The sequence below is a fragment of the Mitsuokella apri genome (assembly GCF_047974105.1).
Classification (GTDB): Bacteria; Bacillota; Negativicutes; order Selenomonadales; family Selenomonadaceae; genus Mitsuokella.
In genome coordinates, this window is record NZ_JBHYRS010000001.1 from 479,839 (window position 1) to 537,509 (window position 57,671).

Consider the following 57,671-nt stretch of genomic DNA (forward strand, 5'->3'; position numbering starts at 1 on the left):
TTGACGAGTGCACGGACTTCGTCTTCCGAGAGCTGTGCCGGCAGATACGGCATGAGCACATCGATTTCAGCCTGCGTCTTTTCTACGAGGTCATCGCGATTGCCCTTCTTGAATTCCTCGATGGAATCCCTGCGCATCTTGACTTCCTTGCTGATCACACCGATGACTTCATCATCGCCGAGCTCTTTGTGGCCGCCGTCAATTTCTGCCTGACGGATGGCACCGCGCACGAGGCGGATGACGGACAGGCGGTCCTTCTCATGTTTCTTCATTGCCTCTTTCATATCGGCCGTAAGCTGTTCCTTGATGGACATAAAGGTTCTTCCTCTCTTTTCTATAGGATGCAAAGAAAATAAAAAGGCACCTGCGGAGCATGGGCTCGCAGGCGCCGGTCGCAAATGACGGATTAACCTCTGTACTTGCGTTTACGAGCTGCCTCAGATTTCTTCTTGCGGCGAACGCTCGGTTTCTCATAATGTTCACGTTTTCTCACTTCAGCAAGCGTACCAGCCTTCTGGGACATACGCTTGAAGCGGCGGAGAGCACTATCGATCGATTCGTTTTTACCAACTTTGATTTCGTTTGCCATCTATTTTTTCCCCCCCTCCACTTAACATGGGAGTTTGTGTCTTTAGAATTACACCACACCATTATACAGCAGGACATAATCCACTGTCAACACTCTCCAAAAGTTTTAGGGAACTGACTCCATGCAGTTCCTCAGCCTGGAGGCCATTGCATAGAGCGGCCGCCAAGGAGGTGGAAATGCAGATGCTTCACGGTCTGTCCGCCCTCATCGCCGGTATTGGCCACGACACGGAACCCTTTTTCGTCCACACCAAGCTTTTTGGCAAGCTGCGGGATGACATCGACGAGAATATGCGAAACGAGAGCCTTATCCTCTTCTTTGAGGGCCAGCAGACTTTCGACATGTTTCTTCGGGATTATGAGCACGTGCTCCGGAGCCTGCGGTTCAAGGTCACGGAACGCCACCACCGTATCGTCTTCATAGACCAGATTCGACGGAATTTCTTTCTGTGCAATCTTGCAAAAGATACAATCTGCCATCTTCTTCACCTCCTTCAGCTGCGAACGGGCCGCTTAGGCCCATTTATAAGTACATATTCGTCGTCTTTTCTGAAAAACCTTCTTTTAGCAAAAAGAAAAAATAAAAAAGACGATTTTCAGAACTCCACGATTTCAAGATGAACGCATCCGAAACATCAGCGGACGCAGTGCGCAAAGACACCGTCACGCCAGAGTTTGTCGATATGAACGGTATAAATATCACCGCATTTGACGGCATCATCCGTATAGACGCGAATGTAATTGTCGGTCAGGCCGTCCGTGATGCTGTCTTTTGCCGTCTCAAACAGCACGCGCATGTCACGGCCGATGAAGCTCTTATGGAATTCCTCAGACTTGCGGTCAGCAAGCGCCTGCATGCGGTGCACGCGTTCCTTCTTGACCGCCTCATCGACCTGATCTTTGCGGGCCGCAGCCGGCGTACCCGTACGCCTCGAATATGGAAAGACATGCATGCGCGCAAAATTCATCTTCTCGACGAAATCAAGTCCCTGCTGAAAATCCTCTTCCGTCTCGCCGGGGAACCCGACGATGATATCCGTCGAAACGGCCACGCCCGGCACCTCTTTTTCCACATGCTCGATGAGTCGTGCAAATTCCTCCGTATCGTAATGACGGTTCATATCACGAAGGACCTTATCAGAGCCTGCCTGCAGGGGCAGGTGGAGATGCGCGCAGAAGCGTTCATCTTCGCGAATCAGCTGGAAAAGTTCTGGTGAGAGCTCGATGGATTCAAGCGACCCGAGGCGCAGGCGCTTGAGGCCTTTTACCGAAAGGACCTCGCGGCAGGCATCAGCCAAAGTGACATCTTCCGGCAAATCACGGCCGTAGGCCCCGAGATGGATGCCCGTCAGGACAATTTCCTTGAAGCCCATGGCGACGAGTTTCTCTGCCTCGCGGCGCACGTGCTCCGGCAGACGCGACTTAACGGGGCCGCGCGCATACGGAATGATGCAGTACGAGCAGAAATTCTGGCAGCCGTCCTCAATCTTCAGGAAGGCACGCGTGCGCTCCGGACTGTCATAGAGCGGAATATCCTCAAACGTCTTAGCCTGCATGATATCCGTGATCGTGCCCTGGATGCCGTCCTCGTGCATGGCCTTTTCGACGTAGTCGACAATATGCGCGCGTTCTTTCGTGCCGAGCACGACGCGCACGCCTTCGATAGCCTTGATTTCATCCGGTGCCACCTGTGCATAGCAGCCGCAGACTGCGATGATGGCCTGAGGGTTCTCGCGATGGGCACGGCGGATGATCTGACGGCTCTTGCGGTCGCCAAGACTCGTAACCGAGCATGTATTGATGACATAAACATCGGCGCATTCCTCAAACGGCACGACCTCATAGCCGCGCTTCTTAAAGAGGCCTTCCATGGTCTCCGTCTCAAACTGATTGACCTTGCAGCCAAGTGTTGTCAGTGCAACTTTCAACTTCCCAAATCTCCTTTTTCATACTGCACGATGCTGAGCCCTGCAACGCACGCTGTCTCGGCCCGCAGAATGCGCGGCCCAAGCGTGACGCTCTGCCCGCCGGCTTTGACAATGGCTTCAGCTTCCTCAAGCGTAAAGCCGCCCTCGGGGCCGACGAGCAGCAGATAGCGCTCAGCCGTCGTGCGCTGCAGACATTCCCGCAGCGAAAGTTTTTCTTCATTTTCATAGCAAAACAGGAATTCCGAGTCCATGTCATCCTCATACGGAGCATGACAGAGAAATTTCTGCAGCGTTTCAATCGGCAATACTTTGACAAGGGCCGTGCGGCCGCATTGTTTGGCCGCCTCATTGGCAATTTTCTGCCAGCGTTCGCAGCGCTGTTTTGCCTTTTTTGCATCGTAACGCACGACGCAGTTGTGGCTGGCAACCGGCACGATACGCGTCACACCGAGTTCCACGGCCTTCTGCACGACAAAATCCATCTTGTCGGCCTTTAAAAGGCACGCCGCCAGCGTCAAATCGATGGGCGACTCCGTATCGGCATCGAGGCGTTCCAAAAGCTCCAGTGTCACCGTATCCGGGGAAAAAGCCGTCATTTCCATGCGCGCGACCTGATTCTCATCGTCGACGACGATGACTTCCTGACCGGGCTTCGCGCGCATGACATGCATGAGATGATGGGCATCCGGGCCGCCAATCTCGATTTGATCGGCCAGAATCCCCTTGTAGAAGAGTCTTCTCATTTCTTTTCCCCTCTGCTGATGACCATGGCAGCCCAGCCGCTCTCCTCGATGACTTTGTCAATCGCAAAACCATGCGCCAGCGCCGCTTCCGTCACATCGGCAACGCGTTCATCGATAATGCCCGAAGCCAGCAGTTTTCCGCCTTCGGCCAGATGTTCGTCAAGCTCGTCAAACAGACGGATGACAATATCGGCAATGATATTGGCGATGATGAGGTCCGCCTTGCCGTCAAATGATTTCAAAAGGTCGGAAACCCCCGTCGTCACTTTATCTTCGACGTGGTTGCGCTCGACATTTTCCTGTGCCACTTTGGCAGCCGTGCGGTCATAATCCTTCGCCGTGACCTCGCCGGCACCGAGTTTTGCGGCAGCCACGGCGAGCACGCCCGAGCCCGTACCGACATCGAAGACGCGCATGCCGCCCTTGACGAGGGATTCGAGTTCGCGGATGCACATGGCCGTCGTCGGGTGCGTGCCCGTGCCAAAGGCAGCACTTGGGTCAAGGTCAATGACAATATCATCAGGGCTCGCTTCATAATCTTCCCAGGCCGGCTTGATGACAATAAGCCCGCCGACTTTTGTCGTATGAAAATACGCTTTCCAATTATCGGCCCAATCCTCATCCTGCACCGTATGCCATTCAATCGGGCAGGATTTCGCGTCAAAACCATCGATCTTTGCAAGTTCTGCGACACGCCGTTCAAACGTGCGCAGGCGTTCATCGAGGTCTTCATCGACCGGCAGATAAGCCTTGACGGTCACGCCATCCGTCTGTTCAGCTTTAGGCAGGTCGGAATAATCAAAAAGTCCGCTGTCGATATAACTGTTGAGTTCTTCTGGATCTTCAATGACAACACCGGAAGCCCCCACATCGTGAAAGATTTCGGCGATAAGTTCGGTTTCCTCATGTGTCGTGCGGATACTGACTTCGGCCCATTTCAAAGCGCATCGTCCTTTCTTTTTCTAAGTCTTTCCATTATATGTGATGTGGCTGTAAAAAACAAGGAAATTGCTCACAAAGAAATTCATGAGCACATCCCATAATAGAAATCCGGACCAGCACCAGCCAGTCCGGATTTTTACTGCATATTGGCGAATCGTTCAATAGCTTTTGTGAAAGTCTTGATTTCTTCTTCGTCACCCTTCTCAATGGCCTCTTTGACGCAGTGATTGATATGGCCCTCGAGGACAATCTGGCCGCATTTGTTCAAAGCCGATTTGGCTGCGTTGATCTGCGACAGGACATCCTCGCACGGGATATCTTCCTCAATCATGCGGTCGATGGCATTGACCTGACCGATAATCTTCTTTAAACGGCGATGCAGGTTCGCCTCATCCATGCACTTTCTCATAAACTGCTTCATCCCCATGTACGATATTGACTTCTTTATCATTATACCGCATCTTCCACTTCAGCAGAAGAGCCGAATTGAGGATGACGAAGACGGAACCGGCATTGTGGACAAGCGCTCCGGTCACGGGATTCAGGATGCCCGTCATGGCCAGCACGATAGCTGTGAAGTTCAGGCCCATGGAAAACGTCAGATTATAGCGGATGGTCTTCATCATATGCTTGGAGAGGGCAAAGAGATGCGGCAGTTCCTTGACTTCATCATCGACAAGGGCAATATCGGCCGCATCGACGGCGATGTCACTGCCAACACCGCCCATCGCGATGCCGACGCGCGCAGCCTTGAGGGCAGGGGCATCGTTGATGCCATCGCCAATCATGCAGACCGGCAGAGACGATTTTTCCATCTGCCGTACGGCCGCAAGCTTTGTCTCGGGCAGACAGGAGGCTTTGACGTGCCATATGCCAATAATTTCTCCAGTCCGTCCCAAATAAATCTGCCATATTTCATAAGCGCAGCCTCTCTCCAAGATACATATAGGGGTATAAGTTATTCTGCTTTTATAATACCCATAAGGGTATATGTATGTCAAGAGAAATAAAAAATACTGCCGCATTCGCGGCAGTATTTTTTAACTGCTCATTTCTTAAAGAAGCGCTTGAGGTCATCGAGGAAGCTCTTCTGCTCCGGATTGACCTTGTCACCGCTGATTTCGCCAAACTCACGCAGAAGTTCTTTCTGACGTGCGGACAGATTCTGCGGCGTCAGTACCTTAATGTGGACGAGCTCGTCGCCGCGTCCCGAACCGCGCAGGAACGGGATGCCGTGGTTGCGGATGCGCAGGACCTTGCCCGACTGGATGCCCGCCGGAATCTTGAGGTCGACTGGACCATCGAGCGTCGGCACCTGTACAGAGCCGCCGAGGGCTGCCTGTACAAAGGTAATCGGCACTTCCACGATAACATCATTGCCATGACGCGTGTAGAGTTTATGCGGCTTGACAAAGATGTAAACGTAGAGGTCGCCGTAGCCGCCGCCATTGCGGCCGGCCTCGCCTGCACCGGACACGCGGACGCGCGACCCTTGGTCTACGCCCTTTGGGATGCCGACCTTGACCGTCTTCGTCTCGCGTTTGCGGCCCGTACCATGGCAGTCCTTGCACGGGGTCTTGATGACCTTGCCTGTGCCGTGGCAGTGCGAGCAGGTCTGGCTGCTCATCATGCGGCCAAAGGCCGTGTTGCGGACCACCTGCTGCTGGCCGGAACCATGGCAGACGGGGCAGGTCTCAGGCTGCGTCCCTGGGGCTGCACCTGTGCCATGGCACGTCGAACATTCGACCGTACGCGGAATGGTGAGTTCCACTTCTTTGCCGAAAGCAGCCTCTTCAAAGGTGATCTCCAAATCGTAGCGCAGGTCATTGCCGCGCTCCGGTCCCGGACGGCGCGCGTGGCCTGCGCCGCCATGACCGCCAAAGAACATATCAAAGATATCGCCGAAGCCTTCAGCGCCGGCACCAGCGCCGAAACCGCCAAAGTCTCCAAAACCGCCGAAGCCGCCGGCACCAGCGCCGTTAAAGCCGCCCGTGCCGTCAAAGGCACCGGCTCCAAACTGGTCGTACTGCGCGCGTTTCTTCGGGTCTTTGAGGACATCATAGGCCTCATTGATTTCCTTGAATTTTTCTTCTGCCTCTTTCGGATTGTCCGGATTGAGGTCTGGATGATATTTGCGGGCCAGTTTCTTATAGGCCCTCTTTATCTCCTTTTCATCCGCGCTCTTGTCAACGCCCAGCACTTCATAATAATCGCGTTTTTCGCTCACGTTGCACCATCCTTATAGAAAAATTGGGAGTCCAGGGAAAGCCCTGCGGCTCCCCCTTAGCTCCCAACCTTCAACCAATCATCTGATTATTTCTTGTCGTCTTTGACTTCCGTGTAGTCGGCATCGACGACATCATCATCGTCTTTCTTCTGCTGCTGGGCATTCTGGGCATTTTCTGCACCGGCCTGAGCCCCCTGGGCACCCTGCTGAGCACCAGCCTGCTGGTAAGCAGCGGCACTGAGTTCATACAGCGGCTTCTGCAGCTCTTCCGTAGCCTTCTTGATGGCTTCCGTATCGTTGCTCTTGATGGCCTCTTTGACCTTATCGCAGGCAGCCTTGACTTCAGAGACCTTAGAAGCGTCAGCCTTGTCGCCGAGCTCCTTGATGGTCTTCTCTGCCTGATAAACCATGTTATCGGCATTGTTCTTAGCGTCGATGGCTTCCTTCTGCTTCTTATCCTCAGCCTCATGAGCCTTGGCTTCGTTGACCATGCGGTCAATATCTTCCTTGCTCATGCCGCTGTCGGACTGAATCGTGATCTTCTGCTCTTTGCCCGTGCCAAGATCCTTAGCGGATACATGGACGATACCGTTGGCATCGATATCGAAGGAAACTTCAATCTTAGGTACTCCGCGCGGAGCTGGCGGGATATCCGTGAGTTCGAAGCGGCCGAGCGTCTTGTTGCCGGCAGCCATCTCACGCTCGCCCTGCAGGACGTGGATATCAACGGACGGCTGGTTATCTGCGGCCGTCGAGAAAATCTGGCTCTTATGCGTCGGAATCGTCGTGTTGCGCTCGATGATCTTCGTGCAGACACCGCCGAGCGTCTCAATACCGAGGGAAAGCGGCGTGACATCGAGCAGGAGGACATCCTTGACTTCACCGACGAGGACACCGCCCTGAATAGCAGCACCGACGGATACGCATTCATCCGGGTTGACACCCTTCGAAGGCTCTTTGTGCAGGATATTGCGGATAGCATCCTGCACAGCCGGAATACGGGAAGAACCGCCGACGAGGATGATCTTATCGATATCGTCAGCCGAAAGGCCTGCATCAGCCATAGCTTTGCGCGTCGGGCCCATCGTGCGCTCAACGAGGTCGCTCGTGAGTTCATTGAATTTTGCACGCGTCAGCGTGAGGTCGAGGTGTTTCGGGCCCGAAGCATCGGCCGTGATGAACGGCAGGTTGATGTTCGTCTGCGTCATGCTCGAGAGTTCAATCTTTGCTTTTTCAGCAGCTTCCTTCAGACGCTGAGCAGCCATCTTGTCCTGAGAAAGGTCGATGCCGTTCTCCTGTTTGAATTCGCTGACCATCCAGTCGATGATCTTCTGGTCGAAGTCATCGCCGCCGAGGTGCGTATCACCGTTCGTAGCCTGTACTTCGAACGTGCCTTCGGAGAGCTCGAGGATGGAGACATCGAACGTGCCGCCGCCGAGGTCGAAGACGAGGATGGTCTCATCTTTATCTTTATCCAGGCCATAAGCAAGGGCTGCAGCCGTCGGCTCGTTGACGATACGCAGGACATCGAGGCCTGCAATTTTGCCGGCGTCCTTCGTTGCCTGGCGCTGGCTGTCGTTGAAGTAAGCCGGAACCGTGATGACAGCCTGCGTGACCGTCTCGCCGAGGTATGCTTCAGCATCGCCCTTGAGTTTCTGCAGGATCATAGCCGAGATTTCCTGCGGCGTGTAATCCTTGCCATCAATCGTTACTTTGTAGTTCGGATCGCCCATATGACGTTTGATGGACGAAATCGTGCGGTCCGGATTCGATACAGCCTGACGTTTTGCCAGCTGACCGACAAGGCGCTGACCATCTTTCGTGAAACCGACGACAGACGGCGTGATGCGGCTGCCCTCAGGGTTCGTGATGACGGTCGGTTCGCCGCCTTCCATGACAGATACAACGGAGTTCGTCGTACCTAAATCGATACCAATTACTTTAGACATGGTAACATCCTCCTAAACTTTATGTAAAACTTGAATGATCTATATTGATGAACAGGTGCTTCGTTCTTGTGACTTCAGTTCGAAACAACCTGAACCATGCTTGGACGAATAACGCGGCCCTTGACCATGTAGCCCTTCTGGAGCTCCTGGGCAACCGTGTCATCTTCTTTATCGGGGTCTTCGACCCGCATGACCGCCTGATGGAAGTTCGGGTCGAACTTCTTGCCTTCGACCTCGATATGCTCAAGGCCGTTCTTCTTGAGGACTTCCTGGAACTGCGTGAAGATCATCTCAACGCCCTTCTGGAAAGCCGCGGCGTCTTTCGTCTCGGCTGCCATTGCGCGTTCGAAATTATCGAGCAGCGGCAGCATGTCCTTGCAGAAGTTCTGCGTGACCACCGACGAGATTTCTTCGCGTTCCTTCGCCGAACGGCGGCGGAAGTTCTCAAAATCAGCCTGCAGCCGCAGAAGGCGGTCTTTCATCTCCTGAAGATCGGCTGTCAGTTTTTCAACCTGGCTTTTCAAGGCTTCAATCTCCTCCTGTGCAGCCGTATCTTCCTGACTTGCTGCCTCATCTGCAGGTTCTTCTTCGGAGCCTTCGGCAGCGTCCTCAGCAGCTGCTTCCGCTTCGTCGATTTCCTGCTTCATTTCCTGCATCTTCTGCTCATCTTTTTTCTTCATTTCATCTTTGATAAAGGATGGCAAAACAATCACCTCTTCACGTAGTTTCTGGATTTCTGCGGCTCTACCAGTGGAACCGCTTGATGACTTCTGTAAGATTGGAATTCATATATTCAAGCAGGCTCATGGCCTTTGCGTATTCCATACGCGTCGGGCCTAGCACTGCAATGGTGCCTAGAAGCTGTCCATCGAGATGGTACGTCGCCGTGATGATGCTGCTGTCCTTGAAGTGACTGTCTTCATTTTCCTGACCAATCGTGACTTCAAGGCCGTCGCCCATATGGGCATGCAGCACGTCTTTCATGAGCTCTTCCTTCTCGAGCACGAGCAGCGTTTCCTTGACTTTTTCCACGTCGTGGAACTCCGGCTGTTCCAGCATCTGCGTCGTACCGCCGAGGTACAGGCGTTCGCGCTTGCCGGAATCAAGGGCCCGATGAATGATTTCGACCGCTGATTCGTAAAGCGGCTCATCCTGAATCTCATCGCGGATCTGCGCCATGGCCGGATGGTCAATCGACCGCAGCGTCTGACCGGCAAGATTCTTGTTGATGACCTTGGCCATGCGCTGGAAGTCCGCAAACGTGGCACCGTCCGGCATCTCGAGAATCTTGTTCTCGATGAAGCCTGCATCCGTCATGAGTACCGTGATGACGCGGCGGTCATCGAGCGGCAGGAACTGCAGACAGCGGAACGCAGCCTGTGTCATCTGCGGGGCAAGCACCAAAGAAACATTCTTCGTCACCTGCGAGATGATGCGCGCCGTCTCCTGAAAGACCTCGTCGATGCGCTTGACCCTTGCCTTATACCAGCGGTCGATGAGGACTTTCTCCTCATCACTCACGGGCTTCGGGGGAATCAGGCCGTCCACATAGAAGCGATATCCTTTCGAGGACGGAATCCTGCCGGAAGAGGTATGCAGCTGCTCGAGATACCCAAGCATCTCGAGGTCTGCCATCTCGTTGCGGATGGTCGCAGGACTGACGCCGAGGTCATACTTGCGCGCCAGTGTCCGCGAGCCGACCGGCTCTGCCGACTCGATGTAATCATCGACAATTGCCTGCAGCACGCGCTTCTTGCGTTCATCAAGTTCATCCTTCATCTGCCTGCCCCCTTCCTTGATCTCTCCTGTTAGCACTCTGATTACCTGAGTGCTAACTTTGAATCTATAAAGAATATACACCGAAAAAAACAAAAAGTCAACACCTAAAATGTCAAAAAGTCAAAATTATTTTCGACTTTTTTCAGAAATGAAAAAGAAGGGCCTTGATAACAGGTCCTTCTTCGGTTTCTGCATGCATACTGCGCATAAATATTTTATTTTGCCGCGTCAAAAGCTTCCTTGACCGCTGCCTTGATGGTATCGTAGTCATCGCCCGGATGAGCCTCGAAGACCTTTTTGCCCTCGACAAACAGGCTCGGTACGTAGTAATAGTCTTTGGCATAGGCCTTGGCCTTATCCTGCTGCTCGTTCTCGTCGATGACTTCGACCTCGACCGACTGGTAAGCCGGCTGCTCTGCGCGCAGCTCTTCGATGGCCTGTGCTGCTTTGGCGCAGTACGGGCAGCCCTGCATCTTAATCATGGTAACTTTTTTCATATCGTTCATCCTTTCCATTGCCTTTTATCCTTGTCATGCCGTTGTATCAGGCTCTGCCGTCTTCTTCCGCAGCCAGGCCGCGAGCACAAGCGCATGATTTTCCTGCTGGTTCTTCGCCGCAAACAGCAAAGTCACATTCTGCGTCTGGAGCCATTCCCTGCATTTTTTTGCAAAGGCCGCAGCTCCTTCGCTGTGTTCCAATTCTTCGACATAGCCCTCGCGGAACCCTGCAAAGGGCATCTCGCCGCGATGATAAAGCGTCCGCAGCTCAGAGGACGGCGTGATTTCCTTTGCCCAGACATCGTAGGGAAGATTCTCCTTGCGAATGCCGCGCGGCCAGAGGCGGTCGGCAAGCACGCGCACACCATCGTCAGGCGAAGCTGCTTCATAAACGCGTTTCAGGCGGATTTCATGCATATAACATGCTTCCTTTCTTTCCTTATCATGTTCAGCTTACCATCTGACTCTTTAGGATTCCGTGACTCACGTCACAAAAGTCAGAGCAGGAATTCCTCAAACGCGGCATTGCCGTACTTCATGCCGAGCTCGGTCAGATGGACAAAATCTCCCTCTTCTGCCAAAAGCCCCTGCTGCCTGAGTTTGGCTATGGGCTCAGCATAGACTTCTGCCAGCGTCACGCCAAATTTTTCCGCAAAACGTCTTTTGTCGATGCCTTTAGCCGTACGCAGGGCAAGAAAGGCGAATTCTTCCATGGCAATTGCGCGCGTCGCGGGCTCTTCTTCCCGGCGCACACCCTTGCCCGAACGGATTCCTTCTATATATAAAGGAATCTCATGGACATTTTCATAGCGCTGTCCTTCAAGATACGAATGCGCTGCCGCGCCGAGACCGAGATACGGAACATCCTGCCAATAAGAAAGATTATGACGGCTCTCAAAGCCCGGCTTGGCAAAATTCGAGATTTCGTAGCGCGCGTAGCCATGCTGCGGCAAAAACAAAGTCATCGTGTCGTACATCTCCTCGACCGTATCCTCATCAGGAAGCTGCAGCTTCCCCATTTCCTGCATTTTGGCAAAGGCCGTGCCTTTCTCAAGCTGCAGCCCGTAAATCGAGATATGCTCGGGCTGCAGGGAAATCATCGTCTCAAGGTCATGCTGCAGCATCTCTATGGTCTCATCCGGCAGGCCGTAGATGAGGTCCATGCTGACATTGCGGAACCCCGCCGCCCGCGCAAGCTCCATGGCTTCTCTGGCCTGCGCCCCCGTATGGATGCGGCCGATGCGTTTCAGCAGGACATCGTCAAAGGTCTGAACGCCAAAGGACAGTCGATTGACGCCATAGCGGCGCAGCATCTTGAGATACGCGGGAGCAATCGTTCCCGGATTGCATTCCACGGTGAATTCCCATGGCATTTCCTGCCCCTGTCCGCAGTCTTCGGCAGTGCCAAAGACGTTCTGCAGCCTAACGAGAAGTTTTTCCATGAGCTCTGCCGGCAGGACACTCGGCGTGCCGCCGCCCATATAGACGGTCGCAGGCCTGCCCCATCTGCCGCGATAAAGAGCGCCCTGCACCGCGATTTCACGGCACAGGGCGTCAATGTAGTCACTTTTATAGCGCTCGCGTCCCGCAAAGGACGGAAAGTCACAGTAAAAGCACTTCTGGCGGCAAAAGGGGATATGGATATATACACCCCATTGTCTTTTCATCGCTTTGCCTCAGTCAATCTTGAGGATGGCCATGAAGGCCTCCTGCGGGATTTCGACACTGCCAACGGCTTTCATGCGCTTCTTGCCTTCCTTCTGCTTTTCGAGCAGTTTGCGTTTACGCGAGATATCGCCGCCGTAGCACTTGGCAAGGACATCCTTGCGGCGGGCACGCACATTCTCGCGCGCGATGACTTTCGAGCCAATCGCGGCCTGAATCGGAATCTCAAACATCTGCTGCGGGATGATTTCCTTGAGCTTCGCCGCGAGCTGACGGCCGCGCGAAGCTGCACGGTCCTTATGAACGATGGTCGACAGAGCATCGACAGGCTCGCCATTCAGCAGGATATCGACCTTGACGAGCTTCGACTCCTTGTAGTCGGCCAGTTCATAGTCAAGCGAAGCATAGCCGCGCGTCGCCGACTTCAGGCGGTCGAAGTAGTCGAAGATGATTTCGTTAAGCGGGATATGATAGGTTATCATGACGCGGTTCGTATCGAGGTAGTCCATGCCCTTGAATTCGCCGCGCTTGTCCTGCGAGATTTCCATGACCGCACCGACAAAGTCGTTCGGCACAATGACCGTAGCCTTGACATACGGCTCTTCGATATGGTCGATTTCCGTCTGCGGCGGCAGTTCGGCCGGATTGCTGACTTTAAGCATCGTGCCGTCGGTCTTGTAAACGTGGTAGATAACGGAAGGTGCCGTCGTGATGAGCTTCAGGTTGTACTCGCGCTCCAGACGCTCCTGAATGACATCCATGTGCAGCAGGCCGAGGAAGCCGCAGCGAAAGCCAAAGCCGAGGGCAATGGACGTCTCGGGTTCGAAGACGAGTGCCGCATCGTTGATCTGCATTTTCTCGAGGGCGTCCTTGAGATTGTCATAGTCGGAACTCTCAACCGGATAAAGGCCGCAGTAGACCATCGGATTGACGCCGCGGTAGCCCGGCAGCGGCTCTTTGGCCGGATTGTCGGCATAGGTGATCGTATCGCCGACGCGCACATCGCGCACATCCTTTAAAGAGCCCGCGACGAAGCCGACTTCACCGACGTCGAGATGGCCGATATCGACAGGCTGCGGCTTAAAGCAGCCGACATCCGTGACCTCAAAGACCTTGCCCGAATTCATGAGCTTGAGCTTCATGCCCTTTTCGATATGGCCCTGCTTGACGCGGATATGCGCGATAACGCCCTTGTATGAATCAAAGAACGAGTCAAAAATCAGGGCCTGCAGCGGCGCGTTCTCATCGCCCTCCGGTGCCGGCACATAATCGACGATGGCATCGAGGATTTCTTCGATGCCGACGCCCGTTTTCGCCGAGGCCAGCACGGCGTTTGACGTATCGAGGCCGATGACGTCCTCAATTTCCTTTTTCACGCGCTCCGGGTCGGCACTCGGCAGGTCAATCTTGTTGATGACGGGAATGATTTCGAGGTCGTGCTCGAGCGCCATGTAGACATTCGCAAGAGTCTGCGCCTCGACGCCCTGTGCCGCATCGACGACGAGCAGCGCGCCCTCGCAGGCTGCAAGGCTGCGCGAAACCTCATACGTAAAGTCGACATGGCCCGGCGTGTCGATGAGGTTGAGCTCGTATTCCTCGCCGTCCTTGCCCTTATAATTCAGGCGTACGGTCTGCGACTTAATGGTGATGCCGCGCTCACGCTCAATATCCATATTGTCGAGGACCTGTGCTTCCATCTCACGCTTTGAAAGCGTGCCCGTATATTCAATCAGACGGTCCGCAATCGTCGATTTTCCATGGTCAATATGCGCAATGATGGAAAAGTTGCGGATGTTCTTGTTCTGCATGTTCATTTTCCTTTCAATCTATACGTCGTGCCAGTCGAAAATATTATACCATTCTCAAGGCTTCTCCTGCAAGAAAAGCAAAGAAATGGTTGCTTTTTCACTTGACCCATGATATTATACTTAGGTAACGAATTATTTAAGGGGGTGAACTACTTGCCGAATATCAAAGCATCTATCCTGAGTGTGAAATCCGACGCTAAGCGCCATGCAAAGAACGCTGCCGAGAAGTCTCGTGTCCGCACTGCTTCCCGCCGTGTCCTCGATGCTGTTGAGGCTGGAAACGCTGATGAAGCGAAATCCCTCCTTACGGTTGCATGCAAGACGATCGACCAGGCCGCTGCCAACAAGGTTTATCACAAGAACGCTGCTGCCCGCAAAAAGTCCCGTCTGGCTCGCAAAGTCAACGCACTGGCTAAATAATCTTTGCAGATAAGATAGAAAAGGCCCGCTCTTTTGAGCGGGTCTTTTTCTGTATGCAGTTTTTTAAAGCATCGCCACGGCTGAGCGGACAAATTCCGGCAGCGGCAGCACATAATGGAATACCGTGTAGAAATGAACGGCACTGCCCGCCATGACAAAGAGATGCCAGATGACGTGGCTGTACGGCATTTTCCGCGCCAGGTAGAAGATGGCACCGACCGTATAGCAGAGGCCGCCGGCCACGAGCCACCAGATGGCTTCCATTGGCAGCGTCTGTAAGAGCGGCTTGACCATAAAAACAGCAAACCAGCCCATGCCGAGATAGCAGAGCGTGCGCACAATGCGGAAACGCTTGGCCGCGAAGCACTGGAAGACGATGCCGATGACCGCCATGGCCCAGACAAAGCCAAACACGGCCCAGCCAAAACTGCCATGCAGCGGAATCAGCGCAAACGGCGTGTAATTGCCCGCAATCAGCACAAAGATGGCCGCATGGTCAATGACCTTGAAGACCGACTTGACCTTAAGATTCGTAAAGCTGTGATAAAGCGTCGAGGCAAGATACAGAAGAATCAACGAGATGCCATAGACAAGACAGCTCGTCGTATGCCAGACGCCATCCCCCGCATAATAAATCAGCATGCCGACGAGAGCCGCCACAGCCAAAGCCGCGCCAACGCCATGCGTCACGGCATTGAGGACTTCCTCAAGTGTAACAGGTGCCTTTAAAGCAACTGTATGTTTCATAAAAAAACCTCCCCTCTTGACGAGGATACTATGATTAGGCTATTTCATTATCCTTCATTTTGCGTCCGTTGTAAAATATCCGACAAGGGTCTCAGCAGGCGTATACCGCCGCGGCCATGCGTCAGAGCAATATCCCCGCTGTCCACCATTTCATGGCAGACTGTGCGAATCTGACTTTCAGGAACGTGCAGACTTGAAGCCAATGTCCGCCGGCCTAAATGACGGCCTTCCTGTGCAGATTCTGCCAATAATAGTAAGACTTTTTCACGCAGATTACCCGCTTTCTGGCAGAGCTGCGTCAGTTCTGCACCACTATTGTATATATTACGCATCGGCGGCAGCAAGTCCCCCACCTGCGGTCTGCCAGTATCACATATATTCAGCAAATACTCCACGAGATTCTGAAGTTCACGGATATTGCCCGGCCATGTGTATGTTTGCAGCACAGGCAAAATATCCTGAAAATAATCTTCTGCCTCCTGTACTGACAATGATGGTTTAAATTGACGTAAAAATGATGCCGCCAACAGGGGGATATCTTCTTTTCGCTCATGAAGAGACGGCAAAGACAAAGGCAGGATGTTAAGCCTGTAATAGAGGTCTTTGCGGAATTTCCCCTGCTGTATCAGCTCAACAAGGTTCTGATTTGTCGCTGCAATGATGCGCACATCGATATGAACCGACGTCGTGCTGCCGACTCTGCGGATTTCTCGTTCCTGCAGGACACGCAAGAGTTTGATTTGGAAAGACAGCGGCGCATCACCTATTTCATCGAGAAAAATCGTTCCCTTGTTGGCACGCTCAAAAAGCCCCATTGCCCTATGGCGTGAAGCACCAGTGAAAGCACCTTCTACATAGCCGAAGAGTTCCGAATCCAGCAGTGATTCTGTAATTGCTGCAAAATTTACAGCAACGAAGGGCCCGGAAGACCTCGGTGACGCATTATGGATACTTTGGGCAAACAGCTCTTTGCCCGTCCCGCTTTCTGCCTGAATCAGGACAGTCGATTCCGATGCTGCAAATCGTTTGGCGATTCGCACTGCCTTCTGCAATGCAAAAGAACTGCCAAGAATATCTTCAAAATGATACACTGCCGCCGTATGCTCTTCCTGATGTTTACGCGTGACCACATCTTCCAGCCGACTGACTTCCTGACGCAAATGCGCACTTTCTTTTTCATAATGATGCCCTGCAGCAATAAAGCCGACCATATCACGTACATATTTTGCTGAAAGAAAATCTGCATAATACGGCAGGATGCCCAATCGGGATAAAAGCTCCACAAGTGAGGTTATATCGATAAGGCGTGTATGGATATCCACAATCTTTTCAATGGAAGATGGCACCAGCTGAGCTTCTCCCGGCGTCACGGCAACTTTTGCTACATGCGGATCCTTCATGCCAGGATAATAGGCATAATAATTCAAATGGTCAATTCCCAGCGTCTGCAAAAGTGATATCGTATCATCGGCCGATGATTTTGCATCATTGACCAGCAGTACATTGGTCCCTGTCGGTATCTCGAATAATTTGTTGACTGCATGATAATTGATAGAGCGGCGTGCTATCATGAACGGTGTATTATCTGTTACATGCTTTCTGGCTCGTGCATATGACAACTGACTGGAAAAGACAGCAAAGTCTGCATCAATTTTTTCTGGCAGATTGCCTTCAATATAATAATCACTGATATTGACGCGGCTGCCCAGCAGGTCGTGCAGCTGCTCACGGCAGCTGTACGACGTCTTGCGTCCCATAGCAATCAATGCGATGTGTTTCACTGGTCTTCCTCCTAATGGGATAAAACGGGATTCTTCCCTATTATATCATATGATATTCCCATTGATACCATAAATATTACACTTTACTGTATCTTTCTTTATGTATACTGTATTCTTTACAACTTTATTATTGGCTTGTGACCTGTGAATATACAATGCTTCTGTGGTAATCATCTGCGGAAAAATTATTTTATTTTTATGGGAAAGAAAAAGTTGGCATCATTCTTGCATCTTTATTTAGTGTCGACATGATATCTTCATTCAGATTCGTAACACAAGGAGGAATTTCATATGGAAAAGAAGGATGCCCCCAAGATTAAAGTCGGCTGGGTTGGCTATGCCGCTTTTATTTTCGCTATCATCTTGTTCTCCGGAATTTTTTCATCTTCGGACACCTGGCTCAGGGTATTCGACTTCAACGTTCTCAACGGTAAATTCGGTACCATTCCGCCAGGAGCCGAAAAAGCCTTGGACTTCCGCGGTGCCGGCGGTACCGGTGCACGTGATGGTTTCCTTTTCGCCATTGAACTCATCCCTGCCGTCATTCTCGCCCTCGGCATCGTCAATGTCATTGACGGACTCGGCGGTCTGCGTGCTGCGCAAAAGCTCATGACACCAATTCTGAAGCCTCTGCTTGGTATTCCAGGCATCACAGCGCTGGCAAGTATCGCCAATATGCAGAGCACCGATGCCGCAGCCGGCATGGTCAAGGAACTCTATGACCAAGGTGAGATTACAGATAAGGAGCGTTCTATCCTCATCGCTTATCAGACCAGTGCTTCTGCTTTCATCACCAACTATTTTTCCTCAGGAGCCGCAGTCTTCAGCTTTATTCTGACACCAATCATCATCCCACTCATCGTCATGTTCGTCTTCAAGATTATCGGCGGCAATCTCATGCGTATTTATCTGAAGATGTTCTATAAGGAAAATGCAAATGGAGGGAATGAAAATGGCAACGCCTGATACTGCAAAAACAGAAAAGAAGAAAAATATTCTCGACCTCTTCATTGACGGTGCCCGCAACGGCTTTACCATTGGCACGACGAGCCTGCTGCCGAATGTCATCATGGCATTTGTCATCATCCGCATTCTCGATGTCACGGGCCTTCTTCATCTCATCGGTATTGTCTGCGCGCCAATCATGGCGTTATGGGGCCTCCCCGGTGAAGCTGCTACGGTACTCGTCACGGCCATCATGAGCATGGGCGGCGGCATCGGCGTGGCCATGAGCCTCTATACTTCCGGCATCCTTGACCCCGCTGCCCTGACTTCTCTTGTACCTGCTATTTACCTTATCGGCAATCCTGTACAGAATGTCGGACGCTGCCTTGGTATTTCCGGCGTCAATACGAAGCATTACGTCGCTATCATCAGCATCTGCTTCATTAATGCACTGCTTTCCATTTGGGTTATGCGCTTCCTGCTGTTGTTCTTCTAAGCTCTTAAATAACAATATATCTTAGTTTGTATTTTATTTCTTTGAAAGGATGAGTACTATGTCAGATAAACCATTCTTCACAATGATTCGCAATGCCCATATCTACGCTCCCGAAGATCTTGGCATTCAGGATATACTTCTGGCCGGCGAAAAAATTGCCGGCATCGGCAAAGGAATTGAACCGCCACAGGGCATTGAATGCCGTGAAATCGACCTCAAAAATGCACGGGTACTGCCGGGATTCATTGATGGCCATGTCCATATGATTGGCGGCGGCGGTGAAGGCGGCTTTCATACGCGCACGCCGGAACTCGTACTCTCGAAGGTCACGCTGTCCGGTGTCACGACCGTCTGCGGTCTTCTTGGTACCGACGGCACGACGCGTCACGTTGAAAGTCTGCTCGCTAAGGCCAGAGGCCTTGAAAACGAAGGTCTTTCTACCTACATCTACACAGGAGCCTACGAACTTCCTACCCCAACTATCACTGGCAGTGTGCGCAAGGATATCGTCATGATTGACAAAATCATCGGCGCTGGCGAAATTGCCATGAGCGACCATCGTTCCGGTCAGCCTCAAGCCTGGGATTACCGCCGTCTTGCAGCCGAGACACGCGTTGGCGGCATGATCAGCGGCAAATGCGGTATTATCAACATGCATATGGGCGATGGCAAAAACGGCCTCAAATATCTCTTTGAGATTACTGAAGATGGTGAGATTCCTAAAACGCAGTTCCTGCCCACTCATATCAACCGCAATAAGAATCTTTTTGCTGAAGGCATCAAATGGGCTAAAGAAGGCGGCTATATGGATATCACTTCAGGCATTGACCCCAGCCATCCGGGGTCTGAGAACGCTGTAAAGCCAAGTGAAGCTGCCAAAAGAGCACTCGATGCAGGTGTTCCCCTCTCCCACATCACTATGAGTTCTGATGGCAACGGCAGTATGCCGGTCTTTGATGAGGCCGGCAACCCAATCGGTGTGGGCGTCGGCGACCAGCATTCGATGTTCACGGAATTCCGTGATATGGTCCAAAAAGAAAATATCCCCATCAATGAGGCTATTCAGATTCTCAGCACCAATGTCGCCAAGGCCCTCAAGATTTACCCGAAAAAAGGCTTGCTGGCACCGCAGAGTGATGCTGACTTCATCGTTATCTCTGATGATTTCGAGCTTGAGCATGTCTGGGCAAGAGGACAGCAAATGGTCGCTGACGGACAGGCAATTGTCAAAGGTACGTTCGAAGATTAATGTCACTGGACAAACTACAATACATATAATTACAACAAAAATGGAGCAGATTTTTCTGCTCCATTTTTTACATAATGAATTTTGCCTGCGGTGTTTATTTAAGCTGCCAGCGGCCAGCTGATATCTCTAGCCCCCTTCGGCTCGACGACTTCTGCATTATAAGCAATGCTAAGACGCGTTGCTTCTTCGATTTCCTCAGCGGTCGAGGCCGGGTTGCGGCGGATTTCGTAGACTTCATGAGAAGCCTGTTTGATGGCAAAGGACTGCGGCGTGTGGAACTGCAGCTCAACGCGCGTACCGAAAGGGCTCAGCAGATGGACGTTGACGCCCTGATAGAACTTGCCTCCCCAAGCGTTGTGGAATTTCTCGACACGGTAGCCTTTTTCCGTAAGTACCGCCAATGCCTTTGGCACCATCTCGCTGTAATCTTCAGCCGAGCAGGTCAGCGTATAGCGAAGGACATCGCTGACGCCGGCAGCAGCGGCCATCAGGCTGACCTGGTCCTCTTCCGCATCGCTTTCAATCTTGCGGGCCAGGCTGTCCATGCTCTTGAGGCGGTACTCGAGCCCCTGCAGGTGTGCAGAGGATTTTTCCAGCGTGCGCATGTCGGCAGTAACCTCAGGCTCAGCCGTCTCAGCCTTGCTCAGCAGGGCTTCAGCCAAGAGACGGCTGCGCTGCTTCCTGGTCAGGCGGTCGCCGCCTTTGCCGAGCTGTCTCGTATCGACAGCCTCATTGTCCACCATGACCGCAGCCAGGGCCTTATTGGGGCTTGGCGCTGCGTAGCCGGGCAGTATGTGGATTGGTGAAAGTACGGCCATCACCATGATGACGGCGGCCGTCAGGCTGCGCATAAACGCGCCGGCCCCTGTCACCTTACGCGAAAAGCGCGCCGGCTTAAATTTACGGAACGAGCGCGTGACACCGCGTCCCGTCTTCTTATTATGGATTTCCGTCAGCTCTTGTCCTGCCTTCATTTGCATTCCCTCCAGACGACGTTGTTATCTTTCTTACAGGTATATCATAGCAAGCGAAACTTGAAAACAACTGATTGCTTCTGAAAACTATATGAAAATCGAAAAAGTCAGCCAAAATCCAGGCTGACTTTTTCTTATTCCTTCATTATAAAGTTTCAGCAAAGCGTTTCTGTATCGTATGCAGGCGCAGAGAAAGGAACACCGCGCCAACGGCAATGCCAAGAATCAGGCCGCACCAGTAGCCATACGGGCCGAGCTGCGTAAACGCCGCCAAGGCCCAGCCAACAGGCAGTCCGATGACCCAGTAAGAAACGACGGCGAGTACAAAGGTCACGTGCACATCCTTATAGCCGCGCAGTGCCCCCTGCAAAGGCGCGTCGATGCTGTCGGCCAGCTGCAGAAATACCGCAAAGACGAGAAAGACGACCAGAAGCTCCTGTACATCCGGACTCGATGTATAAAGACTTGCAATGACATCGCGAAACTGCACGAGCAGCAGGGCAAGGCTGCCCTCAAACAAAAACGTCAGCAGCCGCCCGAGACGGATGAACGCCGCCGCGTCCTCACTTCTGCCCGCACCAATCTCAAAACCGACGAGAATCGTCAAGGCCATGCTGGCGGAAAGCGGAATCATGTAGATGAGCGTCGTAAAGCTCATAGCCGCCTGATGCGCCGCGACGACCGTCGTGCCGTAAATCGTCATGAACAGGCCGACGGCGCTGAAGATGCTCATCTCACAGAACATCGTGCTGCCAATCGGAATGCCAAGGGACAGGGCCTTTTTCCATTCCGCAGGATGGGGATGCGGCAGCCCGCGAAAGACATGGTAGTTGCGAAAAGGCTCGATGCAGCTGACCACGAGGATATTGCAGAGAAAATTCAGCACAAAGGCAATGGCCGAACCGATGCCCGCGCCGATACCGCCAAAGGCCGGCACGCCCAATGCCCCGTACATAAAGACATAATTCGCCGCTACATTGACCGGCACGGTCAGCAGCGTCACCATCATCGTCAAACGCGTGTAGCCGTGAGCATCGATGAGATTGCGCAAGACGCCCGACAGGAAAATCGGCACGATGCCAAAGGCAATTGCGATGAGATAGCCGGCCGCCACATGAGCAACCTTGGGTTCAAGACGAAGATAGTCAAGAATGAACGGCACAAAGAGGATGCCAAGCAGCAGAAAGAGAAAAGCCAGGCCCAAGGACCAGTAAAAACCCTGACGCACGACAAAGGCGATTTCCTTTTTCTCCCCTGCCCCATAATGCTGCGAGATGACCGGCGTCAGTACCGAAATGACACCGAGAAACGAGCCAAAGAACGGCATGAAGAGGTTCGAACCAACGGCCACGCCCGCCAGGTCCTGCTCACTAACGTGGCCGGACATGACGGTATCAAAAAATCCCGTCGATGTCAGGGCAATCTGCGTGATGAAGATGGGCAGCAGCACCGCAAAGAATTTCTTTGCTTTTTTCTTATATTGTGGCTGATAGCTCATGCCTCACTGTTCATCCTTGCGCAGGCAGCAGTTCTTATACTTCTTGCCGCTGCCGCACGGACAGGGGTCGTTGCGTCCGACTTTGGGCTTGCGCACCTGATCAAACGGGATGATGCGGCCCTGACCGCTCTTTTCCATGAGCTCCGCCGGCGTATGGCCCTTAAGCTGCCAAAGGTGTGTCTCATTATTGAAAGCAGCGAGGACGGGCACGATGGCCTCAGCTTTATCCTCATCCTTCATGAGCCCGAGTTCTTCCAGATATTCGACAGCTTCCTGCAGGGAGCCGCCATTCTGCAGCAGGATGAGGATTTCTCCGGCCACATCAGCCGCTTTCAGAACATCATAGCCATGTTCTTTCATAAAGAAGGCAATGAGCGCACGGTACGACGGTGTGTCCGGCGTATACGTATCCGCACCGGCAGCATGAACTTCCTCGTACGTGAGCTTGGCAAAATCAAGGTCGCTGCGGCGCAGCTGTTCATTCTCAAGCTTTTCCTCATCAATGAGCGTATAGTATTTGACCCCCTGCGGCAGCGCCGTCACGATATTTTTCCAGCACGAGACATTGAGCATGACACCGGCAAAATCCATAAAGCTGATTTCAGCACGCTGTTTTTCGTCAAGATAAGAGAGCACGGCTTCGTAGAGCTGCTCAAAGTTCATATAGCCATAGTGATAGAGCAGCCCGGCCGCCAGGCGCGCCATCTCCGTGTTGCGGGCCACGAGTGCCGGATATGTCTCATCATTCATACGCGAGAAAACCGCCAGTACCTCTTCCGGCATATACCAGACCAGGCCGTCCCCTTCTTTGCCGCAGGACAAGAAGCCGAGGCCGCGCAGATAGTCAAGGCGTTCATCGTCCTCGCCCAGCTTTCGCGAAAGGCCGTCATGCTCGACAAAGTCTTTGAAACAGACGTACTCTTCTTCCAAAAGCGATGGCAGCCAGCGGGCGGCAAATTCTTCTACAGCCGGCACGAGGCGTTCGATGAGCTCGGCCTTTTTAAGGGAGCTTGCTCCCGTCACGTTGAGATTGAAGCGGATATCGTCAAGCTCCGCCTTCGTCATAGCAGCCATCATGCCGGCCAGTGTGCGCTTCTCCGGCAGTTTGTGGCGGTAAAGCTGTTTCCTGCGCTCTTCCCGACCCTCGGCCATCATTGCTTCGAGACTCTCTTCTGTGTCCATTGCCATGAACTTCTGATCCTGTTCCAAAAAATTTCCCTGTCCTTTCCTAAACATCCATATCTCACAATATGCTCATGATTCCTATCAGTAAAATGGCCCCGCCTACTTCGGCAGGGCTATAAAGAAATAACTAAATTAACAAATGAACGAAGCAGCGGGGCTTTTATCAGCCAAAGTAATCGGCAATGCCATCGGCGATGCCTTGTGCCGCCTTCTTGATGCCGTCTTCACTGTTTAAGAGCTGTTCTTCCTGCGGGTTCGAGATGAACGCTACCTCAACGAGAGTTGCCGGCATATCCGTGTGCTTGACCACGTAGAAATTGCAGCTCTGCGTACCGCGGCTCTGCGTGCCAATCTGGTCGATGACGCCCTGGCGTACCTTGTCGGCAAGGTCGCGCGAACGCTTGGAGCCCAGCGAGTAATAATAGCCCGTCGTGCCCTTGGCCGCACCGCTCGAGAACGAATCCATATGAATCGAGAGGAAGATATCCGATTTTGTGTTGTTCGCCACGTCGCAGCGGGCCTGCAGTTCCTCGATATCCGAGGCATTGGCGCCTTTTGGCGATACCTCGGTATCCGTCGTACGCGTCATATAGACGGTCGCTCCCTCAGCCACAAGCAGGCGGCGCAGTTCATTGGCAATGCGCAGCGTCACGGTCTTTTCCATCACGCCCGTCGGCCCGATAGCACCCGAGTCGTTGCCGCCATGACCGGCGTCAATCGTGATTTTCTTGCCTTTGACGCCATTGAGGGCTGCAATATCCGCATCCGTATCATCCGAGATAATGGCACCGTCATTGCCGGTATTGGTGGTAGAATTTGTTTGGCCCTTATCCCCGCTGGTGTTTCCCGCCGTCTGACTGCCTGTACCGGCAGCATCCTTTGCCGGGCCATCGATATCCTCACTCTTTGAGACAGGTGTCGTGGCAGCAGGCTTTGTCGGCGTGACAGGCTGGGTCTGCGCCGCAGAGGACGGTTTCCCTGTCTGGGATGTTGGCTTCGTCTCTGACGGATTCTTCTGCACGGACGATGAAGAAGACGTATTCGGCTTCGTAGCAGCAGGCTTCTTCACATCCGGCGTGGCAATGACGGTCTTGGAGCTGTCATTGAGATTGCCAAAGTCGAGTACAACACGTCCCGGTACCGGGCCGCCCGCTAAGGGGAATACCTTGTAGTTGTTGCTGCCGACTTTATTTTCGACCACGACGCGCACGGTATTCTTATTGAACTGACCGATGCGGATATCGTTGACAAAGCGGCTGTCCACGGAAATTTGCCGTTTGACTTTGGCCGCGAGCCATGCTCCCTGAATATCAACGATGACACGGTCCGGGTTCTTCAGTGTCATTGTCGTATAACGAACCGGCTTGCTCGCATCGACGACGATGCGGATTTTGTCGGCACCGCTGTTGACGCGCACAGCCGTAATCTCAGCCATGCCGCTCACGCGCTCGCTGAAATCAGAATCCGCAGCTGACACGCCCGCCATCGGCAGCAGCATGACTGCGATGACAGATAACAGGAACAGTACGCGCTTCATATGACCCCTCCAACATTAATTCGCTCGCGGCAGCTGCCAACGGCGCTGTCACGAAGACATTCTACGTTTTATTATCCCCTTTCTTCCTGAAAAAATCAAGAAAAGTTACCTGAGAAGCGCAGAATTTTCCTTTGCGCACAAAAAAAGAGCGATCGCTCGCTCCCTTTCATCACAAAATCAAAGCATGTTCTGCAGAAATGCCTTTGTGCGATCTTCCTGCGGATTGCTGAAGAACGGCTCTGGTTCTCCCTGTTCAACAATCGTGCCGTCGGCCATGAAGATGACATGGCTCGCGACCTCACGTGCAAACGTCATTTCGTGCGTGACGACGACCATCGTCATGCGCTCTTCCGCCAGTTCGCGCATGGTCTTGAGTACTTCGCCCGTGAGTTCCGGGTCAAGTGCAGACGTCGGCTCATCGAACAGCATGATGTCCGGCTTCATGCAGAGCGCGCGGGCAATGGCCACACGCTGCTGCTGGCCGCCTGACAGCTGCGACGGATAATACTCCGCGCGGTCAGCAAGGCCGACTTTTTCCAAAAGTTCTTTGGCATACGGCAGGATTTCCGCCTTCTTCATGCCCTTGACCAGCATCGGTGCCTCAATGAGATTCTCCATAACCGTCATATGTGGGAACAGATTGAACTGCTGGAACACCATGCCCGTGTGCGAGAGAATTTCGCGGCTCTTCTTCGCATCGGCATATTCGGCCACGCCGTGTTCATCCGTATCGGCGAGGAATTCGCCTTCAATCTCAATCGAGCCTGAGTCAATCGTCTCAAGCTTATTGATGCAGCGCAGAAGCGTGCTCTTGCCCGAACCGGACGGACCGATGATGGCGAGCACTTCACCGCGCTTGACTTCGATATCGATGCCCTTGAGCACGGAAAGGTCGCCGAACGATTTATGGATATCATGCATGCGCAGCATGACTTCTGCATTATTATTTGTCGTATTTGCCATAATGGGCCTCCAGTTTCTTGAACATCCAGGTCAGGACGAATGTCATGGCTAGATAGAAGATGCCGGCAATCAGGAACGGCGTCATATCGAACTCACGCTGGACAATCGTGCGTGCAACGCGCAGCAGGTCGTTCATCGCGAGGATATAGATAAGAGACGTATCCTTGACGAGGTTGATGGTCTCGTTCGAAACCGGCGGCAGCACGATGCGGATGACCTGCGGCAGGATGATGCGGCGCATCGTCTGCGGATAGCTCAGCCCCAGCGTCTTAGCAGCTTCATACTGTCCCTTCGGCACCGACTGAATGCCGGCACGGAAAATCTCCGCAAAATACGCCGCATAGTTGAGCGTGAAGGCCAGCAGCGCTGCAGCGATGTCCGGCAGCATGACACCGACCATCGGCAAGGCAAAGTAGACAAACAGCAGCTGCAGCATCAGCGGCGTGCCGCGCATGAGCCAGATGTAAAATTCCATGAAAGCACTGAGCGGACGCCACTTTGACAGACGGCCCAGCGCTGCGAGCATGCCTAGAGGCAGCGCGATAATCAAAGTGATGAAAAAGATTTCGAGCGTAATCTCGGAACCTTCCAGCATCTGTAATATCGTATCAAGCAGATTATCCATCGTTTTTTCTTCTCCTCTGCGGATTCCTTTAGTCTAGCAAAGTATTAACATAACATCCATTGTACAAAAAAAGGCTTGATGAATCAAGCCTTTTCTTATAAATCACTACATCATATCCTATATAATGTAGAATGTCTTCCTTACTTCGTGATGTCCTTGCCGAACCATTTCTCGGAAATCTTGGCCATCGTGCCATCGGCCTTCATCTCGTTGAGGACTTTCTGGACATCATCGCGCAGGGCCGTGTTGTCCTTGGCAAAGGCAATGCCGAACTGACTGACAGGACCGACAGCGACATCGACAGCATCGATGGTATCCGGATGCTTGCTCATGTAATAGCGTCCAACGATTTCATCACCGACAACCGCATCGATACGGCCGTTCTCGAGGTCCATAAAAGCCGTGACAAAGTCAGAGTACTTCTTGACTTCCTTGACATCCTTCTTGAAGAAATCCGTCTTATCCATGTATTCCTCGGCCGTCGAAGCACTCTGCGTGCCGACCGACTTGCCGGCAAGGCTCTTTTCGTCCGTGATATCCGTACGGCCCTTCTTGACAAAGATAATCTGGCGGTTATCCATGTAAGGGTCGGAGAAGAGCATGTTCTGCTTGCGTTTCTCCGTGATATCGAGACCGTTCCAGAGAACATTGACGCGGCCGCTCTTGAGTTCCGCTTCTTTACTCGACCAGTCAATAGCCTTGAATTCTACTTCACGGCCAAGGCGTTTCGAAGCCTCTTTGGCGAGGTCAACATCGAAGCCCGTGATCTCATTGTTTTCATCCTTAAAGCCCATCGGCGGGAAATTATCGTCAAGACCGACAATGATTTTGCCCTTATCACCTGAGCCAGAACCATTATTGGCAGCTTTCTGGCCGCCGCAGCCCGTGACAAAAGCAGCCGTCATAACGGCAGCGAGCCCCAGTGCGAGAATCTTCTTCCACTTCATAGTAACCTCTCCCTATTTATTTCTTTACTCAATTAAAGGATTAACATGATGTTATTATACGGAATCTCTACAGCGATGTCAAGTCAATGTCAAAGAATCGTTATAATTTTTCCCGTTTATCCGTTTCCCATGGTCATTTGTATCTGAATTTGCAATTTGCGTCAAATTGTATACACAATACTTTATTTTTATTACAAAATCAATTTTATCTATTGACTAAATTCTGCACTTGCCTTATGATAGGGGCTGAACAAAGAAATAACCGCAGCTCAATGCTGAGTACAAGCAGTAACACAGCTGCGGTTTTATTTCAATCACGTATGTGAAATTATTAACTTTATTCGCTGAGGAGGAGAGTTCTATGAAGCCAATTCATAAGATATTGGTACCAAACCGCGGAGAGATCGCCATCCGTATTTTCCGTGCCTGCCATGAGCTGGGCATCCGCACCGTTGCTGTCTATTCCAAGGAAGATGTCCTGTCCCTGCACCGCAGCCGCGCCGATGAAGCATATCTGGTAGGCAAAGGCAAAAAACCGGTCGACGCTTACCTTGATATCGAAGACATTATCCGCATCTGCAAGGCACACGATGTCGATGCCATCCATCCGGGCTATGGCTTTCTCTCCGAGAACGCCCAGCTCGCCAAACGCTGCGAAGAAGAGGGCATTACCTTCATCGGCCCGAAAGTCGAACATCTGCAGATGTTCGGCGATAAAGTCAATGCGAGAATTCAGGCTGAAAAAGCTCAGATTCCAATGATTCCGGGCACGAACGGCGCCGTCAAGGACTTCGCCGAAGTCAAGGCCTTTGCCGAGAAAGTCGGACTGCCGGTCATGATCAAGGCCATCAATGGCGGCGGCGGCCGCGGCATGCGCCGTGTTGACCGCATGGAAGACCTCGAAGAAGCCTTCAACGAAGCCCGCTCCGAGGCAAAACGCGCCTTTGGCGATGAGGATGTTTACGTCGAAAAATGCATTCTGAACCCGAAACACATCGAAGTTCAGATCATGGGCGATACCCACGGCAATGTCATCCACCTCAATGAACGCGACTGCTCCATCCAGCGCCGTCATCAAAAAGTCATTGAGATGGCGCCGGCCTGGTCCCTGCCAAAGGCATTCCGCAAGAAAATCTGCGATGCAGCCTTGAAAATTATGAGAAATGTTCATTATGTCAATGCCGGCACGGTCGAATTCCTCGCCGACCAGGATGAAGAACACTTCTATTTTATTGAAGTCAATCCGCGTGTCCAGGTCGAGCATACGGTCACCGAGGCCATCACGGATATCGATATCGTCAAAACGCAGATTCGCGTGGCAGAAGGCTATGCCCTCTCGGATCCGGAAATCGGCATCAAGAGTCAGGAAGATGTCCCCTGCAACGGCGTGGCCATCCAGTGCCGCATCACGACCGAAGATCCACAGAACAATTTCATGCCGGATACGGGCAAGATCAACGACTACCGCAGCGGCGGCGGCCCCGGCATCCGCCTCGATGCCGGCACGGCTTATACCGGTGCCGTCATCACGCCGTATTACGACTCACTGCTCGTAAAAGTCACGGCCCATGCGAGCACGGCCATTGAGACCATCCAGCGCATGCTGCGCTGCCTTGATGAATTCCGCATTGGCGGCGTTAAGACGAATATTTACTTCCTTAAGAATATGCTCATGGACAAGCATTTCCAGGCAGGCACCTGCAACGTCAATTACATTGACCACAATCCGGAGCTCCTCCTGGATCCCCATGTCGTCGATGAACCGGGCACGAGCCTCCTGTCTTACATCGGCGATGTCACGGTCAATGGCTTCCACGGCAACGGCGCGAACCCGAAGCCTAGATTTGCTACGCCGGAAAAACTCGATGCCAGCAATGAAGAATGCCCAGCCGGCACGCGTCAGCTCCTGCAGAAGCTCGGACCAGAGAAATTCTCCAAGTGGATTCAGGAACAGAAACAGGTCCTCTTAATGGATACGACCTACCGCGATGCCCATCAGTCCCTGCTCGCCACGCGTATCCGCACCAAGGATATCATGAATGCCATCCATTACACGGCCTGCAAGGTTCCGCAGATTTATGCCTTCGAAGACTGGGGCGGCGCTACTTTCGATGTCGCTTACCGCTTCCTCGATGAAGACCCGTGGGAGCGCCTGCGCAAGATGCGCGCGGCTGCGCCAAACATCCTGTTCCAGATGCTGACGCGCGGTGCCAACGTAGTCGGCTACACGAACTATCCGCCTGAAGTCATCCGCCAGTTCCTGCGCCTTGCAGCCGAGAACGGCGTCGATGTGTTCCGCATTTTCGACTGCCTCAACCAGCTCGACCATATGACCTTGTCGATTGATGAAGTCCGCAAGCAGGGCAAACTTGCCGAAACGGCCATCTGCTATACGGGTGATATTCTCGACGGCAGCCGCCAGAAATACTCCCTGCAGTATTACACGAATCTCGCGAAGGAAATGGCCAATGCCGGCGCAAACATCATCGCCATCAAGGATATGGCAGGCCTTTTGAAGCCGGAAGCGGCTTACGCTCTTGTTTCGGCCCTCAAGGATGCCGTAGACCTGCCGATTCACCTGCACAGCCACGAAGGCGGCGGCTGCACGCTTTACAGCTACGCAAAAGCCATCGAAGCCGGAGTCGATATCGTCGATGTCGCGACGAGTGCACTCTCAGGCGGCACGAGCCAGCCTTCTATGACGGCCCTCATTCAGGCTCTTTCGAACAATCCGCGCCAGCCGCAGATGAATATCGAAGAACTCGAGAAAATTGACCGCTACTGGCAGGTCGTCCGCAGCTACTACGCTGGTGTCGACGGCAAGATGACGAGCCCGAACACCACGGTCTTCCAGCATGAAATGCCGGGCGGCCAGTACACGAACCTGCGCCAGCAGGCAAAAGGCGTCGGCCTCGGTGACAGATGGCCTGAAGTCTGCCGCATGTATGCTAAGGTCAACCAGATGTTTGGCGATGTCATCAAGGTCACGCCGTCCTCGAAGGTCGTCGGCGATATGACGCTCTTCATGGTTCAGAACAACCTGACCGAGAAGGATATCTTTGAACACGGTGAGACACTCGACTTCCCGAAATCCGTAGTCGACTTCTTCGATGGCAAACTCGGCATCCCGTACGGCGGTTTCCCGGAAAAACTGCAGAAAATCATTCTGAGAGGTGCACAGCCTCATCTCGAAACGCCGCCAGAGCCAATCGACGAAGTCAAGATTGGCGCGGATATGCTGGCCCTGCGCATGCCGGACAGCGAGGAATCCGTTTCAAGCTACTGCATCTATCCAAAAGTTTACAAGGATTATATCCAGCGCTTCCATAAATACGGCGACCTCTCCATCCTCGATACGCCGACTTACTTCTTCGGCATGAAGCCGGGCGAAGAAATCTGGGTCCGCCTCAATGGCAAGATGGTCCTCATTCGCATGAACTACATCACTTCGCCGTCCGACGACGGGTTCCGCGAAATCCAGTTCGAGGTCAACGGCATGCCGCGTGAAATCCGCGTCCGCGATAAGGCTGCTTCGGAGGAGACAACAGTGATCCGTCAGGCAGACCCGACTGTACCGGGCGAAGTCGGTGCAACGCTTTCGGGCTCTGTCCTGCGCCTCATCGCTGCCAAAGGCGATGTCGTCAAGAAGGGCGATCCTCTGATGGTCACGGAAGCCATGAAGATGGAAACGACGATCACGGCGCCAATCGATGGCGTGGTCGAAGAAATCTACGTCAAGGCCGGCAGCCGCATCAGCTCCGGCGACCTGCTTGCTACGATTCAGTAAATCCCCTGCAGCACACAAAGGCAATAAAAAAGGACTCCTGCGAGTCCTTTTTTATTGCCTTATTCTATAAAACTGCAGTTTATTCGTAGCGCAGGGCTTCAATCGGGTCGAGCTTCGCGGCTTTGCGCGCCGGATAAATGCCGAAAAACAGGCCAATGCCGACGGAGAACACAAACGAAACGATGATTGGCGTCGCTGTGATGACCGTCGTAAAATTGCCGAGTTTCGAGATGAGCTGCGAGGCACCGATGCCAACGAGGATGCCAATGAGACCGCCGATGACGCCGATGACCATGGATTCGATGAGAAACTGCGTCATGATGTTCATGAACGTCGCCCCCAACGCCTTCCTTATGCCGATTTCACGCGTTCGTTCCGTGACGGATACCATCATGATATTCATGATGCCGATGCCTCCGACAAGCAGTGAAATGCCGGCAATCGCACCTAAGAGCAGTGTCAGCATCGAAGTCGACTGACTGACCGTTTCCATCAGGCTCGTCAGATTGCGTACGGTAAAATCATCTTCCTTATTGCCGGCGGTCAGATGGTGGCGCTGGCGCAAAAGCGTCTCGATATTTTCCTGCACCTGGTCCATTTTCGTCGCATCCGATACCTGTACATTGATGGACTGCACATACGTAATGCCGAGCATGCGCTCCATCGCCGTCGTGATGGGCACGTAAATCATATCATCCTGATCCTGCCCCATCGAGGACTGGCCTTTGCTCGCAAGAAGTCCGATGACTTTATACGGCTGATTGTTGATGCGGATGTTCTGGCCGACCGGATTCTTCTCTTCAAAAAGATTTGCTGCTACGGTCGTACCGATGACGGCCACACGGCTGCGTTTATCCATATCATTCGTAGAAATAAACGAACCATTCGAAACAGAGAGCGAACGAATGGACATGAATTCCGGCGTCACGCCCTGCACGGTTGTATTCCAGTTCTGATTGCCGTAGACAATCTGATACGAGGACTGGACAGTCGGCGAAACGTAATCGATATCCTTGATTTTGCTTTTGATGGCCGTCGCATCGTCGTATTTGAGCGTCTGACGCGAACCTGCCGCACCGCGCACGCCGCCTTTATTCGAGGCGCCCGGCGAGATGATCAGCATATTCGAGCCAAGACTCGCAATGGAGTTCGTGACATTTGAGCGCACGCCCATGCCGACGGATACGAGCGCGATAACGGCGCCGACACCGATGATAATGCCGAGCATCGTCAGGAGACTGCGCATCTTATTGGCATACAGCGAAGTAAGGGCCATGATGAAGCTCTCACTAAACAACATCCATAACCACTCCCTTCCCTTCGTCGCGCGTGATGCGGCCATCGCGCACGAGCAGCTGACGGCTGGCACAGGCCGCAATCTCCGGCTCATGTGTGACGAGGATGATGGTCCTGCCCATTTCGTGCATATTCTCGAAGATTTCCATGATTTCTTTCGTCGACTTCGTATCGAGGTTGCCCGTGGGCTCATCGGCCATGATGATGTGCGGGTCATTGACGAGAGCCCTTGCAATGGCCACGCGCTGGCGCTGGCCGCCCGAAAGCTCATTGGGCTGATGGTCGCCGCGGTCGCCAAGACCCACAGCCTCTAAAAAATGCTGTGCGCGCTTCATGCGCTCGTGACGGCCAACGCCGGCATAGACAAGCGGCAGGGCCACATTCTCGAGTGCCGAGATGCGCGAGAGCAGATTGAAATTCTGAAAGACGAAGCCTATTTTGCGGTTGCGCGTAACAGCCAATTGGTCGTCGCTGAGACCCGCGACTTCCTCGCCGTCGAGCTTATACGAGCCGCAGGTCGGACGGTCGAGGCAGCCTAAGATATTCATGAGCGTTGACTTGCCCGACCCCGAAGGCCCCATGAGGGCGGCAAATTCGCCCTTATGGATGTCGAGGTCGATGCCGGCGAGAGCCGCGAGCTCCTCGCCGCCAATCTTATAGATTTTCTTGATGCCGCGCAGCTCGATTGTATTGACTTTTTTTTCTGTTTCCGCCATGATGTTTTCCTCTCTGCGCTTACATCGGCGGACCGCCCATGCCGCCGCCCCTCTTCGAAGAGCTGGAGCTCGTCTTCTTCGCGGTATACGTCGAGACGACATCTTCGCCTTCCTCAAGGCCCGACAGGATCTCAACGTATTCGTCGCTGTAAATGCCCGTCGTCACATAGCGGTTTTCCTGCGAACCATCATCATTGCGCACGATGACGTAGGAGCCATTCGAATCCGTCTTCAGAACGGAAATCGGCACGGCGAGTACATTTGCTTTATCGGCCGTATTGATCTCGACGCGGGCCGTCATGGCCGGCAGCAGCAGACCGTCGGGGTCATCGACATCGAGCGTGACATAATAGTAAATGACACTGGCTGAAGAAGAAGCCGAAGAGCCTGAAGACGAGCTGGAGCTCGTATCCCAGCTGTTGCTCGTATCGGTCTGCGAAATTTTCGAGACGCGGGCCGTAAAGGTCTTATCCGTATACGTATCAACCGTAAACGTCGCTTCCTGTCCAACTTTGACATTGCCGATATCCGTCTCATCGACCTTGGCCTTGATCTGTTTGCTTGAAAGATCCGCAATGCGCATGATGACAGTCGGATTGTCCGACGTCGATACGGCCATCGTACCAACTGTCTTCGGTTCTCCGACAACCGTGCCGTCAATTGGGGCCGTGATGCTCGTCTCCGCTGCGTCCGACTCGGCCTGTGCGAGAGCCGACACAGCCGTATCGTAATTCATCTGGGCATCCTCAAGCTGTTTCTGCGTATCGGCGCCGATGCTGTAAAGATAACTGATGCGGTCGTATTCGGCCTTTGTATTCGTGACTTTGTACTGCGCCTGATCCCTTTTGGCTTCATAATCCTTGGCGTCGAGCGTTGCCACGGTCTGCCCTGCCTTGACCTGATCATTTTCCTTGACGAGCACGCTCTTGAGTCTGGCCGTGATTTTAGAGCTGACCTCGACCGAATCGACTGGCTGGATTGTGCCCGTGGCCGAAACCGTCGATTTCATATCCATGCGGACAACCTTAGTTGTCTCGACAGCAGCAGTCTGTTTTGCGGCCTGCTGCCCTTCATAATACTTATAGCCATAAAAAGCACCGCCCGCAATAATCAGGACAGCAATGACGGCTTTGACTTTCCCCGGTATTTTCGGTAATTTCGGTATGTTCACTGAGCTGCCTCCCCTTCGGCTAAATCATTTGCGACCTGATCGGATGACACATCGCCGGATGCTGGCTTGTTCGCCTTGGCTTCCTTCGCTTTCTGCACGGCCGAAGCCAGATTCTTGGTATCTTTGTCAGGTTTTGCATTCGCCGGTGCAACCGGTTTCTGCAGTACCGCTTCAGACTCCGCCGCCACAGCAGCCTGCGCCGTATCGGCAGGCGTTAAGAGCATTTTGGCCGCAGCTTCCTTTTCATGGTCCGTGAGTTCAATGCCCATGGCATTCTCGACCGTTGCCTTATAGCGCGCATAATCGTATTCGGCGCTGATGTAGTTGAGGCGGGCCGTTGACAGAGCTTCCTGCGCATCAATGATATCGAGCATCAAGCCTTCGCCGGCACGGTATTTCTCCTTGGCGATGAAATAATCTTCCTCTGCCTGACGCACGGCATCGCCGGTCGAATTCAGGCGCTTCTCAGCCTCGCGCATGTTATAATAGGCCTGACGCACCGAAAGGTCGATATCCTCTTTGTCTTTCGTCAGATTGAGCTTCGCGATATCACGGCTGACTTCCGCCTTGCGGACCTTGGCACGTGTCAGACCGTTATCCCAAAAATCCCAGGAGAGGGTTGCCCCTGCTGAAAAATCGTAATCCGTCCCTGAATTACGGGAAGGCTTGAACGTGTGCGCCCAATCCGGCCCTGCACTGACGGTAACACTCGGGCCGAATTCGGCTTTGGCCGCTTTCAGGGCATCCTCCTGCTGCTGATATTTATACGTATCGACCAGCAGGTCCTTGCGATTGCGGTAAGCATAATCGATACAGTCATTCATATCGATATCAAAATGATCATACGAAAAATCAGATGTCAGGTTCAAGGGCTCACTGCGGTCCATATTGATATAATTGCGCAAAGCTGCCAAATCCACCTCGTAGCTGTTCTGCGCTTTGATGAGGTTCTGCGCGGCGTTGCTGAGCTCGACCGAAGAGCGGATGACATCGATGCGGGCCTTGGAACCGGCAGCATAGAGCTGCTGGACATTCGTATAATGGTCCTGATATTTATCAACCGTTTCCTGACGTACATCGACCGTGCGGCGCGCTTCCAGCGCATCATAATAGGCCTTGATGACACTGAGTTTAAGGTCTTCGCGGCTGCGTTCGGTCGAAAGCTTCGCTGCCTCAAGACCCAGCTTACTGCTGTCGATATTCGCTTCTGCCTTGCCGCTCGTATAAACGGGATACGATGCTGTCACCCCAAGAGAACTCTTGCTTGTATCTGTCTCAGAAGAACTGTGCGTCTCTGCACTCAGGGATTCTGAACCCTTGATCTGCAGGCCATTTTCGATTTTTGTCTGGTCAAGTTCGGCCTGAGCCGTATCCTCGTTCTTCTGCGTGATGCGCAGGGCTGTGTTTTGCTCCAGCGCCATATCAATGGCATCCTGCAGGGAAAGGTCCGCGCAGGATGCAGCCGGCATGCCAAGGAGCATCGCTCCTAAAAGCATGACGGTCTCCTTCCCGTGACGTCTTTTCTTCATGTATTATCCTCCCGATCAATCGACAAGTGATTCTATTCTGTTCTCAGTCCATGGTTATTATCTTATCATATTTTTTGCAACTATTATATGATAGAATAAGGATGTTGCTATCGATTTACAGGACAATTAAATATATATTAAAGAAAGGAGAAGATTATGCACAGTCCTTATTTTGAGCAGGCACGTCTCCTGCTCAAGCAGTATTACGGCTACGATGATTTCCGGCCTGCTCAGAAACCCGTCATCGAGAGCCTGCTCACGGGCCGCGACACGGTCGCCATCATGCCGACGGGTGCCGGTAAGTCCATCTGCTTCCAGATTCCGGCATTGATTTTCCCCGGCCTCACCCTCGTGATTTCGCCATTGATTTCCCTGATGAAAGATCAGGTCGATGCCCTCGCCGAGCAGGGCGTGCCTGCCACCTATATCAACAGCTCGCTCTCCTTCGATGAGGCCGATGCACGCCTGCGGGCCACTGCCAGCGGGCAGTTCAAGCTCATTTACATCGCTCCGGAGCGCCTTGACACAAATTACTTCCAATATGTTCTCGAAAAACAGCCCATCTCCATGGTCGCTGTAGACGAGGCCCACTGCCTCTCCCAATGGGGTCACGATTTTAGGCCAAGCTACCGGCAGATTGCCCCCTTCCTGCAGGCCCTGCCGCGCCGTCCACTCGTCTCGGCCTTTACCGCCACGGCCACGCCTGAAGTCCGCGAGGATATCGTACGCCTGCTTGGCCTGAATAGTCCCGCTGTGCACGTCACAGGCTTTGACCGCCCGAATCTCTATTTTGAAGTGCGTCGCGGCGAGGATAAAAAGAAATTCATCGAACGCTATCTCAAAAGTCACGAAGATGAAGCCGGCATCATCTATGCCTCCACACGCAAAGAAGTCGATGCCCTCTATCATCTGCTGCAGAAAAAGCATTTTGCCGTCGGACGCTACCATGCAGGATTAAGTGACGAAGAACGCGCCGCCGCGCAGGATGATTTTCTCTACGATAATCTGCAGGTCATTGTCGCGACCAACGCCTTTGGCATGGGCATCGACAAGAGCAATGTGCGTTTTGTCATCCACTATAATATGCCCAAAAATATCGAAGCCTATTATCAGGAAGCCGGCCGCGCCGGGCGCGACGGTGAGCCCGGCGAATGCATTCTGCTCTTTTCGCCGCAGGACACGATGACGCAGAAATACCTCATCGATATCTCGACCGAAGATGAAGAGCGCAAGCGCCATAATCTCGGACGCCTGCAGAAGATGGTCGACTACTGCCACACGCCCGAATGCCTGCGCCATTTCATCATTCATTACTTTGGCGAAGAAAATGTGCCGCTGACCTGTGATAACTGCGGCAACTGCAGGGCGGGCCTTGAAGAGCAGGACGTGACGATTGATGCACAAAAAGTCTTTTCCTGCGTCTACCGCATGCACGAACGCTTCGGCCTGAATCTCGTCGCACAGGTGCTCAAGGGCTCCTCGGATAAACGCGTCAAGGAGCTTCATTTTGACCAGCTTTCCACTTACGGCCTCATGAAAGAACGCAGTCTCGCTGACATCAAGCTCCTCATCCAGCGCTTTGTCGCCACGGACTACCTCGCGCTGACCGAGAGCAAATATCCCGTGCTGACCCTGCAGAAAACTGCTTACCCCGTGCTGCGCGGCCAAAAAAAAGTCTTTCAGGCTGTGCCAAAAGAAATCACCCGCAAAGAAGCAGCACCGGAGCTCTTTGAATACCTGCGTGCCCTGCGCAGGGAAATTGCCCTGCGCGACCATATCCCGCCTTATGTCGTCTTTTCCGATGCCACGCTCAAGGATATGTGCGCCGTAAAACCGCATACGCGTGACGAAATGCTGCTCGTCAAAGGTGTCGGCGAACACAAGCTGAAAAAATACGGCACGGCCTTCCTCGAATGCATCCAGAAACACGCTTAATTCCAGCCAAAAACGGGACGTTCCACGATATCATAGCTCATATCATGGAACGCCCCGTTTTTCTATGCTTTGTCAGGTTTTACTGCTGCTGCAGTTTTTCCTGCAGCACTTCTTTGGCTTTATCAAGCTGTACATCCGTCGTGGCATCTTCCGGCATCGGCACTTCGACATCCGGTTCAATGCCCGTGCCGTCGATGCAGCGGCCATTTGGCGTATAGTACTTGGCAATCGTCAGCTTGAGACCGTCATTGTGCAGCATCGGCACAACGACCTGCACGGAGCCTTTGCCATACGACTTCGTGCCGACGAGTGTGGCAGCGCCCGTATCCTGCAGGGCACCTGCGAGAATCTCGGAAGCACTCGCGCTGTTGCCGTCAATCAGGACGACAATGGGGTATTTGCTCTCCTCCAGTTTCGACTCATGAACTTCTTTCGAGCCGTCGCGTTCGACTACCGAAACAATCGGCCCCTTCGGCACAACCATGTTCGCAATGTCGACACAGCTCGTGACAAGGCCGCCCGGATTCTCACGCAAATCGATGATGAGGCCTTTCATGCCCTGCTGCTCAAGCGATTCATAAGCAGATTTGAACTCTTTGCCCGTATTCTCCGAGAACGAGGAAATGCGGATATAGCCCATGCCGTCACCGAGCATGACGCCCTTGGCCGTATCGAGCTTGATGGTTGCGCGCGTGATTTTGTAATCCTGTACCTCACCATTGCGGCTGATGGAAAGTGTGACTTCTGTACCGACCTCGCCGCGGATATGCATGGCCACTTCCTCCGGCTGCATCTCCGTAACCGGCGTGCCGTCAACAGCCGTGATTTCATCACCGGCCTGCAGGCCGGCCTTTTCGCCCGGCGTATCTTCAAGCACGGAAATAATGGTGACTTTATTATCTTTGAAGCCCATTGTCACGCCGATGCCGCCAAATTCACCCTCGGTGTGTTCCTTGAGCTGCTCGAACATATCTGCATTCATATAAATGGAATGCGGGTCCCCTAAGGACTGCACCATGCCCGAAATAGCGCCATCCATGAGTTTTGTCTCATCGACATCCGTCACGTAGCGCGTTTCGATGAAGCGCTTGACTCCGAGAAAGCGCACAATATCCTCTACTTCATTGGCATGAATGCCAAAGGCAAAGCAGAGGCCGGCAATCGTCAGGCCCGATGAAATCAGTGCTGTTGCCACGACGCCGATAATAATTTTTTTCTTGCTCATAATTTACATCCTCTTCTTAGAGATAGGAATACGGGCTGACGGGTTCGCCGTTTTGCCGCACTTCAAAATGGCAGTGCGGGCCCGTGGAATTGCCCGTCGAACCGCAGTACGAGATGACTTCACCCTGACTGACCTGCTGCCCGGCACTTACCGAGAGCGACTGATTGTGGCCGTAGAGGCTTGTAATGCCGCCGCCGTGGTTGATGATGACGGTATTGCCGTAGCCTGAAATCCAGCCGGCATATTCGACCGTACCGCTCTGCGCGGCATGCACCGGCAGGCCGTAATCGCCGCCGATGTCAATGCCGCTGTGAAACTTCCGCGTCCCCGTGATGGGATGGACGCGCCAGCCAAATTCGCTGGTGACAGGACCTGATATCGGCCAGATCATCGCGCCGCTGCCTAAGGCAGGCATATTTCCCATGCCATCGCCGCGCAGCATTTCACCAATCTGTCGCGAGGCGCGCATGAGCTCGTCATACTGCTGGTCAATGAGATTTTTATCCGTCTTGAGCCGCTCAATGAGGGCTTCGCGCCGCTTTACTTTTTCTTCCATGTCCGCGCGGGCCAGATGAGCTTCTTCCTCCTGCTCGGCCTGCGTTGCACGGTCCTGCTCAAGGCCGGCCTGCCGAAGTTCCATGCTGTCTTTTACTTCCTGCACATCCTTCACGAGTTCATAATCCTCGCGGATGATGCGTTTCAAAAGGTCCATGCGCGTCAAAAAATCCTGAAAATCTTTCGCCCCAAACAGCACATCGAGATACGAAATCTGGCCGTTGATGTAAATATCGCGCACACGCCTGCCAAGGCGCGCCTGCTTTGCCTCATAATCCTTCTGCAGGGCAGCAAGCTCTGTTTCATTTTCCTTGATGCGTGCTTCCGTTTCATCGAGTTCTGCCCTGCGCTCTTTATGCTTTTCTATGGCCGCGTCAGCAGCTTCATCTAAAGTGCGTTTTTCCTCCGATATATTGTCAATCTTAGTCTGCAGTTCATTGCTCTGCTGGAGTTTAGCCGCAGCCTGACTCTCGTAGCTTTCAGAAGTACCGCGGTCATCCGACAGAGCCGCAGCCAGACAGGGCATCTGGAAAAGCAGTACTGCCGCCGTCAGGCATGACATCGTTTTTTGCCAATCTCGCATCAATCCCGCCTCCTGTTCAAACCTTCAGGAAACGCTTGAGCGAAATCAGGGAGCCGATGGCACCAATGAAAATGCCCGAGCCCACAATAGCCAGCGTTATATAATTCATAAACGGATACTGCGGCAGCAAAGGAAAAAAGGCCAGTGTGCTGTAAATCTTGGCTGCCATGGCTGCATAAAAGCTGCGCAGGGCCACGGCGGCGATAATACCGCCAATGCAGCCGAGCACGACTCCTTCCAGAAGGAACGGCCAGCGGATAAACCAGTCCGTCGCACCGACGTATTTCATGATGGCAATTTCCCTGCGCCGTGCAAAAACCGTCAGGCGAATCGTATTCGAGATGATGAACAGCGTCGCCGCACCCAAAAGAACCATGAGCACAAGGCCGAAAATGCGCATGAGCCTCGTGATATCAAAGAGATGTTCGATGACATCCTGCCCATATTTCGCTTCTTCGACACCCGCCATGGAAGAAATCGCGCCGGCCGCGGATTCCACTACAGCAGGTGTTGTAACCGTCACTTCAAATGCGTCGGGCAGCGGATTGTCCTCAGACAGGGCGTCAAGCAGATACTTCTGGTCGCCTAATCGTTCCTTCAGGCGTTCTTTCGCTTCCTCACGGTCCACGTATGTCACGGTGTCAATGCCCTGCAGGGATTCAATGTCATACTCAAGCTGCCGTTTTTCGCGGTCCGTCAGATGATCTTCAAGATACACGCTGATTTGCACCTGTGATTCAAGCATGCCGGCCAAGCGGTTCATATTGAGCACGAGAATCAAAAAGACGCCGAGCACAAAGAGCGAAACCGTCACCGTGCCGATGGAGGCAAACGTCATCCAATTATTGCGCCGCAGGGAATGGAATACCTCCTGAATGAAATACTCTCCTGTCCTAAGCTTCATAGCCATAGCCTCCCCGCGCCACATCACGCACAATATGACCATTTTCGATGGCCACGACGCGGCGCTGCATCGTATCGACGATGGTCTTGTCATGCGTGGCCATCACGATGGTCGTGCCGGCCAGATTGATGCGATTGAAAATATCCATGATATCCCAGCTCGTCTCAGGGTCAAGATTGCCCGTGGGCTCGTCGGCAATGACAAGGGCAGGGTCATTGACAATCGCCCTCGCAATAGCCACGCGCTGCTGCTCACCGCCTGAAAGCTGGGAAGGAAAGCAGCGGTATTTATCGCGCAGGCCCACGACATCGAGCACAGCGTTGACATTGCGCTGCATGAGCCGGCGCGGTGCCTCGATGACCTGCATCGCAAACGCGACATTTTCAAAGACCGTTTTGTCCGGCAGCAGCCGGTAATCCTGAAAAATAACACCGAGTCCGCGCCTGAGGTACGGAACCTCGCTGCGTTTCATATGAACGACATCATGGCCATTGACAAAGAGACTGCCGCTTGAAGGCAGTTCCTCGCGAAACAGCATCTTGATGAATGTAGATTTGCCAGCGCCGCTGGCCCCGACGATAAAGACAAAGTCCCCTGCTTCGATATCGATGTTCACGTGGTCGAGAGCCACGGCACCATTCTCGTAAATTTTGGAGACATCGCGCATCCGGATCATGAAAGCCTCCCGTTCCTTTTATACATACAGAACATATACATACCAAATGCAGTATCTGATATATTCTTCCTGAAATTTATCGCAGCCCAAAGAGTCTTATTCAAAAAAGAGGACCCCCAAGAGTCCTCTCTTCTATTATTTTCCTATGAGCTGCAGCGCCAGCTCCGCATTGCGTGCCGCAAGATTCCGCAGCTTCGCGAGGAGTTCCGCATTGCGCTTGCGGAAGACGGCCTTGTCGTTCCACTTGCGGCGGATTTCCGCCATGAGCTCATCTGCCGTGACATCATCGAGACTGCCAACCGGCTTTTCTCCGATGGAAGACAGGAAGCGGTCAATCTTGGGGTCATATGAAATGCCGATCATCGGCACGCCCATGACTCCCGCAAAAATCAGCGCATGCAGGCGGATGCCAAGCATGAGGTCCATGTTGCCGACGAGGGAAAGGAATTCGCTCGTTGTGTATTCGTCCTTGAGAACCGTACACGGCTCATGCGTCAGTTCGGCAATGGATTCTGCCGCCCGTACATCTTCCGGGAACTGCATCGGCAGAAAGACGACACGCGCGGATAATTCCCGTACAATGCGGTCCGACACCTCTGCCATGACCTTCTTAAAATGCGTTTCATGCTGCCAGTCGCGTACGGAAATGCCTACAACAGGTTCTGCGCCATCGGCATGATAAGCATGGAAAATCGCTCTGCCCGCTTCCTTATCAACAGGATGAATCGCAAGCACAGGATCTGCTGTGCATTCAATCTGAGGCTTCGTAATCCCCAGCCTCGCCAGCTCCGTTAATGAACCCTGATCCCGCACCGTGATCAGATTGACGCGGTTGCCAATCACGCGCATCGCAAACTCGGCGACACTGCCGATAATCGGGCCGATGCCCTGTGCATAAAGCATGACTTTCTTGCGCATGACCAGAGCCAGAAAGATGATGGCCAGATAGTAATAAAGGCTGCGCCGGCTTGTGACATTCTGCAGGAGACTCCCGCCGCCGCTGATGAGCAGATCGGCATGCCAAAGGGCCTTTATAATGGAAGGAAATCCCAACCAGGAGATGGATTCCACGCCATGGCGTTTACTCGTATCGGCAGGGCTTGCCGAGATTACCGTGATATGAAGTTTTGGGTCGAGATCACCGAGTACTTCGAGCATCGCCGCCAGCATCGCTTCATCACCAGCATTCTTGGAGCCGTAGTATCCCGATACGACAATCCTTCTCTCCATCAGTCTGCTTTACTCTCCTTTTTCCCGGCTCTGGCCATGACAGCCTGCCAAATTTCTACCAAAATCATTGCAACCGCACCGATGCCGGCGCCCAGTACAATACCGCCAATGCCGCGCATGAACGACATATAGATTGGCGTACGCATATGTGCAAAGGTTTCAACCATAGACCCCTGACCAATCGTAGCGATGAGCACCAGGGCAAAGAATACCATCGTCGGCCATTTGCGCAGGACAGCCATAGCTGCGAGCATGAAGGCCGGATGGCCAATCAGAAGTTCCTTCGTGCGCGGACGGGCATAGAAGGCCTGTTCAAGGAAAGCACGGAAGCGCAGTTCCGTCTGCGAGACAGGCATGCCGGAGGTATGGCCGCTGCGCGCGACAAAGACAATACCGGCAGCTAAAACGACGAACAGGACAAGCAGCGTCTTGATCTTGACCGGCATGTTGAGAATGCGTTTGAGCTGTTCCTTGACGCCTTCCGTATCGTCCATGCGGCCATCGAAGATATCGAAGCGCTGCAGGAAGGCAATGCCGACGAGCACGAGCGGCAGGACAAAGGTCAGCTTAATACCGCGGAAGATATTGAACTCGAGGAAATACTGCGTATCGGCCAGCGAAGCCGAAAGATACGCTGCACCGATATACGAAAGAGCACCTGTGACAAAGAGCGCAATGGCTGCCGTCACAATCAGGCGCGGCAGGGCAATGCGCGCTTTGTTCTTGTAGGCACGCACGCGGTCAAGCTGGAAGATGACAGCGATGGCAGGAAACACATTCGCACTTGCCAGAGCTGCCACTACGCGAATCTTGGAGCCATTGCCCATGAGCACCGGCACTGCCGCGAGGAGTCCGCAAACAACAAACAGGATGTACTGATAACGCGTACGCGCATTGAGCTTCGGAATGACCAGTGAAAGGTAGAGCACACCAGCCGCTGCTACGCCGAGCATGACAAGAGCGCGCAGATATTTTGAGGCATTGTAGAGCTCAAATGTACCGGCCTTGTCAATAGTATAACCATGTGCGATGAGTTTGTCATGGGTCGCCTTGAAATAATTCATATTTGTCTCCATGAGACTCATATTCGGCGACGGCTTGTCGTAGATGCGCAGGAGGTCAATGCGGATATTGCGTTCTTCATCCGTATTGGACCAGCGCTCGACTGCTGTATCAATCTTGAGTTTCGGCTGCTCGTCCTTCGGGATGGAATAGAGACGTGCGACATGGTCGTAGCCAAGCCCCTTGGCTATCTCCTGCATGCCATCCTGCTTATAGAACTGCAGCTGCGTGACGGCTTCAATGAGACCGAGGTTGATATGACGGTCTTTCATCTCATCAATCGTGGTCTGCAGGGCCTTTGGCGCACCAAGAGACTGCTGTCCCGAGAAGACGATTTCTGAGACATCAAAGCCATCGAGACGCGCAAAGACAGCCTTGACATCATCAGGCGTGCAGTCCGCGTAATTGCTCGGGCGTGCGAGCACATGGAAACCGGCATCGTTGACAGCCTTCATCTCATCCGTCGGCATGCCGAGATTCATCTTGAGGAAAGATTCGTAATGTGCCTTGACCGCCAGCACTTCCTCATTTCCCACCTGCATGGCCGTCACACGGTCGCTGCCAAGGCGGCGAATGAGGTCTTCCTTGACTTCGCGGTACGTCTGAGCATCGTGGCCGACAACATAGACTTCCCTGCCGTCAATTTTGCCCGAAGCAACGAGCTGCCGCCAAAGCGGGTCACTCAGCGTGCCGTCATGATAATGTGCGAGAATCGTACTGCCTGCAACAGCCGTCGCCTTGCCGTTGTCATTGAGTTTCTTGAACGTCGTCTCATAGACAGCCAGTGACGAAATTCCCGCCTCTTTGGCTTTCTCAAGCACGACGCTTTCCGGCAGGCCTTCGCGCTCAGCAAGTTCCTGCAGTCCCTCATAATCAATGGCAAGGTCGACCTGACGGTTGGCCCGTTCTACCGCGTGGCGCTGAAAACCGATGGCAACTGCTGCCAGCAGGCCTACGATAATAACCAGCACCAGAAAGCGGTTATACTTGAATCCTTTCATCTAATCCACCTTATCCTAAAAATCCCTTATTCTTCGCCGGCACGCACCAGCACACTGCCTTCCTGCTGCGTTACCGAAATCACGCGCATCGCAAGAGGAAGCTGTTCCGGTTTTACCAGAGGAATGCGGCCCAGCGTATCGCCAAGACGCGCCGTGCCAAACGGCGAATTCTGGATGTCAAACTGCTCCGTATCCAAATAGAGCGTACCATCATCCGCCACAATATGGCCAACCAGAGCGACCTGCGCCCTGCGCCCCAGAAGATTGGTATCTGCCGTCACCAGTACATTCTCATCGGTGATATGCACTTCGACATTATCGGCCTTGCTTATTTTGCGGGCCAATGCTTCACGCAGGCCATTTTCATCAAACATGGCCGTGAGAGAAAGTGCTTCTGCATCTTCAAGAGCCAGCCTGCCCTTAAAAAATGAGCTCATGTCAAGGTCTGCCCTGCGTCCATTCAGGGACATTTCCCTTACGCGCAGCTGCCCGACCTGTCCGTCCTTCACCGTAACGGCCAGTGTATCCGTATGGCCAAAAAGCAGCGCGAGGCGCGGCGAAGCTGTGAGTTCCACACTGACGTCCGGCGTCGAGAATTTCTGAGACAGACGCCCTTCGAGGGCTGTTTCCACAACAGGCGGCAGCAAGAGCTCGCCAAGCACGATTAATATTATGAAGAACAAGCCCGTAATAGTCAAGGTTTTTCGCAATTTCATCACCTGCCAACGGAACAAGGAGTCAGAAGCGCTGCTCCTGACTCCTCTGAAAACACGACTCAGATTTCATGATTTGCTTTCGCCGCGAGGAATGCACGGATGAACATGTCGATATCGCCGTCCATGACAGCCTGCACATTGCCCGTTTCGACATTGGTACGGTGATCCTTAACCATCGTATAAGGCTGGAAGACATACGAACGGATCTGGCTGCCCCACTCGATTTTCTGCTGATCGCCCTCGAGCTTGGCAAGCTCGGCCTCTTTTTTCTCCATCTCGAGTTCAAAGAGCTTTGCGCGCAGCATCTTGAGGCACTGCTCACGATTCTGCAGCTGGGAGCGTTCATTCTGGCACTGCACGACAATGCCCGTCGGGATGTGCGTCATGCGCACAGCCGAAGACGTCTTGTTGATGTGCTGACCGCCGGCACCAGATGCACGGTACGTATCGACGCGGACATCCGACATATTGATGTTGACCTCGACGTTATCGTCGATCTCCGGCATGATATCACAGGCTGCAAACGACGTATGGCGGCGTGCCTGTGCGTCAAACGGGGAAATGCGCACGAGACGGTGAATGCCCTTCTCGGAACGCAGAAAACCGTAGGCATTATGACCTTTAATGAAGAGCGTTGCGCTCTTGACGCCGGCTTCATCACCGGGCAGCAGATCTGCTGTCTCCACCGTAAAGCCATGGCGTTCTGCCCAGCGGCCGTACATGCGCAGGAGCATCTGCGTCCAGTCCTGCGCTTCCGTTCCGCCCGCACCGGCGTGCAGCGTCAGGATGGCATTGTTGGCATCATAAGGTCCGGAAAGCAGGACCTCAAGCTGCAGGCTCTCGAGTCCCTCGGACACAGCTGCCAGTTCTGTCTTTACATCCTCTTCCATGCTCTCGTCCTGTTCTTCCATGCCCATCTCCCAAAGAGTCTGGGCATCTTCGAATTTCGAGACAAGATGCTTGTATTTATCGACACTGATTTTGACATCATTGAGTTCCTGATTGATTTTCTGAGCTTTTTCTGCATCATCCCAGAAAGATGGCTCTCCCATCTTGTATTCGAGTTCGGCAATCTTCTCTTCCTTGGCCGGAACCTCGAGAGATTCCCCCATCTGGTCCAGCTTCGTCTTGAGTTCACTAAGCTGGGGTTTGATATCTTCGAGCATATTACCCTTTCCTTCTATCTTCTATGGTTCTTACGTTTATCGTTCTGATGTATGATTCACTGCTGTCGGCGCCTTGGCGCTTTGATCAGACTTCATTCCTGCCGCAGCAATTCTTGTACTTTTTGCCACTGCCGCATGGGCAGGGATCGTTGCGGCCGATTTTTTTGCCGTCCTTTGTCACAGGCTTCTTCTTGGCTTCAGCCGCACTGACCTCGTCGCCATGCGATGCCTGTGCATTCTGCAGGTGATCTTCAAGCTGCGATTTCTGATTCTTGATGATCTCTTCCATCTTGGCCTTGTCCTGTGCCGAAGCCTCTGCAGGCTGATTTGCATTGGCCTGAGCGGCAGCAGCCTGCTGTGCAGCCTGCTGCTCCGGCGTAATGATGCTGACATGATACATGAGCGAAGCAATCTGGTCCTGAATGGCTGCTTCCATCTCCTCGAACATGTCGAGAGCCTCAATCTTGTACTCGACGAGCGGATTGCGCTGGCCATAGGCGCGCAGGTTGATGCCGTCGCGCAGCATATCCATATGGTCGAGGTGTTCCATCCACTTCTTGTCGACGACACGCAGCATGACGACTTTCTCGAGTTCGCGCATATTCTCTTCGCCAAAGAGCAGTTCACGGTTGTGATAGCCCTCTTCCGCGAGTTTTTCAAGCGTTTCCTGCAGTTCATCGCGGCTCATCGCAGCGAGCTCTTCCTTCTTAAGGCGTCCCTGCGGTGCATAAATCTTCTCAGCATCTTCAATGAGGCCGTCGAGCTGCCATTCCTCAGGATAGAGGTCAGCATTGGCGTACTGGTCCATCTCCGCACGGATGATGTGCTTGACCATGCCCATGATGTTCTCGCGCAGGTTCTCACCAAAGAGAATCTTGCGGCGTTCGCCGTACATGACTTCACGCTGCTGATTCATGACGTCATCGTATTCGAGGACGTGTTTGCGGATATCGAAGTTGCGGGCTTCAACTTTCTTCTGCGCATGCTCGATGGAGTTCGTGATGAGCTTGTGTTCAATCGGCTCATCCTCTTCCATGCCGAGCTTATCCATGATGCCCGAAATGCGGTCCGAGGCAAAGAGGCGCAGCAGGTCATCTTCGAGGGACAGATAGAAGCGCGAAGCACCCGGATCGCCCTGACGGCCGGCACGGCCGCGCAGCTGGTTGTCGATGCGGCGGGATTCGTGACGCTCCGTACCGATGATGAAGAGGCCGCCGAGTTCCGGCACACCCTCGCCGAGCTTGATATCCGTACCGCGGCCGGCCATGTTCGTCGCAATTGTCACGGCGCCTTTCTGACCGGCACCGGCGATGATTTCAGCCTCTTTTTCATGGAACTTCGCATTGAGCACATTGTGGGGAATGCCGTGTTTCCGCAGAATGGCACTGAGTTCTTCCGACTGCGTGATGGAGGTCGTACCGATAAGCACCGGCTGCCCCTTGGCGTGAAGCTCTGTAACGGCCTTGCCAACGGCTTTGTACTTCGCGCGTTTCGTCTTAAAGATGAGGTCCGGATAATCCTTGCGGATGACCGGTTTATTCGTCGGCACGACGATGACCGGCAGATTGTAAATCTTGAGGAACTCGTCCTCCTCCGTCTTGGCCGTACCAGTCATGCCGGCCAGTTTATCGTACATGCGGAAATAATTCTGGAACGTGATGGTGGCCAGCGTCTGGCTCTCGCGCTGGATTTTGACACCCTCCTTGGCCTCGATAGCCTGATGCAGGCCGTCCGAATAACGGCGTCCCTCCATCAGGCGGCCCGTGAACTCATCGACGATGATGATTTCGCCGTTGCGCACGACGTAATCGCGGTCGCGTTTCATCAGGGCCTTGGCGCGCAGGGCAGCCGTAAAGCAGTGGGAAAGCTCGATATTTTCCGGTGCATAAAGGTTGTTGATGCCGAGAATCTTTTCGACCTTCGGAATCGTGCTGTCGGCAGGAGCTACCGTTTTCTGCTTCTCATCGACCGTATAGTCAGCGCCTTCCTTAAGTCCGGCAACCGCCTTGGCCATGACGGCGTACATATCCGTCGACTTGGAGCCCGGGCCCGAAATAATAAGCGGCGTACGCGCTTCATCGATGAGGATGGAGTCCACCTCATCGACGATGGCATAGTGGAGCTTGCGCTGGACCATCTGCTCCGGATAGATAACCATGTTGTCACGCAGATAGTCAAAACCGAATTCGTTATTCGTACCGAACGTGACATCGCGGCTGTATGCAAATTTTCGTTCCGGGAAGTCCATATCGTGCACGACAAGGCCGACAGTCAGGCCGAGGAAGCGATACAGACGTCCCATATCCTCGCTGTCGCGCTTGGCCAGATAGTCATTGACCGTGACCATATGCACGCCTTCGCCGGTCAGCGCATTGAGGTACACAGGCAGCGTCGCCACGAGGGTTTTACCTTCACCGGTACGCATCTCGGCAATCTTGCCTTCATGCAGGCACATGCCGCCGATGAGCTGTACATCAAAATGACGCATGCCCAGTACGCGGCGCGAACCTTCGCGCACGACAGCAAATGCCTCAGGCAGGATATCTTCAAGCGTTTCCCCATTTGCGAGACGCTCACGGAATTTATTCGTATAACCCGTCAGCTTGTCGTCCGTAAGAGCCTGCATCTGCGGCTCGAGCGCATTGATCTTATCGACCACTTTGCGGTAACGGGCAATCTCTTTATCGTTATTGTCACCTAAGAATCTCTTGATGAATCCCAGCAACCAAATCACTCCTTCTATTTCTATGCTTATGACGGGAACATGCTTCCGATAAAACGAGTCACGTGCCATGTTCCCTATAGTTAGCCTACCTTACAATATTATCAGACTGACCTTTATAAGTCAATTTCCCCTTTGTTATGCTTTCCTTAATTCTCTTTGCTTCTATATTATGCCGCACCGTTCAGACACCGCCGTAGAGATGGCGGAAATTCACGGGGCAGATTTTTCTCTTTTCCATGGCCTGACGAACCTCTTTTGAAGTAATCGCGCGCAGTTCTTCCTCAAAGTCATGCTGCCAGCCGCTGTCCTGCTGCAGAATTTCATTATGGATGCCCGGATGCATCATGACCTCAGTCGTACCAGGCTGCAGATGTTCTACCACCTGCAGGAGTTCTTTTTCGCTCACGGCTTCTCCGGCGACAATGCCGGCAAAATGATTGGGCGTCAGGATGCCGCGCTTTTTTGCCTTATATGCCGAAAGACGTGCCAGTGTGCTGAGTCCGAGCCGGCCGACCAGCTGCCCAAGACCGCCAAAATGGCCTGCAAAAACAGGCGTGCAGGGCGTGCGCATCGCCCGAATGCCGGCTGCTTTCGTCAAATCGAGAACAATGTCGATGATGCCCGGCAGTGTATGCATGTGCTGGTGGCTGTCGACATGCGAAATGGGTACCCCCGTACCTTCGACCTTGCTGAGTTGAGCGGCAAGTTCCTGCCGAACTTCCTCAAAATTGACTTTTCCCTGCAGATAATGTTTGAGAAACGCATTATGGTCCGGATAAAAGAGGCCGTGTTCCGTCACCAGAGAGGGAATCTCTGCGGGCGGCAGGATGGGCCGGCCGTCCACCAGCGTAAAATGAACCCCAAGTCCAAGCTCTTTATGATGGCGCGCCAGTTCTATGGCTCCTGCAAAAGCCCTGCCTCCCGGCATGACGGTCGCTGAACGCAGGCATCCTTCCACAAGACCTTTTGCCACGGCCGCGTTGATGTCTTCATGACGGCCAAAATCATCAGCATTGATAATGATGTATTTCAAACTACGCACCTCGTTTTTACTGCAGGAAAGTCATGACAGCTACAGCGCACATTATAGCGCAGGAACCGCCGTATGACAATCTCCCTGCCAAAGAGCGCCCTTGCGAAAATGTAAAGCGCAAATTGCGCATAAAAAAGGAGCCTGCAGGAGGCTCCCTTGTGTCTTATTCATTCACCTGTCAATTGCCCGATTCAATGAGGCCATAGTTGCCATCGTTGCGGCGATAAACGACATTGACATCTTCCGTCTGGGCATCGCGGAATACAAAGAAATTATGATTCAGAAGATTCATCTCCATGATGGCTTCCTGAACATCCATCGGTTTCACGATGAATTTCTTCGTCTTGACGACTTTATACGTATCGCTCTCATCTTTTGCATCCGGCATCGGACTTGCTTTGAGTTCCTCTGTCTTGAACTGACCCGAACGCAGACGGCGGGCGAGTTTCGTCTTCTGTTTGTGAATCTGGCGCTCGAGTTTCTCGACGACAAGGTCAATGGACGTGTACATATCCATCGTCGATTCTTCACCGCGCAGCAGGATACCGCCTGGGATTGGTACGGTTACCTCTACGATGTGGCGTCCCTTCGATACCGTCAGCAGCACCTTGATATCCCCTACCGTATCAAAGTATTTCGTGACTTTGCCGACGCGTTTCTCTACGTATTCGCGCAGGGACGGAGTAATCTCGATATTCTTGCCTCTTACAGTGAATGTTGCCATAAGACACATCCCCTTTCTTATTCTATGCCGACGAACGGCACAATTTATCGAGTAAAGCAGAACGTCAGACTTTACACTTTGACATCAGATGCACTGTATTCTGACCGCTTCTGTTTTATATTTGTAGTATTCGCCATAGCCGCGCGAATCCCTTCTTTATCATGCGATTATTTTATAAAAAATCAGAAACTTGCCCGCGCGCCATATTTCCCCAAACATCAAGAAAAGCCAGGTCCTTTACAGAACCTGGCTTTCGCAATTGACTTTTATGCCGTCTTGATGACGTTGGCAGCCTGCGGGCCGCGCGCTCCTTCTACAATCTCGAACTCTACGTCCTGACCTTCATTGAGCGTCTTGAAACCTTCATCCTGGATTGCGGAGAAGTGAACGAAAACATCGTCTCCACCCTCGCGTGCGATGAAGCCATAGCCTTTCTCAGGGCTGAACCATTTTACTTTGCCAACCATAATGATTCCTCCTAAACCAAACAGCGAACCGTCAGGATATCGACACATCCCGACTCAAATCTGATTATACCGAGCAGGCCCTGCATTGTCAATGACATACTTGACACAGGCGTCATGTATACAATTGAACAAAACTCCGGCTTTTCCCTATCAGAGGACTTTCGACAGGAACAGACGCGTGCGTTCTTCCTGCGGATGCTCGAAAACTTCCTTCGGGTCACCCTGCTCGATGATGCGGCCATCGTCGACAAAGAGCAAACGGTCGCCGACTTCACGGGCAAAGCCCATCTCATGCGTGACAATGACCATCGTCATGCCCTCTTCAGCAAGTTTGCGCATGACGTCGAGGACTTCGCCGACCATTTCCGGGTCGAGGGCCGACGTCGGCTCATCAAAGAGCATGACTTTCGGCTTCATAGCCAGTGCACGGGCAATGGCCACGCGCTGCTGCTGGCCGCCTGAGAGCTGACTCGGATAAGACTCGGCCTTGTCGGCGAGGCCGACACGTGCCAAAAGTTTGCGTGCCGTATCTTCTGCTTCCTGTTTCGATATATGGCGGACCTTGATGGGTGCCAGCATGATATTCTGCAGCACGGTCATATGCGGGAACAGATTGAAGCGCTGGAAGACCATGCCGACTTCCTCGCGCACCTTATTGATATTCGCTTCCCCGTCGAGTACAATTCCATCGACGCTGACTTTGCCGGAAGTCGGCTGCTCGAGATAATTCATGCAGCGCAAAAGCGTACTCTTGCCGGAACCGGATGGTCCGATGATGACGACGACTTCTTTTTCCTTAATGGTCAGCGTGATTCCCTTGAGGACCTCCACGTCGCCGAACGATTTTTTAAGATTCTCAATGTCGATCATCCGTCTTGTACCTCCTCTCCAGATAGGCCACAAACTGCGAAATCGTCAGGGTCATGGCCAGGTAAATGACAGCAACGCTGAGCCAGATTTCCAAAGAACCATACGTCTTGGCAATGATCAGCTGGCCGCGGCGCGTGAGTTCTTCAAAACCGATGACGGAAACAAGGGAAGAATCCTTCAGCAAAGCGATGAACTCATTGCCGAGTGGCGGTATGACGCGCTTAAAAGCCTGCGGCACAATGATGTAGCGCATCGTCTGTCCCCAGGTCATGCCAAGAGAACGTCCGGCTTCCATCTGCCCCTTATCGATGGACTGAATGCCTGCGCGGAAAATCTCAGCGACATAAGCACCGGAGTTGATGCCGCAGGAGCCGATAGCAGCCACAAACGGGTCAACACGCTGCCCCGTAATGACCGGCAGAGCAAAGTAAACGAGGAAGATCTGCACGAGCAGCGGCGTGCCGCGGAAGAAATCAACGTAAATTGCCGCGAAGATGCGCAGGATGCGGATGCTCGAAATGCGCGCAATGCCGACAAAAAGACCGATGACAACACCGAGTGCCACAGAAAGGGCCGTGATTTTGATTGTGACGCCTGCACCGACTAAGAGCAGCGGGAAGGAATTCACAACCAAATCGAAGTTAAAATGCATTTGCTTTCACCTTACCATTCGGATTTATAAATATTCATTGCATAGAAAAACCTGATTCTTATTATATTTCCTGCCTTGACTCCTGTCAACGAGGAAAAAGAAAAAAGCATCACGCCGCGGGGACGTGATGCTTTTTTATGCAGGAATCGTGATTACGCGATTATTTGCTGCTGTTGCCGAACCATTTCTGGAAAATCTTGTCGTATTCGCCATTTTCCTTGAGTTTCTTCAGCGCTTCATTGACCTTGGACTGCAGCTCCGTGTTGTCCTTAGCCATAGCGATACCGTAATCCTCAGCCGTCAGCTTCTCGTCAAGAGCTTTGACACCCGTCTCGCCGCTCTTCTGGATGTAATAGTCGTTGACCGGACGGTCGTTGACAACGGCATCTACACCGTGACCCTTGAGTTCCATGAAGCAGTCAGCCGGCGTGTTGAGCTCTTTGACTTCAACGCCGCCGAGCTTCTTGACAGCCTCAGCACTCGTCGTGCCGATCTGAACCGCGACTTTCTTGCCCTTGAGGTCCTGGAACGTCTTGATGCCCTGTTCGTCTGCACGGACAACCATCGTCAGGCCGGACTGATAATACGGATCCGAGAACAGGACATTCTCTTTACGCTCATCATTGATCGTCATGCCCGAGATGATGACATCGATGTTCTTAGCCTGCAGAGCCGGAATCAGGCCATCAAAGCCGATGTTCTGAATTTCGACATCGTAGCCCATCTCTTTGCCGATGGCACGAATCAGGTCCATATCAAAGCCCTGATATTCTTTCTGTCCTTCATCCTGGAATTCGAACGGCGCAAAGTCGATGGACGAACCAACCTTGAGCACTTTCGCGCTCGAGCTGCTGCCCGACGAGGACGAGCTGCTGCCGCCGCAGCCAGCCAGTGCCAGCGTCGCAAAGACGCAGGCTGCCAGGAGGACCAGTAATTTCTTGAGTTTCATACAAAATCCCTCTCTCTCATAGGTTTTCATAGATTCTTTCAGACAATGAGGCCCGGAATATTCCTCCGGGCCTCATTGCTCACTTGCATGCCCTATTATAACATAGTTAGTATAATTATGCTAGTCTCATGCAAACATTTTCACCATGATCTCAATGCTGTGCTTTTCTCTTGTTGAAGCAGTCACGGCAGTATACCGGACGGTCGTTTTTCGGTTCAAACGGAACTTCCGTTTCTTTACCGCAATCTGCACAGATAACCTTGTACATCTGGCGCTGCTCGCCACCCTCGCGGCTGCGGCGGCGCTTGTCACGGCAGTCACGGCAGCGGGCCGGCTCATTCTCAAAGCCCTTTTCTGCGTAGAATTCCTGTTCACCAGCGGTGAATATGAATTCTTTGCCGCATTCTTTGCACGTGAGTGTCTTGTCCTGGAAAGCCATAAGATAATCCCCTTACTGAAAAATAGAATAACACTGTAGATGTCCGTTCTCTAAATGCAGATATGCGAAGAAAATAGAACGTCTATAAGACAGTATATAAGGAAAGGAGTTAAAGTGCAAGTAATTTTTTTATTGCTAAAGTTTTCAGGCATTTAAGCAAAAAATCTTTAGCCGAACGAATCCGGCTAAAGATTTTAAGAAATATTTTTCTTTTTTACGCTCTTCTGCGGCGGCTGATAAAGGCTTTTTTCTGCGGTCTCAGGATGCGGCAGCTGTTGAGGACAACAGCCAGTGTTGCCGTATTGTGAATGACCGCGGCCCAAAGCGGGTTGATCTTGCCAAGAGCGCCGAGAAGCATCGCGCCGCTGTTGACGAGAATCGTGGCCATGAAGTTCTGCTGCACGAGATCCATCGTGCGGCGTCCCAGCTGCAGGGCTTCCATCAGGCGTGACGGATCTTCCGAATGGATCGTCACGGCCGAAGATTCTGCTGCAATATCGGTCTGACGGCCGCCGAGGGATACACCGACATCGGCAAAAGCCAGAGCCGGTGCATCGTTGATGCCATCGCCGACCATCATGACCGTGCCGCGCTGTTTGAGCTTGTTGACATAGTCCGACTTATCCTCGGGCAAAATCTCCGCATGATACGAATCGATATCCATGCTGCGGGCAACTTCCTGTGCCACGGCCTTGCTGTCGCCTGTAAGCATGACAATCTCATCGATGCCGTAACGGCGCATCTGATTGAGCGTCTTCTTCATCTTTGGACGAATCGGATCCTCAATGCCGATGACACCGATAAGCTTTTGGTCTCTTGCGACATAGAGAAGATTCTTGCTCGTGAGGCCCGCATCAAGCGCTTCGTCATCGACGATGCCATTCTCGGCCAAGAATTTTCTGCTGCCGACGCGGACTACGCCGCCCTTGAAGCCTTCAAAATCGGGGACTTCTGCCTGCATGCCGCGGGCCACAATGGTCTGCGACGTCTTATGATGCGGCGTTTCCCATTTCTTTTCCTTAACGTATTTCTGAATGGCCACAGCCAGAGGATGCACGGAATGCATCTCAGCCGAAGCAGCGAGCAGCACGGCCTCTTTTTCCGTAACGCCCTGTGCTGTCTTGACAAAGGAAATCTGCGGTACACCAATGGTCAGCGTGCCCGTCTTATCGAGCACGACCGTATCGGTCTCGGCCAAAGCTTCAATATAGTTGCCACCTTTGACGAGAATGCCGCGTTTTGCTGCTGCGCCGATAGCCGCGGAAATGGCCGTAGCGGTCGAAAGCTTCAGGCCGCAGGAGAAATCAATGAAGAGCAGGTTGAGCACGCGCTGCCAGTCCCGCGTTGCACCGTAAACGATGGCTGCGCCGAGGAAGGAAATCGGCACGAGAAAATTGGCCATCTGGTCGGCAAAATTCTGTACCGGTGCCTTGCGTGTCTGTGCTTCTTCAACGAGATGGACAATATGCGCGAGGCTCGTATCTTTGCCGACTTTTTCAACGGCAATGACGAGTTCGCCGGCTTCCACAACAGAGCCTGCATAAACAGGCGAACCCTTATGCTTCATAGCCGGGTTCGATTCACCTGTGATGGACGCCTGGTTGATGGCAGCATCGCCGCGCAGCACATGGCCATCGATGACGATTTTCTCACCGGTATGCGCCGCGATAACATCGCCGGCCTTGACCTGTTCAATGGGAACTTTGCGTTCCGTCTCACCGTCAACCAGCCATACGTAGCGCTGGTCCATCGACAGCAGGCCTGAGATGTGACTGCGCGCGCGTTCTGCCGCATAGCTCGTGAGCATCTCCGCACCGTTCGAGATGGCCAGAAGTGTCAGGCTCGACTCCGGCTTGCCAGCCAGCACCGAAGCAATGACAGCCGTGGCCGTCAATGTATCGGCATTTGGGCGATGGTCCCTGACCATTCCCTGCACGCCGTTTTGGATGAATTTGCGGGCAATGGCCAAAACGAGCAGGCTGCGCACCACCTTCATGCTCAGGAAGAGCTGCGGCGACGTGCGCTTGAGGACTTCCATGCCGGCAAAACTTGCCAGCGAAAACAGGGCATCACGGCGATATTCGGCAAGGCGCTCAGACGGCGTAACAGCAGCTTCCTTTGCCCGCGTCACAGTTTCAATGGCCAAATTTTGGATTTCACGAATCGGCAAAGTCCCGCAGTACCAGATTTGTACTCTCTTTTCCATAACTGCCACGGCCTTGACCATGCGGTAGCGGCGTATCGCAGCGGCAAGCTTCGCGCGTTCTTCACGCGGCAGTGCCATCTGCAGATTCAAATAACAACTTCCGTACATCATACTGTACGCCATCCTCTCATCAGAGACAACGCCCACCAGAGCATCTGTGCTCCCGATGGGGAACTATAGGTCATGAGCATCTTGCGCAGACCGCGCAGGGCAAAAAGCAGCGAAGCGAGTGAGCTCATATCAAACCAACCGCAGGTATGGCGGTTGATCCAGGCCGAAAAAGCACGGCCCGAATTGCGCACACTGCGCGTGATGCCGCCGGCATGCGACTCATCGATGGCCGCGGCTTCTGCTTTTTCAGCGGCTTCGGCGGCCGGAATGCGGAAGAAACGCTCTTCGAGCCAGGCAGCGAGGCCATCGACACGAACTGCATCCTTCTCAGCAAAAGTAATCAAGATGCTGCCGCTTAAAGCATTGACCGCAATGCTTTCTACAAAATCAAGGCGGGCAAGGCTCTCTTCCAGCATTTTTGCCATAGACGGCGCTATTTTCCCGGCACGG

General features: G+C 53.0%; 53 protein-coding genes (2 of these 53 only partly in view). 6 read left to right on the forward strand and 47 right to left on the reverse strand.

The features are described 5' to 3' along the window. From ACE419_RS02245 to lepA, 16 genes are all read right to left on the reverse strand, one after another. Positions 1-314: the 5' portion of a GatB/YqeY domain-containing protein gene (locus tag ACE419_RS02245; protein ID WP_435720871.1), read on the reverse strand. 136 nt of this gene lie to the left of the window's left edge; 314 of the gene's 450 nt are visible here — the first part of the coding sequence; it begins with the start codon at positions 312-314; the stop codon falls past the left edge of the window. 92 nt (positions 315-406) lie between these two features. After that, on the reverse strand, positions 407-589 hold the full coding sequence (gene rpsU / locus ACE419_RS02250; protein WP_005841552.1) for a 30S ribosomal protein S21: 183 nt from the start codon (positions 587-589) through the stop codon (positions 407-409). A 131-nt stretch (positions 590-720) separates the two neighbouring features. After that, positions 721-1,068 carry a histidine triad nucleotide-binding protein gene (locus tag ACE419_RS02255; RefSeq protein ID WP_432648429.1) on the reverse strand — a complete coding sequence of 116 codons (348 nt, stop codon included), beginning with the start codon at positions 1,066-1,068 and terminating at the stop codon, positions 721-723. 155 nt (positions 1,069-1,223) lie between these two features. After that, positions 1,224-2,516, reverse strand: coding sequence for a tRNA (N(6)-L-threonylcarbamoyladenosine(37)-C(2))-methylthiotransferase MtaB (gene mtaB, locus ACE419_RS02260; protein ID WP_435720872.1), 1,293 nt, complete (start codon positions 2,514-2,516; stop codon positions 1,224-1,226). Then, positions 2,513-3,259: a 16S rRNA (uracil(1498)-N(3))-methyltransferase gene (locus ACE419_RS02265; protein ID WP_435720873.1), complete on the reverse strand. Its 747-nt coding sequence runs from the start codon at positions 3,257-3,259 to the stop codon at positions 2,513-2,515. Before ACE419_RS02265 ends, mtaB begins: the two co-directional genes overlap by 4 nt. Then, the gene (gene prmA, locus ACE419_RS02270) at positions 3,256-4,200 is read right to left on the reverse strand and encodes a 50S ribosomal protein L11 methyltransferase (RefSeq protein WP_435720874.1); all 945 of its coding nucleotides are present in this window, start codon (positions 4,198-4,200) and stop codon (positions 3,256-3,258) included. Before prmA ends, ACE419_RS02265 begins: the two co-directional genes overlap by 4 nt. Before the next feature lie 137 nt (positions 4,201-4,337). Further along, the gene (locus ACE419_RS02275; RefSeq protein ID WP_295632611.1) at positions 4,338-4,610 is read right to left on the reverse strand and encodes a metal-sensing transcriptional repressor; all 273 of its coding nucleotides are present in this window, start codon (positions 4,608-4,610) and stop codon (positions 4,338-4,340) included. Beyond that, positions 4,591-5,100 (reverse strand): HAD-IC family P-type ATPase, encoded by a 510-nt coding sequence (locus ACE419_RS02280; protein ID WP_435720875.1) that lies wholly within the window; start codon positions 5,098-5,100, stop codon positions 4,591-4,593. Before ACE419_RS02280 ends, ACE419_RS02275 begins: the two co-directional genes overlap by 20 nt. A 149-nt stretch (positions 5,101-5,249) precedes the next feature. Continuing rightward, on the reverse strand, positions 5,250-6,428 hold the full coding sequence (dnaJ, locus tag ACE419_RS02285; RefSeq protein WP_302488686.1) for a molecular chaperone DnaJ: 1,179 nt from the start codon (positions 6,426-6,428) through the stop codon (positions 5,250-5,252). A gap of 86 nt (positions 6,429-6,514) precedes the next feature. Further along, positions 6,515-8,377: a molecular chaperone DnaK gene (gene dnaK / locus ACE419_RS02290; RefSeq protein ID WP_435720876.1), complete on the reverse strand. Its 1,863-nt coding sequence runs from the start codon at positions 8,375-8,377 to the stop codon at positions 6,515-6,517. 74 nt (positions 8,378-8,451) lie between these two features. Further along, on the reverse strand, positions 8,452-9,081 hold the full coding sequence (gene grpE, locus ACE419_RS02295) for a nucleotide exchange factor GrpE (protein WP_435720877.1): 630 nt from the start codon (positions 9,079-9,081) through the stop codon (positions 8,452-8,454). A 40-nt stretch (positions 9,082-9,121) separates the two neighbouring features. Further along, entirely contained in the window at positions 9,122-10,156 is a 1,035-nt protein-coding gene (hrcA, locus tag ACE419_RS02300) for a heat-inducible transcriptional repressor HrcA (RefSeq protein ID WP_295631032.1), read from the reverse strand. A gap of 215 nt (positions 10,157-10,371) precedes the next feature. After that, on the reverse strand, positions 10,372-10,653 hold the full coding sequence (locus ACE419_RS02305; protein WP_295713270.1) for a glutaredoxin domain-containing protein: 282 nt from the start codon (positions 10,651-10,653) through the stop codon (positions 10,372-10,374). 33 nt (positions 10,654-10,686) lie between these two features. Further along, positions 10,687-11,070, reverse strand: a complete 384-nt coding sequence (locus ACE419_RS02310; RefSeq protein ID WP_295713268.1) for a DUF488 domain-containing protein — start codon at positions 11,068-11,070, stop codon at positions 10,687-10,689. An 80-nt stretch (positions 11,071-11,150) separates the two neighbouring features. Further along, a complete protein-coding gene (hemW, locus tag ACE419_RS02315) occupies positions 11,151-12,320 on the reverse strand; it encodes a radical SAM family heme chaperone HemW (protein ID WP_435720879.1) in 1,170 nt (389 codons plus the stop codon). Between the two features lie 9 nt (positions 12,321-12,329). Next, positions 12,330-14,126, reverse strand: a complete 1,797-nt coding sequence (gene lepA / locus ACE419_RS02320; RefSeq protein ID WP_432646811.1) for a translation elongation factor 4 — start codon at positions 14,124-14,126, stop codon at positions 12,330-12,332. Between the two features lie 153 nt (positions 14,127-14,279). Between lepA and rpsT the strand changes: the two genes are divergently transcribed. Beyond that, complete coding sequence (rpsT, locus tag ACE419_RS02325) at positions 14,280-14,546, forward strand: 30S ribosomal protein S20 (RefSeq protein ID WP_036374005.1); 267 nt, start codon at positions 14,280-14,282, stop codon at positions 14,544-14,546. Between the two features lie 63 nt (positions 14,547-14,609). Here rpsT and trhA read toward each other — a convergent pair whose 3' ends face one another. Both trhA and ACE419_RS02335 read right to left on the reverse strand, forming a co-directional pair. Beyond that, the gene (trhA, locus tag ACE419_RS02330) at positions 14,610-15,293 is read right to left on the reverse strand and encodes a PAQR family membrane homeostasis protein TrhA (protein WP_432646812.1); all 684 of its coding nucleotides are present in this window, start codon (positions 15,291-15,293) and stop codon (positions 14,610-14,612) included. Positions 15,294-15,340: 47 nt separating this feature from the next. Continuing rightward, positions 15,341-17,074 carry a sigma-54 interaction domain-containing protein gene (locus ACE419_RS02335; protein ID WP_435720880.1) on the reverse strand — a complete coding sequence of 578 codons (1,734 nt, stop codon included), beginning with the start codon at positions 17,072-17,074 and terminating at the stop codon, positions 15,341-15,343. A 291-nt stretch (positions 17,075-17,365) separates the two neighbouring features. Here ACE419_RS02335 and ACE419_RS02340 point away from each other — a divergent pair, with 291 nt between their 5' ends. The 3 genes from ACE419_RS02340 to iadA are packed head-to-tail and all read left to right on the forward strand — an operon-like array spanning position 17,366 to position 19,764. Next, the gene (locus ACE419_RS02340; protein ID WP_295631015.1) at positions 17,366-18,040 is read left to right on the forward strand and encodes a nucleoside recognition domain-containing protein; all 675 of its coding nucleotides are present in this window, start codon (positions 17,366-17,368) and stop codon (positions 18,038-18,040) included. Beyond that, entirely contained in the window at positions 18,027-18,515 is a 489-nt protein-coding gene (locus tag ACE419_RS02345; RefSeq protein WP_295631013.1) for a YjiG family protein, read from the forward strand. The genes ACE419_RS02340 and ACE419_RS02345 overlap by 14 nt, the downstream gene beginning before the upstream one ends. 58 nt (positions 18,516-18,573) lie before the next feature. Next, positions 18,574-19,764, forward strand: a complete 1,191-nt coding sequence (gene iadA / locus ACE419_RS02350) for a beta-aspartyl-peptidase (protein ID WP_432646815.1) — start codon at positions 18,574-18,576, stop codon at positions 19,762-19,764. A 98-nt stretch (positions 19,765-19,862) separates the two neighbouring features. Here iadA and ACE419_RS02355 read toward each other — a convergent pair whose 3' ends face one another. The 7 genes from ACE419_RS02355 to ACE419_RS02385 form a co-directional block, all read right to left on the reverse strand. After that, complete coding sequence (locus ACE419_RS02355; protein ID WP_432646816.1) at positions 19,863-20,738, reverse strand: hypothetical protein; 876 nt, start codon at positions 20,736-20,738, stop codon at positions 19,863-19,865. A gap of 145 nt (positions 20,739-20,883) precedes the next feature. Next, entirely contained in the window at positions 20,884-22,236 is a 1,353-nt protein-coding gene (locus ACE419_RS02360; RefSeq protein WP_432646817.1) for an MATE family efflux transporter, read from the reverse strand. Positions 22,237-22,239: 3 nt separating this feature from the next. After that, positions 22,240-23,424, reverse strand: coding sequence for an SEC-C metal-binding domain-containing protein (locus ACE419_RS02365; RefSeq protein ID WP_432646818.1), 1,185 nt, complete (start codon positions 23,422-23,424; stop codon positions 22,240-22,242). A 160-nt stretch (positions 23,425-23,584) separates the two neighbouring features. Then, complete coding sequence (locus tag ACE419_RS02370; RefSeq protein ID WP_432646819.1) at positions 23,585-24,958, reverse strand: N-acetylmuramoyl-L-alanine amidase; 1,374 nt, start codon at positions 24,956-24,958, stop codon at positions 23,585-23,587. 177 nt (positions 24,959-25,135) lie between these two features. Continuing rightward, entirely contained in the window at positions 25,136-25,921 is a 786-nt protein-coding gene (locus ACE419_RS02375) for an amino acid ABC transporter ATP-binding protein (RefSeq protein ID WP_435720881.1), read from the reverse strand. Next, the gene (locus tag ACE419_RS02380) at positions 25,902-26,546 is read right to left on the reverse strand and encodes an amino acid ABC transporter permease (protein WP_295630997.1); all 645 of its coding nucleotides are present in this window, start codon (positions 26,544-26,546) and stop codon (positions 25,902-25,904) included. Before ACE419_RS02380 ends, ACE419_RS02375 begins: the two co-directional genes overlap by 20 nt. A gap of 140 nt (positions 26,547-26,686) precedes the next feature. Beyond that, positions 26,687-27,493: an amino acid ABC transporter substrate-binding protein gene (locus tag ACE419_RS02385; protein WP_435720882.1), complete on the reverse strand. Its 807-nt coding sequence runs from the start codon at positions 27,491-27,493 to the stop codon at positions 26,687-26,689. Positions 27,494-27,854: 361 nt separating this feature from the next. Between ACE419_RS02385 and ACE419_RS02390 the strand changes: the two genes are divergently transcribed. After that, on the forward strand, positions 27,855-31,280 hold the full coding sequence (locus ACE419_RS02390; protein WP_435720883.1) for a pyruvate carboxylase: 3,426 nt from the start codon (positions 27,855-27,857) through the stop codon (positions 31,278-31,280). Positions 31,281-31,359: 79 nt separating this feature from the next. Here the strand turns inward: ACE419_RS02390 and ACE419_RS02395 are convergent, their stop codons facing one another. Genes ACE419_RS02395 through ACE419_RS02410 form a run of 4 tightly spaced genes read right to left on the reverse strand, consistent with a single transcriptional unit; the run spans position 31,360 to position 35,992 of the window. Continuing rightward, on the reverse strand, positions 31,360-32,580 hold the full coding sequence (locus ACE419_RS02395; RefSeq protein ID WP_435720884.1) for an ABC transporter permease: 1,221 nt from the start codon (positions 32,578-32,580) through the stop codon (positions 31,360-31,362). Next, on the reverse strand, positions 32,570-33,292 hold the full coding sequence (locus ACE419_RS02400; protein WP_435720885.1) for an ABC transporter ATP-binding protein: 723 nt from the start codon (positions 33,290-33,292) through the stop codon (positions 32,570-32,572). The genes ACE419_RS02395 and ACE419_RS02400 overlap by 11 nt, the downstream gene beginning before the upstream one ends. Before the next feature lie 19 nt (positions 33,293-33,311). Beyond that, positions 33,312-34,463 carry an efflux RND transporter periplasmic adaptor subunit gene (locus ACE419_RS02405; protein ID WP_435720886.1) on the reverse strand — a complete coding sequence of 384 codons (1,152 nt, stop codon included), beginning with the start codon at positions 34,461-34,463 and terminating at the stop codon, positions 33,312-33,314. After that, positions 34,460-35,992: a TolC family protein gene (locus tag ACE419_RS02410; protein WP_435720887.1), complete on the reverse strand. Its 1,533-nt coding sequence runs from the start codon at positions 35,990-35,992 to the stop codon at positions 34,460-34,462. Before ACE419_RS02410 ends, ACE419_RS02405 begins: the two co-directional genes overlap by 4 nt. 156 nt (positions 35,993-36,148) lie before the next feature. Between ACE419_RS02410 and recQ the strand changes: the two genes are divergently transcribed. After that, positions 36,149-37,927: a DNA helicase RecQ gene (gene recQ / locus ACE419_RS02415; protein ID WP_435720888.1), complete on the forward strand. Its 1,779-nt coding sequence runs from the start codon at positions 36,149-36,151 to the stop codon at positions 37,925-37,927. A gap of 79 nt (positions 37,928-38,006) precedes the next feature. Here the strand turns inward: recQ and ACE419_RS02420 are convergent, their stop codons facing one another. The 18 genes from ACE419_RS02420 to ACE419_RS02505 form a co-directional block, all read right to left on the reverse strand. Beyond that, a complete protein-coding gene (locus ACE419_RS02420; protein ID WP_432646828.1) occupies positions 38,007-39,152 on the reverse strand; it encodes a S41 family peptidase in 1,146 nt (381 codons plus the stop codon). A gap of 16 nt (positions 39,153-39,168) precedes the next feature. Then, on the reverse strand, positions 39,169-40,290 hold the full coding sequence (locus ACE419_RS02425; protein ID WP_435720889.1) for a murein hydrolase activator EnvC family protein: 1,122 nt from the start codon (positions 40,288-40,290) through the stop codon (positions 39,169-39,171). A gap of 16 nt (positions 40,291-40,306) precedes the next feature. Further along, positions 40,307-41,194, reverse strand: a complete 888-nt coding sequence (gene ftsX / locus ACE419_RS02430; RefSeq protein ID WP_435720890.1) for a permease-like cell division protein FtsX — start codon at positions 41,192-41,194, stop codon at positions 40,307-40,309. Beyond that, positions 41,184-41,870 carry a cell division ATP-binding protein FtsE gene (gene ftsE, locus ACE419_RS02435; protein WP_435720891.1) on the reverse strand — a complete coding sequence of 229 codons (687 nt, stop codon included), beginning with the start codon at positions 41,868-41,870 and terminating at the stop codon, positions 41,184-41,186. The genes ftsX and ftsE overlap by 11 nt, the downstream gene beginning before the upstream one ends. 135 nt (positions 41,871-42,005) lie before the next feature. Then, a complete protein-coding gene (gene csaB, locus ACE419_RS02440; RefSeq protein ID WP_435720892.1) occupies positions 42,006-43,100 on the reverse strand; it encodes a polysaccharide pyruvyl transferase CsaB in 1,095 nt (364 codons plus the stop codon). Further along, entirely contained in the window at positions 43,100-45,163 is a 2,064-nt protein-coding gene (locus ACE419_RS02445; protein ID WP_432646863.1) for a DUF5693 family protein, read from the reverse strand. The genes csaB and ACE419_RS02445 overlap by 1 nt, the downstream gene beginning before the upstream one ends. Positions 45,164-45,189: 26 nt before the next feature. Next, entirely contained in the window at positions 45,190-45,879 is a 690-nt protein-coding gene (locus ACE419_RS02450; protein ID WP_432646880.1) for an LmeA family phospholipid-binding protein, read from the reverse strand. A 59-nt stretch (positions 45,880-45,938) separates the two neighbouring features. Next, the gene (prfB, locus tag ACE419_RS02455; protein WP_432646864.1) at positions 45,939-47,045 is read right to left on the reverse strand and encodes a peptide chain release factor 2; all 1,107 of its coding nucleotides are present in this window, start codon (positions 47,043-47,045) and stop codon (positions 45,939-45,941) included. Positions 47,046-47,130: 85 nt separating this feature from the next. After that, positions 47,131-49,770, reverse strand: a complete 2,640-nt coding sequence (gene secA, locus ACE419_RS02460) for a preprotein translocase subunit SecA (protein WP_435720893.1) — start codon at positions 49,768-49,770, stop codon at positions 47,131-47,133. Positions 49,771-49,951: 181 nt separating this feature from the next. Beyond that, entirely contained in the window at positions 49,952-50,812 is an 861-nt protein-coding gene (locus ACE419_RS02465; protein WP_435720894.1) for a ChbG/HpnK family deacetylase, read from the reverse strand. A 169-nt stretch (positions 50,813-50,981) separates the two neighbouring features. Beyond that, a complete protein-coding gene (gene hpf / locus ACE419_RS02470; RefSeq protein ID WP_432646867.1) occupies positions 50,982-51,527 on the reverse strand; it encodes a ribosome hibernation-promoting factor, HPF/YfiA family in 546 nt (181 codons plus the stop codon). A gap of 266 nt (positions 51,528-51,793) precedes the next feature. Continuing rightward, entirely contained in the window at positions 51,794-51,994 is a 201-nt protein-coding gene (locus ACE419_RS02475) for a cold shock domain-containing protein (protein ID WP_005841449.1), read from the reverse strand. Between the two features lie 150 nt (positions 51,995-52,144). Beyond that, positions 52,145-52,864 carry an amino acid ABC transporter ATP-binding protein gene (locus tag ACE419_RS02480; protein ID WP_435720895.1) on the reverse strand — a complete coding sequence of 240 codons (720 nt, stop codon included), beginning with the start codon at positions 52,862-52,864 and terminating at the stop codon, positions 52,145-52,147. Continuing rightward, positions 52,851-53,516, reverse strand: coding sequence for an amino acid ABC transporter permease (locus ACE419_RS02485; RefSeq protein WP_432646869.1), 666 nt, complete (start codon positions 53,514-53,516; stop codon positions 52,851-52,853). The genes ACE419_RS02480 and ACE419_RS02485 overlap by 14 nt, the downstream gene beginning before the upstream one ends. A gap of 160 nt (positions 53,517-53,676) precedes the next feature. After that, on the reverse strand, positions 53,677-54,465 hold the full coding sequence (locus ACE419_RS02490; RefSeq protein ID WP_432646870.1) for a basic amino acid ABC transporter substrate-binding protein: 789 nt from the start codon (positions 54,463-54,465) through the stop codon (positions 53,677-53,679). A 151-nt stretch (positions 54,466-54,616) separates the two neighbouring features. Beyond that, positions 54,617-54,904, reverse strand: coding sequence for a zinc-ribbon domain containing protein (locus tag ACE419_RS02495; protein WP_295631383.1), 288 nt, complete (start codon positions 54,902-54,904; stop codon positions 54,617-54,619). Between the two features lie 214 nt (positions 54,905-55,118). Then, positions 55,119-57,221, reverse strand: a complete 2,103-nt coding sequence (locus tag ACE419_RS02500; RefSeq protein ID WP_435720896.1) for a heavy metal translocating P-type ATPase — start codon at positions 57,219-57,221, stop codon at positions 55,119-55,121. After that, a protein-coding gene (locus ACE419_RS02505; RefSeq protein WP_432646871.1) for an HMA2 domain-containing protein crosses the window boundary here: on the reverse strand, positions 57,218-57,671 show its 3' portion. Its footprint extends 206 nt past the window's final position; the window shows 454 of its 660 coding nt (coding positions 207-660); the start codon falls outside the window, past its right edge — the gene reads right to left on this strand; it ends in the stop codon at positions 57,218-57,220. The genes ACE419_RS02500 and ACE419_RS02505 overlap by 4 nt, the downstream gene beginning before the upstream one ends.

Bases quoted from the DNA above. Each gene is read 5' to 3' on its own strand.
- ACE419_RS02310 (WP_295713268.1), bottom strand. From the start codon at position 11,070: ATGCATGAAATCCGCCTGAAACGCGTTTATGAAGCAGCTTCGCCTGAC.
- ftsE (WP_435720891.1), bottom strand. From the start codon at position 41,870: ATGATCCGGATGCGCGATGTCTCCAAAATTTACGAGAATGGTGCCGTG.
- ACE419_RS02345 (WP_295631013.1), top strand. From the start codon at position 18,027: ATGGCAACGCCTGATACTGCAAAAACAGAAAAGAAGAAAAATATTCTC.
- ACE419_RS02400 (WP_435720885.1), bottom strand. From the start codon at position 33,292: ATGGCGGAAACAGAAAAAAAAGTCAATACAATCGAGCTGCGCGGCATC.
- hpf (WP_432646867.1), bottom strand. From the start codon at position 51,527: ATGGCAACATTCACTGTAAGAGGCAAGAATATCGAGATTACTCCGTCC.
- rpsU (WP_005841552.1), bottom strand. From the start codon at position 589: ATGGCAAACGAAATCAAAGTTGGTAAAAACGAATCGATCGATAGTGCT.
- hrcA (WP_295631032.1), bottom strand. From the start codon at position 10,156: ATGAAGGATGAACTTGATGAACGCAAGAAGCGCGTGCTGCAGGCAATT.
- recQ (WP_435720888.1), top strand. From the start codon at position 36,149: ATGCACAGTCCTTATTTTGAGCAGGCACGTCTCCTGCTCAAGCAGTAT.
- ACE419_RS02500 (WP_435720896.1), bottom strand. From the start codon at position 57,221: ATGATGTACGGAAGTTGTTATTTGAATCTGCAGATGGCACTGCCGCGT.
- ACE419_RS02255 (WP_432648429.1), bottom strand. From the start codon at position 1,068: ATGGCAGATTGTATCTTTTGCAAGATTGCACAGAAAGAAATTCCGTCG.
- ACE419_RS02410 (WP_435720887.1), bottom strand. From the start codon at position 35,992: ATGAAGAAAAGACGTCACGGGAAGGAGACCGTCATGCTTTTAGGAGCG.
- ACE419_RS02305 (WP_295713270.1), bottom strand. From the start codon at position 10,653: ATGAAAAAAGTTACCATGATTAAGATGCAGGGCTGCCCGTACTGCGCC.
- ACE419_RS02355 (WP_432646816.1), bottom strand. From the start codon at position 20,738: ATGAAGGCAGGACAAGAGCTGACGGAAATCCATAATAAGAAGACGGGA.
- ACE419_RS02340 (WP_295631015.1), top strand. From the start codon at position 17,366: ATGGAAAAGAAGGATGCCCCCAAGATTAAAGTCGGCTGGGTTGGCTAT.
- ACE419_RS02495 (WP_295631383.1), bottom strand. From the start codon at position 54,904: ATGGCTTTCCAGGACAAGACACTCACGTGCAAAGAATGCGGCAAAGAA.
- ACE419_RS02380 (WP_295630997.1), bottom strand. From the start codon at position 26,546: ATGGATAATCTGCTTGATACGATATTACAGATGCTGGAAGGTTCCGAG.
- iadA (WP_432646815.1), top strand. From the start codon at position 18,574: ATGTCAGATAAACCATTCTTCACAATGATTCGCAATGCCCATATCTAC.
- hemW (WP_435720879.1), bottom strand. From the start codon at position 12,320: ATGAAAAGACAATGGGGTGTATATATCCATATCCCCTTTTGCCGCCAG.
- ACE419_RS02265 (WP_435720873.1), bottom strand. From the start codon at position 3,259: ATGAGAAGACTCTTCTACAAGGGGATTCTGGCCGATCAAATCGAGATT.
- ACE419_RS02490 (WP_432646870.1), bottom strand. From the start codon at position 54,465: ATGAAACTCAAGAAATTACTGGTCCTCCTGGCAGCCTGCGTCTTTGCG.
- ACE419_RS02385 (WP_435720882.1), bottom strand. From the start codon at position 27,493: ATGAAGTGGAAGAAGATTCTCGCACTGGGGCTCGCTGCCGTTATGACG.
- ACE419_RS02480 (WP_435720895.1), bottom strand. From the start codon at position 52,864: ATGATCGACATTGAGAATCTTAAAAAATCGTTCGGCGACGTGGAGGTC.
- ACE419_RS02370 (WP_432646819.1), bottom strand. From the start codon at position 24,958: ATGAAGCGCGTACTGTTCCTGTTATCTGTCATCGCAGTCATGCTGCTG.
- csaB (WP_435720892.1), bottom strand. From the start codon at position 43,100: ATGGAGAGAAGGATTGTCGTATCGGGATACTACGGCTCCAAGAATGCT.
- ACE419_RS02395 (WP_435720884.1), bottom strand. From the start codon at position 32,580: ATGTTGTTTAGTGAGAGCTTCATCATGGCCCTTACTTCGCTGTATGCC.
- dnaK (WP_435720876.1), bottom strand. From the start codon at position 8,377: ATGTCTAAAGTAATTGGTATCGATTTAGGTACGACGAACTCCGTTGTA.
- ACE419_RS02390 (WP_435720883.1), top strand. From the start codon at position 27,855: ATGAAGCCAATTCATAAGATATTGGTACCAAACCGCGGAGAGATCGCC.
- ACE419_RS02450 (WP_432646880.1), bottom strand. From the start codon at position 45,879: ATGAAATTGCGAAAAACCTTGACTATTACGGGCTTGTTCTTCATAATA.
- ACE419_RS02365 (WP_432646818.1), bottom strand. From the start codon at position 23,424: ATGGCAATGGACACAGAAGAGAGTCTCGAAGCAATGATGGCCGAGGGT.
- prfB (WP_432646864.1), bottom strand. From the start codon at position 47,045: ATGCTCGAAGATATCAAACCCCAGCTTAGTGAACTCAAGACGAAGCTG.
- ACE419_RS02445 (WP_432646863.1), bottom strand. From the start codon at position 45,163: ATGAAAGGATTCAAGTATAACCGCTTTCTGGTGCTGGTTATTATCGTA.
- ACE419_RS02375 (WP_435720881.1), bottom strand. From the start codon at position 25,921: ATGGCAAATACGACAAATAATAATGCAGAAGTCATGCTGCGCATGCAT.
- ftsX (WP_435720890.1), bottom strand. From the start codon at position 41,194: ATGAAGCTTAGGACAGGAGAGTATTTCATTCAGGAGGTATTCCATTCC.
- ACE419_RS02485 (WP_432646869.1), bottom strand. From the start codon at position 53,516: ATGCATTTTAACTTCGATTTGGTTGTGAATTCCTTCCCGCTGCTCTTA.
- trhA (WP_432646812.1), bottom strand. From the start codon at position 15,293: ATGAAACATACAGTTGCTTTAAAGGCACCTGTTACACTTGAGGAAGTC.
- lepA (WP_432646811.1), bottom strand. From the start codon at position 14,126: ATGCAGAACAAGAACATCCGCAACTTTTCCATCATTGCGCATATTGAC.
- ACE419_RS02275 (WP_295632611.1), bottom strand. From the start codon at position 4,610: ATGAGAAAGTGCATGGATGAGGCGAACCTGCATCGCCGTTTAAAGAAG.
- ACE419_RS02360 (WP_432646817.1), bottom strand. From the start codon at position 22,236: ATGAGCTATCAGCCACAATATAAGAAAAAAGCAAAGAAATTCTTTGCG.
- ACE419_RS02475 (WP_005841449.1), bottom strand. From the start codon at position 51,994: ATGGTTGGCAAAGTAAAATGGTTCAGCCCTGAGAAAGGCTATGGCTTC.
- ACE419_RS02425 (WP_435720889.1), bottom strand. From the start codon at position 40,290: ATGCGAGATTGGCAAAAAACGATGTCATGCCTGACGGCGGCAGTACTG.
- ACE419_RS02420 (WP_432646828.1), bottom strand. From the start codon at position 39,152: ATGAGCAAGAAAAAAATTATTATCGGCGTCGTGGCAACAGCACTGATT.